The sequence below is a fragment of the Flavobacterium terrigena genome (assembly GCF_900108955.1).
GTDB classification, from domain to species: domain Bacteria; phylum Bacteroidota; class Bacteroidia; order Flavobacteriales; family Flavobacteriaceae; genus Flavobacterium; species Flavobacterium terrigena.
Window position 1 is genome coordinate 173,015 of sequence record NZ_FNYA01000005.1, and the last position, 57,671, is coordinate 230,685.

57 protein-coding genes, 1 tRNA gene and 1 pseudogene (2 of these 59 running past the window's edge) are annotated in these 57,671 nt (G+C 31.8%); 27 read left to right on the top strand and 32 right to left on the bottom strand.

Annotated features, from left to right (window positions below):
• On the bottom strand, positions 1 to 337 hold the 5' portion of the coding sequence (locus BMX42_RS09875) for a DUF4271 domain-containing protein (RefSeq protein ID WP_317040034.1). It extends 323 nt beyond the left edge of the window; 337 of the gene's 660 nt are visible here — the first part of the coding sequence; it begins with the start codon at positions 335 to 337; the stop codon falls past the left edge of the window.
• Positions 338 to 442: 105 nt separating this feature from the next.
• Between BMX42_RS09875 and BMX42_RS09880 the strand changes: the two genes are divergently transcribed.
• The 3 genes from BMX42_RS09880 to BMX42_RS09890 are packed head-to-tail and all read left to right on the top strand — an operon-like array spanning position 443 to position 2,856.
• A complete protein-coding gene (locus tag BMX42_RS09880; RefSeq protein ID WP_091313125.1) occupies positions 443 to 1,165 on the top strand; it encodes a polyprenol monophosphomannose synthase in 723 nt (240 codons plus the stop codon).
• The gene (locus tag BMX42_RS09885) at positions 1,166 to 2,509 is read left to right on the top strand and encodes a dihydroorotase (protein WP_091313130.1); all 1,344 of its coding nucleotides are present in this window, start codon (positions 1,166 to 1,168) and stop codon (positions 2,507 to 2,509) included.
• A 2-nt stretch (positions 2,510 to 2,511) separates the two neighbouring features.
• Positions 2,512 to 2,856 (top strand): DUF4296 domain-containing protein, encoded by a 345-nt coding sequence (locus tag BMX42_RS09890; RefSeq protein ID WP_091313133.1) that lies wholly within the window; start codon positions 2,512 to 2,514, stop codon positions 2,854 to 2,856.
• 31 nt (positions 2,857 to 2,887) lie between these two features.
• Here BMX42_RS09890 and BMX42_RS09895 read toward each other — a convergent pair whose 3' ends face one another.
• Complete coding sequence (locus tag BMX42_RS09895) at positions 2,888 to 3,664, bottom strand: DUF3050 domain-containing protein (RefSeq protein WP_091313136.1); 777 nt, start codon at positions 3,662 to 3,664, stop codon at positions 2,888 to 2,890.
• 121 nt (positions 3,665 to 3,785) lie between these two features.
• On the bottom strand, positions 3,786 to 4,964 hold the full coding sequence (locus tag BMX42_RS09900) for an acyl-CoA dehydrogenase family protein (protein WP_091313138.1): 1,179 nt from the start codon (positions 4,962 to 4,964) through the stop codon (positions 3,786 to 3,788).
• A gap of 246 nt (positions 4,965 to 5,210) precedes the next feature.
• On the opposite strand from BMX42_RS09900, the gene BMX42_RS09905 reads away from it, so the two are divergent.
• Positions 5,211 to 6,908, top strand: a complete 1,698-nt coding sequence (locus BMX42_RS09905; protein WP_091313141.1) for a helix-turn-helix domain-containing protein — start codon at positions 5,211 to 5,213, stop codon at positions 6,906 to 6,908.
• A 43-nt stretch (positions 6,909 to 6,951) separates the two neighbouring features.
• Here BMX42_RS09905 and BMX42_RS14535 read toward each other — a convergent pair whose 3' ends face one another.
• Positions 6,952 to 7,119 (bottom strand): hypothetical protein, encoded by a 168-nt coding sequence (locus BMX42_RS14535; protein WP_177169157.1) that lies wholly within the window; start codon positions 7,117 to 7,119, stop codon positions 6,952 to 6,954.
• Positions 7,120 to 7,447: 328 nt separating this feature from the next.
• On the opposite strand from BMX42_RS14535, the gene BMX42_RS09915 reads away from it, so the two are divergent.
• From BMX42_RS09915 to BMX42_RS09945, 7 genes are all read left to right on the top strand, one after another.
• Entirely contained in the window at positions 7,448 to 9,010 is a 1,563-nt protein-coding gene (locus BMX42_RS09915) for a vitamin K epoxide reductase family protein (protein WP_091313147.1), read from the top strand.
• Between the two features lie 93 nt (positions 9,011 to 9,103).
• The gene (locus BMX42_RS09920) at positions 9,104 to 9,289 is read left to right on the top strand and encodes a hypothetical protein (protein ID WP_143055633.1); all 186 of its coding nucleotides are present in this window, start codon (positions 9,104 to 9,106) and stop codon (positions 9,287 to 9,289) included.
• A gap of 68 nt (positions 9,290 to 9,357) precedes the next feature.
• Positions 9,358 to 9,552: a hypothetical protein gene (locus BMX42_RS09925; RefSeq protein ID WP_091313155.1), complete on the top strand. Its 195-nt coding sequence runs from the start codon at positions 9,358 to 9,360 to the stop codon at positions 9,550 to 9,552.
• 31 nt (positions 9,553 to 9,583) lie between these two features.
• Positions 9,584 to 9,817: a hypothetical protein gene (locus BMX42_RS09930; protein WP_091313158.1), complete on the top strand. Its 234-nt coding sequence runs from the start codon at positions 9,584 to 9,586 to the stop codon at positions 9,815 to 9,817.
• Between the two features lie 69 nt (positions 9,818 to 9,886).
• On the top strand, positions 9,887 to 12,091 hold the full coding sequence (locus BMX42_RS09935) for a peptidase domain-containing ABC transporter (protein WP_091313408.1): 2,205 nt from the start codon (positions 9,887 to 9,889) through the stop codon (positions 12,089 to 12,091).
• Between the two features lie 47 nt (positions 12,092 to 12,138).
• Positions 12,139 to 12,498 (top strand): four helix bundle protein, encoded by a 360-nt coding sequence (locus BMX42_RS09940; RefSeq protein WP_091313162.1) that lies wholly within the window; start codon positions 12,139 to 12,141, stop codon positions 12,496 to 12,498.
• A complete protein-coding gene (locus BMX42_RS09945) occupies positions 12,491 to 13,825 on the top strand; it encodes an HlyD family secretion protein (RefSeq protein ID WP_091313165.1) in 1,335 nt (444 codons plus the stop codon). The genes BMX42_RS09940 and BMX42_RS09945 overlap by 8 nt, the downstream gene beginning before the upstream one ends.
• Positions 13,826 to 13,833: 8 nt before the next feature.
• On the opposite strand, the pseudogene BMX42_RS14625 reads toward BMX42_RS09945, so the two are convergent.
• A pseudogene (locus tag BMX42_RS14625) lies at positions 13,834 to 13,911 on the bottom strand (tRNA (adenine-N(6)-)-methyltransferase); the annotation flags it as partial.
• 18 nt (positions 13,912 to 13,929) lie between these two features.
• Here BMX42_RS14625 and BMX42_RS09950 point away from each other — a divergent pair.
• A complete protein-coding gene (locus tag BMX42_RS09950; RefSeq protein WP_091313168.1) occupies positions 13,930 to 15,024 on the top strand; it encodes a TlpA disulfide reductase family protein in 1,095 nt (364 codons plus the stop codon).
• 2 nt (positions 15,025 to 15,026) lie between these two features.
• On the opposite strand, the gene BMX42_RS09955 is transcribed toward BMX42_RS09950, so the two are convergent.
• From BMX42_RS09955 to BMX42_RS09965, 3 genes are read right to left on the bottom strand one after another with little or no spacing between them, the layout of a single operon-like run.
• A complete protein-coding gene (locus BMX42_RS09955; protein ID WP_091313172.1) occupies positions 15,027 to 15,770 on the bottom strand; it encodes a tRNA1(Val) (adenine(37)-N6)-methyltransferase in 744 nt (247 codons plus the stop codon).
• Between the two features lie 11 nt (positions 15,771 to 15,781).
• Complete coding sequence (gene rimM, locus BMX42_RS09960) at positions 15,782 to 16,309, bottom strand: ribosome maturation factor RimM (RefSeq protein ID WP_091313176.1); 528 nt, start codon at positions 16,307 to 16,309, stop codon at positions 15,782 to 15,784.
• Between the two features lie 12 nt (positions 16,310 to 16,321).
• Positions 16,322 to 16,903: a 30S ribosomal protein S16 gene (locus BMX42_RS09965; protein ID WP_091313180.1), complete on the bottom strand. Its 582-nt coding sequence runs from the start codon at positions 16,901 to 16,903 to the stop codon at positions 16,322 to 16,324.
• Positions 16,904 to 17,220: 317 nt separating this feature from the next.
• Here BMX42_RS09965 and BMX42_RS09970 point away from each other — a divergent pair, with 317 nt between their 5' ends.
• Entirely contained in the window at positions 17,221 to 18,615 is a 1,395-nt protein-coding gene (locus BMX42_RS09970) for a dipeptidase (RefSeq protein ID WP_091313183.1), read from the top strand.
• Between the two features lie 58 nt (positions 18,616 to 18,673).
• Here the strand turns inward: BMX42_RS09970 and BMX42_RS09975 are convergent, their stop codons facing one another.
• Positions 18,674 to 22,981: a T9SS sorting signal type C domain-containing protein gene (locus BMX42_RS09975; protein ID WP_091313187.1), complete on the bottom strand. Its 4,308-nt coding sequence runs from the start codon at positions 22,979 to 22,981 to the stop codon at positions 18,674 to 18,676.
• Between the two features lie 191 nt (positions 22,982 to 23,172).
• Here BMX42_RS09975 and BMX42_RS09980 point away from each other — a divergent pair.
• Positions 23,173 to 23,254 (top strand) — tRNA-Leu (locus tag BMX42_RS09980).
• A gap of 33 nt (positions 23,255 to 23,287) precedes the next feature.
• Here the strand turns inward: BMX42_RS09980 and BMX42_RS09985 are convergent.
• The 7 genes from BMX42_RS09985 to hemA form a co-directional block, all read right to left on the bottom strand.
• Complete coding sequence (locus BMX42_RS09985; RefSeq protein ID WP_091313191.1) at positions 23,288 to 23,692, bottom strand: c-type cytochrome; 405 nt, start codon at positions 23,690 to 23,692, stop codon at positions 23,288 to 23,290.
• 69 nt (positions 23,693 to 23,761) lie between these two features.
• Positions 23,762 to 24,757: a porphobilinogen synthase gene (gene hemB / locus BMX42_RS09990; RefSeq protein ID WP_091313195.1), complete on the bottom strand. Its 996-nt coding sequence runs from the start codon at positions 24,755 to 24,757 to the stop codon at positions 23,762 to 23,764.
• 272 nt (positions 24,758 to 25,029) lie between these two features.
• A complete protein-coding gene (gene hemF / locus BMX42_RS10000; RefSeq protein ID WP_091313202.1) occupies positions 25,030 to 25,932 on the bottom strand; it encodes an oxygen-dependent coproporphyrinogen oxidase in 903 nt (300 codons plus the stop codon).
• 62 nt (positions 25,933 to 25,994) lie between these two features.
• Complete coding sequence (gene hemE / locus BMX42_RS10005) at positions 25,995 to 27,020, bottom strand: uroporphyrinogen decarboxylase (protein ID WP_091313206.1); 1,026 nt, start codon at positions 27,018 to 27,020, stop codon at positions 25,995 to 25,997.
• A 30-nt stretch (positions 27,021 to 27,050) separates the two neighbouring features.
• The gene (locus BMX42_RS10010; RefSeq protein ID WP_091313209.1) at positions 27,051 to 27,734 is read right to left on the bottom strand and encodes a uroporphyrinogen-III synthase; all 684 of its coding nucleotides are present in this window, start codon (positions 27,732 to 27,734) and stop codon (positions 27,051 to 27,053) included.
• Positions 27,734 to 28,669, bottom strand: a complete 936-nt coding sequence (gene hemC / locus BMX42_RS10015) for a hydroxymethylbilane synthase (RefSeq protein WP_091313213.1) — start codon at positions 28,667 to 28,669, stop codon at positions 27,734 to 27,736. Before hemC ends, BMX42_RS10010 begins: the two co-directional genes overlap by 1 nt.
• A complete protein-coding gene (gene hemA / locus BMX42_RS10020) occupies positions 28,669 to 29,913 on the bottom strand; it encodes a glutamyl-tRNA reductase (protein WP_091313217.1) in 1,245 nt (414 codons plus the stop codon). The genes hemC and hemA overlap by 1 nt, the downstream gene beginning before the upstream one ends.
• 239 nt (positions 29,914 to 30,152) lie before the next feature.
• Between hemA and BMX42_RS10025 the strand changes: the two genes are divergently transcribed.
• A complete protein-coding gene (locus tag BMX42_RS10025; RefSeq protein WP_091313221.1) occupies positions 30,153 to 31,013 on the top strand; it encodes a helix-turn-helix transcriptional regulator in 861 nt (286 codons plus the stop codon).
• Between the two features lie 42 nt (positions 31,014 to 31,055).
• On the opposite strand, the gene BMX42_RS10030 is transcribed toward BMX42_RS10025, so the two are convergent.
• The 3 genes from BMX42_RS10030 to BMX42_RS10040 are packed head-to-tail and all read right to left on the bottom strand — an operon-like array spanning position 31,056 to position 33,410.
• A complete protein-coding gene (locus tag BMX42_RS10030; protein ID WP_091313224.1) occupies positions 31,056 to 31,877 on the bottom strand; it encodes a hypothetical protein in 822 nt (273 codons plus the stop codon).
• A 10-nt stretch (positions 31,878 to 31,887) separates the two neighbouring features.
• Positions 31,888 to 32,655 carry a hypothetical protein gene (locus tag BMX42_RS10035; RefSeq protein ID WP_091313227.1) on the bottom strand — a complete coding sequence of 256 codons (768 nt, stop codon included), beginning with the start codon at positions 32,653 to 32,655 and terminating at the stop codon, positions 31,888 to 31,890.
• Between the two features lie 11 nt (positions 32,656 to 32,666).
• Positions 32,667 to 33,410, bottom strand: a complete 744-nt coding sequence (locus tag BMX42_RS10040; RefSeq protein WP_091313230.1) for a hypothetical protein — start codon at positions 33,408 to 33,410, stop codon at positions 32,667 to 32,669.
• Between the two features lie 208 nt (positions 33,411 to 33,618).
• Here BMX42_RS10040 and hemH point away from each other — a divergent pair, with 208 nt between their 5' ends.
• The 5 genes from hemH to BMX42_RS10070 all read left to right on the top strand — a co-directional run bounded on the left by hemH (position 33,619) and on the right by BMX42_RS10070 (position 38,681).
• Positions 33,619 to 34,641: a ferrochelatase gene (gene hemH / locus BMX42_RS10045; protein ID WP_091313233.1), complete on the top strand. Its 1,023-nt coding sequence runs from the start codon at positions 33,619 to 33,621 to the stop codon at positions 34,639 to 34,641.
• 51 nt (positions 34,642 to 34,692) lie between these two features.
• Positions 34,693 to 35,232, top strand: coding sequence for a CopD family protein (locus BMX42_RS10050; RefSeq protein ID WP_091313236.1), 540 nt, complete (start codon positions 34,693 to 34,695; stop codon positions 35,230 to 35,232).
• A gap of 49 nt (positions 35,233 to 35,281) precedes the next feature.
• Complete coding sequence (locus BMX42_RS10055; RefSeq protein ID WP_091313238.1) at positions 35,282 to 36,697, top strand: sensor histidine kinase; 1,416 nt, start codon at positions 35,282 to 35,284, stop codon at positions 36,695 to 36,697.
• Positions 36,698 to 36,700: 3 nt separating this feature from the next.
• On the top strand, positions 36,701 to 37,477 hold the full coding sequence (locus tag BMX42_RS10060; RefSeq protein ID WP_091313241.1) for an enoyl-CoA hydratase/isomerase family protein: 777 nt from the start codon (positions 36,701 to 36,703) through the stop codon (positions 37,475 to 37,477).
• Positions 37,478 to 37,787: 310 nt separating this feature from the next.
• Positions 37,788 to 38,681, top strand: a complete 894-nt coding sequence (locus BMX42_RS10070) for a metallophosphoesterase (protein WP_091313247.1) — start codon at positions 37,788 to 37,790, stop codon at positions 38,679 to 38,681.
• Positions 38,682 to 38,716: 35 nt separating this feature from the next.
• Here the strand turns inward: BMX42_RS10070 and BMX42_RS10075 are convergent, their stop codons facing one another.
• From BMX42_RS10075 to trmB, 7 genes are all read right to left on the bottom strand, one after another.
• Positions 38,717 to 39,049, bottom strand: a complete 333-nt coding sequence (locus BMX42_RS10075) for a 2Fe-2S iron-sulfur cluster-binding protein (protein ID WP_091313250.1) — start codon at positions 39,047 to 39,049, stop codon at positions 38,717 to 38,719.
• Positions 39,049 to 40,107, bottom strand: coding sequence for an NAD(P)/FAD-dependent oxidoreductase (locus tag BMX42_RS10080; protein ID WP_091313253.1), 1,059 nt, complete (start codon positions 40,105 to 40,107; stop codon positions 39,049 to 39,051). Before BMX42_RS10080 ends, BMX42_RS10075 begins: the two co-directional genes overlap by 1 nt.
• A 73-nt stretch (positions 40,108 to 40,180) precedes the next feature.
• Positions 40,181 to 40,420 (bottom strand): NifU family protein, encoded by a 240-nt coding sequence (locus BMX42_RS10085; protein ID WP_091313256.1) that lies wholly within the window; start codon positions 40,418 to 40,420, stop codon positions 40,181 to 40,183.
• Positions 40,421 to 40,488: 68 nt separating this feature from the next.
• A complete protein-coding gene (locus BMX42_RS10090) occupies positions 40,489 to 41,625 on the bottom strand; it encodes an Mrp/NBP35 family ATP-binding protein (RefSeq protein ID WP_177169158.1) in 1,137 nt (378 codons plus the stop codon).
• A 118-nt stretch (positions 41,626 to 41,743) separates the two neighbouring features.
• The gene (locus BMX42_RS10095; protein ID WP_091313411.1) at positions 41,744 to 42,064 is read right to left on the bottom strand and encodes an MGMT family protein; all 321 of its coding nucleotides are present in this window, start codon (positions 42,062 to 42,064) and stop codon (positions 41,744 to 41,746) included.
• Between the two features lie 11 nt (positions 42,065 to 42,075).
• On the bottom strand, positions 42,076 to 42,711 hold the full coding sequence (locus tag BMX42_RS10100) for a LysE family transporter (RefSeq protein ID WP_143055634.1): 636 nt from the start codon (positions 42,709 to 42,711) through the stop codon (positions 42,076 to 42,078).
• Positions 42,711 to 43,385 (bottom strand): tRNA (guanosine(46)-N7)-methyltransferase TrmB, encoded by a 675-nt coding sequence (gene trmB / locus BMX42_RS10105; protein ID WP_091313264.1) that lies wholly within the window; start codon positions 43,383 to 43,385, stop codon positions 42,711 to 42,713. The genes BMX42_RS10100 and trmB overlap by 1 nt, the downstream gene beginning before the upstream one ends.
• A gap of 106 nt (positions 43,386 to 43,491) precedes the next feature.
• Between trmB and BMX42_RS10110 the strand changes: the two genes are divergently transcribed.
• Positions 43,492 to 44,553: a glycosyltransferase gene (locus BMX42_RS10110; protein WP_091313414.1), complete on the top strand. Its 1,062-nt coding sequence runs from the start codon at positions 43,492 to 43,494 to the stop codon at positions 44,551 to 44,553.
• Here the strand turns inward: BMX42_RS10110 and BMX42_RS10115 are convergent.
• Together BMX42_RS10115 and BMX42_RS10120 are read right to left on the bottom strand one after the other, a co-directional pair.
• Complete coding sequence (locus BMX42_RS10115) at positions 44,527 to 45,573, bottom strand: sensor histidine kinase (protein ID WP_091313268.1); 1,047 nt, start codon at positions 45,571 to 45,573, stop codon at positions 44,527 to 44,529. The genes BMX42_RS10110 and BMX42_RS10115 overlap by 27 nt on opposite strands.
• Positions 45,563 to 46,258, bottom strand: a complete 696-nt coding sequence (locus BMX42_RS10120) for a response regulator transcription factor (RefSeq protein WP_091313271.1) — start codon at positions 46,256 to 46,258, stop codon at positions 45,563 to 45,565. The genes BMX42_RS10115 and BMX42_RS10120 overlap by 11 nt, the downstream gene beginning before the upstream one ends.
• A 191-nt stretch (positions 46,259 to 46,449) precedes the next feature.
• Between BMX42_RS10120 and BMX42_RS10125 the strand changes: the two genes are divergently transcribed.
• From BMX42_RS10125 to BMX42_RS10140, 4 genes are all read left to right on the top strand, one after another.
• Positions 46,450 to 49,224 (top strand): TonB-dependent receptor, encoded by a 2,775-nt coding sequence (locus BMX42_RS10125; protein WP_091313274.1) that lies wholly within the window; start codon positions 46,450 to 46,452, stop codon positions 49,222 to 49,224.
• Between the two features lie 170 nt (positions 49,225 to 49,394).
• Positions 49,395 to 50,555 carry a hypothetical protein gene (locus tag BMX42_RS10130; protein WP_091313278.1) on the top strand — a complete coding sequence of 387 codons (1,161 nt, stop codon included), beginning with the start codon at positions 49,395 to 49,397 and terminating at the stop codon, positions 50,553 to 50,555.
• Positions 50,556 to 50,717: 162 nt separating this feature from the next.
• Positions 50,718 to 51,068, top strand: coding sequence for a toxin-antitoxin system YwqK family antitoxin (locus BMX42_RS10135; protein ID WP_091313281.1), 351 nt, complete (start codon positions 50,718 to 50,720; stop codon positions 51,066 to 51,068).
• A 446-nt stretch (positions 51,069 to 51,514) separates the two neighbouring features.
• Positions 51,515 to 52,693, top strand: coding sequence for a hypothetical protein (locus BMX42_RS10140; RefSeq protein WP_177169159.1), 1,179 nt, complete (start codon positions 51,515 to 51,517; stop codon positions 52,691 to 52,693).
• A gap of 89 nt (positions 52,694 to 52,782) precedes the next feature.
• Here BMX42_RS10140 and BMX42_RS10145 read toward each other — a convergent pair whose 3' ends face one another.
• Genes BMX42_RS10145 through BMX42_RS10160 form a run of 4 tightly spaced genes read right to left on the bottom strand, consistent with a single transcriptional unit; the run spans position 52,783 to position 55,766 of the window.
• Complete coding sequence (locus BMX42_RS10145; protein WP_091313289.1) at positions 52,783 to 53,496, bottom strand: 3'-5' exonuclease; 714 nt, start codon at positions 53,494 to 53,496, stop codon at positions 52,783 to 52,785.
• Positions 53,497 to 53,513: 17 nt separating this feature from the next.
• The gene (locus BMX42_RS10150; RefSeq protein ID WP_091313294.1) at positions 53,514 to 54,677 is read right to left on the bottom strand and encodes a serine hydrolase domain-containing protein; all 1,164 of its coding nucleotides are present in this window, start codon (positions 54,675 to 54,677) and stop codon (positions 53,514 to 53,516) included.
• Positions 54,678 to 54,711: 34 nt separating this feature from the next.
• Positions 54,712 to 55,185 (bottom strand): methylated-DNA--[protein]-cysteine S-methyltransferase, encoded by a 474-nt coding sequence (locus tag BMX42_RS10155; RefSeq protein ID WP_091313297.1) that lies wholly within the window; start codon positions 55,183 to 55,185, stop codon positions 54,712 to 54,714.
• 56 nt (positions 55,186 to 55,241) lie between these two features.
• Positions 55,242 to 55,766: a DUF1573 domain-containing protein gene (locus BMX42_RS10160; protein ID WP_091313303.1), complete on the bottom strand. Its 525-nt coding sequence runs from the start codon at positions 55,764 to 55,766 to the stop codon at positions 55,242 to 55,244.
• Positions 55,767 to 55,923: 157 nt separating this feature from the next.
• On the opposite strand from BMX42_RS10160, the gene BMX42_RS10165 reads away from it, so the two are divergent.
• Together BMX42_RS10165 and BMX42_RS10170 are read left to right on the top strand one after the other, a co-directional pair.
• Complete coding sequence (locus BMX42_RS10165) at positions 55,924 to 57,195, top strand: sensor histidine kinase (protein ID WP_091313306.1); 1,272 nt, start codon at positions 55,924 to 55,926, stop codon at positions 57,193 to 57,195.
• Positions 57,188 to 57,671, top strand: partial view of a response regulator transcription factor gene (locus BMX42_RS10170; RefSeq protein ID WP_091313310.1) — the 5' portion only. 200 nt of this gene lie beyond the right edge of the window; the window shows 484 of its 684 coding nt (coding positions 1-484); its start codon is at positions 57,188 to 57,190; the stop codon falls past the right edge of the window. Before BMX42_RS10165 ends, BMX42_RS10170 begins: the two co-directional genes overlap by 8 nt.

Here is a 57,671-nt window from a genome sequence, read left to right on the forward strand (position 1 = left end):
AAAATTTCGATAAAACAAACACAAAAAGGAAGGTAATAATTTGAATATAAGTAATATAATTATCCGTTTTTGTATAATTAAAAAAACTTAAAAGCAGTAAAATAAAAAACGAAAATGATATTAATTGAATAATAAACATGGAAATAGTAAACCAGTTCAACAAGTTATTCGTGTCTTTATACACTTTATTGTACTTATCCGAATAACCTAATTTCAAAAACTCATTAAACCTAACAGAGAAAATAGATTTGTTAAGCGCAATGATTGCTATGGCTAACACAAATAATATTGTGGCCCAATCTTTGTTTACTAAAATTCGTTCTGATAATTGCATCATGTTCATACCGCAAAAGTAACAAAAAAAATTACTATGAATTAATTATAATATTATTAAGACATTAAATCTAAAAAAATCTTAATTTTGCAACGAAAATAAAATCTCATGTCAGCAGGAATAGTAATTATACCTACCTATAACGAAATTGAAAATATTGAACGAATTGTTCATGCTGTTTTTCAATTGCCTTCAACTTTTCACGTATTAATTGTGGATGATAATTCACCAGACGGAACTTCGCAAAAAGTAGTCGAATTACAACAACAATATGCAGGAAAATTGTTTTTAGAAGTTCGTACGAAAAAATCTGGGCTAGGAACCGCATATGTACATGGTTTCAAATGGGCTTTATCTCATGAATATCAATATATTTATGAAATGGATGCCGATTTTTCTCATAATCCAAACGATTTAGAGAAATTATATCTAGCTTGTCAAAACGGCGCAGATGTAGCTATTGGTTCTAGATATTCTAAAGGTGTAAATGTAGTAAACTGGCCATTAAACAGAGTTTTGATGTCGTATTTTGCTTCGGTTTACGTGAAATTTATTACTGGAATGCAAATTCATGATGCTACGGCTGGTTTTATTTGCTACAGAAGAAATGTGTTGGAAAAGATAAACATCGATAAAATCAAGTTTGTGGGTTATGCCTTTCAAATTGAGATGAAATACCGTGCTTTTGTGCACAAATTTAAGATTGAAGAAGTGCCAATTATTTTTACCGATAGAACTTTAGGTGAATCTAAAATGAGTGGTGCGATTATTCGCGAAGCCGTGATTGGCGTGATTATGTTACGAATTAGAAAAATATTTAATAGACTATAAATGAACACATTTTTAATTAAAAATGCAAAGATTGTAAATGAAGGAAGCATCTTCGAAGGAGATGTGTTAATTGAAAATGAAATAATAAGTCAGATTGCAGAAAGTATTAGTCCAAAATCTTCAAACTGTATCATTATTGATGCAGAAGGAAGTTTTTTAATGCCTGGTGTAATTGATGATCAAGTACATTTTAGAGAACCTGGCTTAACGCACAAAGGCGATATTTCTTCGGAAAGTAGAGCTGCAGTAGCTGGAGGAATTACTTCATTTATTGAACAACCAAATACTGTTCCGAACGCAATTACACAAGAATTACTTGAAGATAAGTATCAAATTGCTGCCAAAACATCGCATGCGAATTATTCGTTTATGATGGGCGGAACCAACGACAATTTGGAAGAAGTTTTAAAAACCAATCCGAAAAATGTTGCTGGAATCAAATTATTTTTAGGTTCATCAACTGGAAACATGTTGGTGGATAATCCGGAAACGCTAGAAAAAATATTTTCTTCAACAAAAATGCTTATTGCGGTTCATTGTGAAGATGAAGCAACAATTAAAGCCAATTTAGAGAAATATATGGCTGAATATGGTGATGATATTCCTGTGAATAAACATCATTTAATTCGAAGCGAAGAAGCGTGTTATTTATCGTCATCAAAAGCAATTGAATTAGCTCAAAAAACAGGAGCGCGTTTGCATATTTTCCATGTTTCTACAGCGAAAGAAACCGAATTGTTTACGAATAAAATTCCGTTAGAAGACAAAAAAATTACGGCAGAAGTTTGTGTGCATCACTTATGGTTTACCGATAAAGATTACGACACTAGAGGAAATTTAATAAAATGGAATCCGGCTGTAAAAACGCAAACGGACCAAGATGGTTTATGGAAAGCATTGCTTGACGACAGAATAGACGTAATTGCAACTGATCATGCACCTCATACTTTCGAAGAAAAACAAAACAAATATACGAGTTGTCCTAGTGGTGCGCCAATGGTACAACATGCATTAGTTGTGATGATGGAAGCATATATTAAAGGTAAAATTTCTGTAGAAAAAATTGTAGAAAAAATGTGCCATAATCCAGCTAAGATTTTCAAAATTGAGAATCGTGGATTTATAAAAGAAGGTTATTTTGCCGATTTAGTATTGGTGAATCCGCACATGCCGTGGAACGTAAAAAAAGAAAATATTTTATATAAATGTGGCTGGTCGCCTTTAGAAGACATTAACTTCAAATCGCGTATTTCACATACATTTGTGAACGGAAAACTAGTGTATTCAAATGGTAAAGTAAAAGATATTATCGCAGGTCAGCGCTTAACTTTTAACAGAGAATAGTAATGAAGAAAGTCATTTATTTATGTGTTGTTTTTGCGATTTTCGGTTGTAGCAAGAATCCTGTTCAGCAACCAAAAGTTTTATTGGACGAAGAAACTATGGAAAACATTTTGTTTGATGTAGCGATATTACAATCAGCTAAAGCCAATTCGCCAGAAGTTTTACAATCCAACAATATAGATACAAAAGACTTTATTTATAAAAAATATAAAATTGATAGTGCAACATACCATCAAAACAACAGATATTATGCTGGTGATGTGAGAAAACACAAACACATGCACAAAAGAGTCTTAGCGCGTTTAGAAGAACTTACAAAATCACAAACGAATACTATTACAAAATAAAAAAAGGCGACCACTTGGTCGCCTTTTTTTGTTATACTAATTGCTTTGTAATTACATTATCAATAGCATTCCACAATTGAATTCTCATTTGCAAAGAGTCATGTGCAACTTGTTTCACATCTGCCCATTTTTTCGGACAATCGCCGCATAATTCATCAATCATTTTCATAGCCATTGGTCCGTGTTCATCTGCATCTAATTCGATATGTCTTTCAAAATAATAAATCAGCTTAGATAAGTTTACATTTGGAAAATTCACTTGGAAGTTTCTTAAAATCTCGGTAAACATATTCGGAATTAAATCTTCTCTACCAAAAGTAAATGCAGAAGCAATTTTGTGTGGTTCGCCTTCTTCTACAATCGTAAATGTATATTTTAAAAACGCTTTTATTTCTTCTGGAAGATTGGATCCTTTAATAGAAACGAAGATATTTTTTGTTTTTTCTACGTTTTCTAAAAAGTTGAAAATATGTTTTGTAGTTGCACCACATTCGTTCATCGCATCGATATACATTTCAAAATGGCTTTGTCTTTTTCCATCAAAAGAAATATCCGTTTCTTCAGCCACTACAATTTCATTAATTAAATATCTAATTTCCGGATTTCCAATTGGTTTCCACGGAATAGATACGGAAGTTAAATGAATTTGTAATCCTTTTAACAACGACATAAAATCCCAAACGGCAAAAATATGATACTCTAAAAAAACGTGTAACTCTTCAATAGAGGTCACATTTTTATAAAGTGAATGGTTTAACAATTCTTGCTTTATATCTTCTATACTATTTTTAACTTCTTCTGTATTCATGGTGCTTAAAATTAATTGCTCTACTCTTACTTACGTAATTTTGCGTTATAAAGTTTGGCAAAAATAAAAAATGCTTCTCTAAAAAGAGAAGCATTTCCAATAACTTTTATTTATTGTGATATTATTTAAATGCTGGGAAACCTGTAATGTCCATTCCAGTAATTAATAAGTGAATATCGTGAGTTCCTTCATAAGTTACCACTGACTCTAAATTCATCATATGACGCATGATAGAATATTCCCCAGTAATTCCCATTCCACCTAACATTTGACGTGCATCACGTGCAATTGTTAAAGCCATATCCACGTTGTTTCTTTTCGCCATAGAAATTTGAGCAGTTGTTGCTCTTCCTTCGTTTCTTAGTACACCTAATCTCCAAGTCAATAATTGCGCTTTTGTGATTTCAGTAATCATTTCAGCTAATTTCTTTTGTTGTAATTGTGTAGCACCAATTGGTTTATCGAATTGGATTCTTTCTTGAGAATATCTTAAAGCAGTATCATAACAATCCATTGCAGCACCGATAGCGCCCCAAGCGATTCCGTAACGCGCTGAATCTAAACATCCAAGCGGCGCACCTAATCCAGATTTGTTTGGTAATAAATTTTCTTTAGGAACTTTTACATTATCAAAAATAAGTTCACCTGTTGCAGAAGCACGTAATGACCATTTATTATGAGTTTCTGGAGTTGTAAAACCTTCCATTCCTCTTTCTACGATTAAACCGTGAATTCTTCCTTCTTCATTTTTAGCCCAAACTACAGCGATATCTGCAAAAGGAGCATTTGAAATCCACATTTTAGCACCATTTAAAAGATAATGATCACCCATATCTTTAAAGTTAGAAGTCATTCCACCAGGATTTGATCCGTGGTCTGGTTCTGTTAAACCGAAACAACCAATCCATTCGCCTGTTGCTAATTTTGGTAAATATTTCATACGTTGTTCTTCGTTTCCGTATTTCCAAATTGGGTACATTACCAATGAAGATTGCACAGAAGATGTTGAACGAACACCAGAATCACCTCTTTCAATTTCTTGCATAATTAATCCGTAAGAAATTTGGTCTAAACCTGCACCACCGTATTCAACAGGAATATATGGTCCAAAACCACCAATTTCACCTAAACCTTTTACAATTTGCTTAGGGAATTCGGCACGTTGCGCATAATCTTCAATGATTGGAGAAACTTCTTTTTTTACCCATGCTCTAGCAGCATCACGTACTAATTTATGCTCTTCTGATAGTAAATCGTCTAACAAATAGTAGTCTGGCGATTGAAATAAATCTGGTTTCATATTTTTTTAATTATTGTTGTTTTTATTGGTTTGTGTTATCACTGCAAAATATAATCTTATAAAAGATTCTAAATTTAGCGATTCCATCTGTTTTATTATTTAAAAATTCAATTTGATTTGCAAAAGTAATTATTTTTTAACAAAAGCGAATTGATTTGTTAGATTTATTAAGTCTTAAAAGTTAAAAATATAGAGAAGTAGTTTATAAATTTTTATTAATAATGTATTTTTGCTCAAACTTTTCTTATGAAACATTATTTCTACTACTTTTTTCTACTCTTATCATCATTTGTTTTCTCGCAAAACCAGAGAACATTATCACCTATTGAATATCAAAAACTACATGATAAGGCAAGATTGTTAATTAACTCAAATATTGAAAGTTCCTTTTTTTATGCAAATAAGATTGAACAATCTAATAATGATCTTCATAAATCATTTGCTTTTGGTATAAAATCGTATTTATATCAAATGAAAGGTGATAGTATTACTTCAAAAAAATATTATAAAACCTCAATTGATTATTTAAACAAATTAAAACCATCAACAGACAAAACAAAACTTCATGCCTATTTGTTAAACTACAAAGGTTTATCTGAATGGAAAAGAGGAAACTTAAATGTTGCAGCTATAACGTATCAAGAAGGTTTAAAATTATCTGAAAAAGCTAATGACGAATTACAGGTTGTAAAATTTTATTCCAACTTAACAAATATCTATCAAGAGATAGGGAATTTTAATTTAGCTATTAAAACAGGTAGAAAAGCAGATAAATTTCTTGAAAAGATTAAATTAAAATTAGATGAAACACTTTATTTTAATCAAAAATCAAATATAAAAATTGCAATAGGAAACTCCTATTTTAAAAAATACAAACAAAACAAATTGGCTTTATGCTTAGATTCTTCCTATGTTTTTTACAAAGAAGCCTTAAATTATTCAGATGATTTAATTAACAATAAAATTGTACTTAATAAGAATATCGGAACTGTATTAATGATAAAACAAAAATATCGCGAAGCAGAAAAGACATATAACAACACATTATTACTTTCAATTGAAAACAACTACCAAGATGAAACCAGTAATATTTATTACAATTTAGGCTTTTTAAATTTCAGTTTAAAAGAAAACGAAAAAGCCAAATTATATTTTCAAAAGTTTGATTCTATTTATAAAATTTTAAACACAAAGAAATCGGAATATGTTTTTAGCAATTATTATTTAGCTAAAATATATAATGAAGAAAACAATGAAGTTGAGGCAAAAAAGCATTCAGCCATTTTCTTAGACGAATTAAAAAATTACAACGATAAAATAAAACGAGAAGAATTAGAAGTAAATTACAATATAAATTCACAAAAGATTGAAAGTGAAATAAATGAAATTTACCAGACTAATAGTAAGAAAAAGAATTTAATATATTTTCTTATTGTTTTAGCGATTGTTGCCATAAACATATTGTTTTACTTTAATTATAAAAAAAGAAAAAGTGCCGAATTAAAAGCAATAAACATTTTAGAAGAATATAAAGCAAGTAATGAACAACAATCCAAAAAAGTACCATTAAATTTATCAATTGATTCAGAAACAGAAATGAAAATTTTGATGAAACTTGAAAAATTAGAAGCTGAAAAATATTATCTAAAACCCGACTTCACACAACAAGAAGTTGCTAAAAAAATAAAAACAAACACCACCTATTTATCATATGTAGTAAACAAAAACTATAATAAAACATTTAGCGCATATTTTAATGAACTAAGAATAAACTACGTTATTAATGAAATTATTAATAACAAAAAATATCGCGAGTATACCACATTAGCAATCGCTGAAAGCGCTGGATTTAAAAATGCAGACTCGTTTACAAGTTCCTTTAAAAAGAAAACAGGCATTACACCCTATACCTTTATTAATGAAATAAAAAAAAGAGAGTTATAATAAACTCTCTTTTTTTTATTTTACTTTGTTAATACCGTGTCAATTACAACGCTGGCATATCAACTGGAGGTATTCCACCACCACCTTTAGGATCAACATCTCCGCTACCACCACCAGTAGAAACAGATCCTCCTCCTGAATCATCTCCTAATTCTAAATCAACTAGATCTATTAAGTCAATATTACCTTTATCACCTCCACCGACAATCATAATTTGATTCTCTAATTTATTGCTTAAAAAATTTTCAATTTTTAGTTTGGTTTTTTTCATGATTTTAAGGGTTAAAATTTATTTCACAAATCTATTGCTTAAAAGGTATATTTTCAACAAAAAATAAAAAGCAAAAAAACTAAACCCATAAATTAAAATATAAGTTATTGTAAATCAACATCTTATAAATACTAAAATGTAACGATAATTTATAAATTACAGCCCGTTTTTTTATAAATAACAGAAACACCCGCTTTTTTATCGTAAAAATACAACTAATATTTGCCAAAGTATTAAACGTATTACAAACCCTAAAAAACAAAAAGCAATGGTTAATCTTCTGAAAAAATATTTACACAAAAATGGTTATTACAACCAAAAAGATCAATTTGATGATTTATTTTTATCACATCCAAACTATCCAAGCATATTTGCTATAACTGATACCTTAGATGTGCTTTCAATTGAAAACATAGCTTTAAAAGTACCGAAAGAACAATTTATTGACTTACCAGAAAATTTTTTAGCAATCTATAATGGCCATATCGTTTTAGCAACTAAAACAAGTCAATCAGTAACTATAGAAACAGCTGAAGCAAAAAAACAAAAACTAACGTTTAACGAATTTCTTACAGGTTGGAACGAAGTTGTAATTGCTATTGAACCAAATGCAAATCCTGTTCTAAAAAAAGAAAGAAAAAACAAAAGTGGATTGCTTTATGCTTTGCCTTTTCTTGCATTAATTGCTTCATCTGCTGCATTCCAAAATTATAATATAAATTCAATTGCGCTACTTGTTACTTCAATAATTGGACTTGTACTAAGTGTCTTTATTGTTCAAGAAAAGTTGGGTGTTAAAAATGAATTAGCTTCTAAGTTTTGTAATATAAATCCAAATGCGTCATGCGATTCTGTAATAAATTCTAAAAAAAGTGAGATCAACAAATGGATTGGTTTTTCAGATTTAACTTTATTATTTTTTAGTATAAGTGTTGTATCTATTTTAATCCAACCAGAATTTTCAAATAGAATAATTGGATTTATAAGTTTGTTAGCAATTCCAGCAATTGTATATTCTATTTGGTTGCAAACATTTGAATTAAAAAAATGGTGTGTCTTGTGTTTAGCTGTTTCGTTTGTAATTATAGCTCAAAGCTTAGTATTTAGTTTTGGAAATGTTACTTGGTTTGACTATTCAATCTCACATTATTACACTTTTATTGTTTCAACAATCCTTTTATCTTCATTATGGTTTTCAATAAAACCAATCATAGAAAATAAAGTTAAGTTCGAAAAAGAAACAAATCGATTGATGAGATTTAAAAGAAATTTTAACCTTTTCCAATTTCTTTCTAATGAAATTGAAGAATATGATGATTTTGAAAAATTAAAAGGAATAACATTTGGAAATGAAAACGCAGCAACACAAATCACACTTATATTAAGTCCAAGTTGCGGGCATTGTCATACAGCTTTTGAAGATGCTTATAAACTATTTCAAAATTATTCTGAAAAAATATATCTAAACATCCTTTTCAATATCAATCCAGAAAATCAAGACAATCCATATAAAACGGTTCTGGAAAATCTTCTAGCTATAAACGAACAAGATCCCAAAAAAGCACAATATGCGATTATTGACTGGCACATCAATCAATTAAAATTAGAAGATTGGAAACAAAAATGGACTGTTGAATCACCTCATTTGATAGTTAACAAGGAGTTACAGAATCAATACTATTGGTGTTTAAAAAATGACTTTAACTATACTCCTGTAAAAATAATCAACGGAAATTTATTTCCTGATGAATATGAAATTAAAGAGTTAAAGTATTTCATTAATGATTTCAATGAAGAAATGGAAGATGAAAAATCATTACAAGCTGTTTAAAAACATATTAAAAATATTCTTGGCCGAGAATAGTCAAAGTTCTCAATTGACTTTAAATGCTTGAGAAAAAACAATCAAAATAATTATACTATTATGTTAAAAAACATTTTAAAATTAGACGGTGCTCAACAATTGAGCAAAAATGAGCAAAAAGAAATTAATGGTGGTAGACCAGTTCCTTGCAAATATGACTATCAGTGTACAGGAGTTCCACCTGCTGGAACTATTTACAGATGTGTAAATGGTGTATGCATGTTAGAATTATTAGACGCTATCTAATAAACTCTGAGAGAGGAAATTTCTTTCCTCTCTTTTTTTAATAATCTATTAATTTAAAAAACCAAATCATGTTAAAAAACATTTTAAAATTAGACGGAGCTCAACAATTGAGCAAAAACGAACAAAAAGAAATTAGTGGTGGAATTACTAAACAATGTTTAGACGCATATAGCAATGGGTGTGACAGAACAATAACTGCAGTAGATTGTTTTAGCCTTTACGAAGGTGTTTACAATTCAACTTGTAAGTGTTGTAACCTATAAAAATATTTTCAAACATTAATTTATTATAATCATGTTAAAAAACATTTTAAGTTTAGAAGGCGCTCAACAATTGAGTAAAAACGAGCAAAAATCAATTAAAGGTGGTTTAGCTATCGATTTTAGCAAATATAGCTCATGTCAATATTACTTATTCAACATCAGCCAATCGCAATGTATGAACTTGCCGGTATATCAAAAACCGCTTTGGAATGGAAGTACGTGTTCTGCTACTGGAACAGGATCATGTAACGGAGATAACATGTAATTTTCATAATACTGCCTGGATTTTTTTCAGGCAGTATTTTTAACTATTTTTGAATCAAAATTGAAAAAATTGAAAAAATTTCCTAATTACATACAAGCCGATAGCAAAGATTGTGGACCCACCTGTTTAAAAATAGTAGGTAAACACTTTGGTAAAACCATCAACATTCAACAATTAAGAGATTTTAGCGAAACTACTCGTGAAGGAAGTAATTTATTGTTTCTTTCTGATGCCGCAGAAAAAATTGGTTTCCGTACACTAGGTGTAAAATTAAACTTAGAACGTTTAAACGAAGCGCCATTACCTTGTATTTTGCATTGGAATAAAGATCACTATGTAGTGCTTTATGATATTAAAAAAGGGAAATATTTAATTTCAGATCCAGCTTTTGGATTAATAGATTACAATCAAACCGATTTTATAAAATTCTGGATTGGCAACAATGCAGACAATTTCACTCAAGAAGGTGTGGCTTTATTATTAGAACCAACACCCAATTTTTACGATTTAGATATTGATAGTACTGATAAAGATGGCAAGAAAAAAGCTTTAGGTTTTGGCTTATTATCTCGTTATGTACTAAAATACAAATCATTTTTAATACAATTAATTGTCAACCTTCTAGCAGGAAGTGTTTTACAATTAATTTTTCCATTTTTAACACTCAGTCTTGTCGATGTTGGTATTCAAAACCAAGACATGGGCTTTGTGTATATGATTTTATTCGCTCAATTATTCCTTTTTGCTGGAAGAATGGGTTTAGAATTAATTCGAGGCTGGATCATGCTTCACCTTTCAACTAGAATCAACATCTCATTAATTTCCGATTTCTTTATCAAATTAATGAATTTACCTATATCTTTTTTCGATGTTCGTATGACTGGCGATATCATGCAACGTATCAACGACCATCATCGCATTGAAAAAATACTTACCACTTCTTCATTAAATGTAATCTTTTCCGTTTTTAATATGATAGTTATGGGAGGTGTTTTAGCCTACTACAACTTAATGATATTCTTTGTATTCTTTGCAGGAAGCATTTTATACTTTGTTTGGATTTTACTCTTTTTAAAACGAAGAGAAGAATTAGATTACAAACGATTTTCAGAAGTCTCTCAAGAACAAAGTAAAGTAATTGAGTTGATAAATGGTATGCAAGAAATTAAATTGCACAATGCCGAAAAACAAAAACGTTGGGGTTGGGAATATGTGCAAGCCCGATTATTCCGAGTTTCAACAAAAGGATTAATCTTAGAACAAACACAGTCGTCAGGTTCACAAATTATTAATGAATTAAAAAATATTTTCATCTTAGTTTTATCTGCAAAACTTGTTATTGATGGCACAATTACTTTGGGAATGATGCTGGCGATAAGTTCTATTGTTGGGAGTTTAAATGGTCCAATATCGCAACTAATTGGTTTTGTAAGAGAACTTCAAGATGCGAAAATATCCTTAGCCCGTTTGTCCGAAATTCACGAAAAAGAAGACGAAATTCAGCAAGAAGCATATCAAACCAACGATGTTCCTAACAATCAAGATATTATTATTAAAGACTTATCGTTTCGTTATTTAGGTTCTGATATATCTGTTTTAGATAACTTAAGTCTTACCATTCCAACCAATAAAATTACTGCAATAGTAGGAACAAGTGGAAGTGGAAAAACAACCTTAATGAAATTACTATTGAAGTTTTATGAACCCCAAAGTGGTGAAGTTTTAATTGGAAATACACAGTTAAAAAACATTTCTCAAAAAGCATGGCGAAATAACATTGGAGCCGTTATGCAGGAAGGATTTATTTTTAATGATACGATTGCAAACAACATTGCCATTGGCGTAGATATTATTGATAAAGAACGTTTGGTTTATGCCGCTGACGTAGCCAATATTAAAGAATATATTTCTGGTTTACCTTTAGGATACAATACTAAAATTGGTTCTGAAGGCGTTGGAATGAGTACCGGACAAAAACAACGTTTATTAATTGCAAGATCGGTTTATAAAAATCCAGAAATGTTATTTTTTGACGAAGCCACTTCTGCGCTTGACGCGAATAACGAAAAGGAAATCATGGAAAAACTAGATATCTTTTTCAAAAACAAAACTGTTGTTGTTATTGCGCACCGATTAAGTACGGTTATGAATGCCGACCAAATTGTTGTGCTAGAAAAAGGAAAAATTATTGAAATTGGAAATCACGAAACCTTGGTTGCAAATAAAGGAAATTATTATAATCTAGTTCGAAATCAATTACAACTTGGAAGTTAGAAGCGTGAAGCTGGAAGTCGGAAGTAACAAGCAAAAAATTAACAATAATGAGCTTTAAATTTGAAAAATTAATAATTTGGCAAAGGGCAATGGATTATGGTGAAGAAATTTACACTATGTCTTTACAATTTCCAAAACATGAAATATATAATCTTTCCTCTCAAATATTAAGAGCTTCCGATTCAGTTGCCTTAAATATTTCTGAAGGTTCAATTTTACAATCCAATGCAGAATTTAATCGTTTTTTAGGTTATTCTATTCGTTCTTTAGCAGAAACTGTAACTTGTTTACATAAAGCAAAAAGAAGAAATTACATTACACAAGAAATATTTAACAAACATTATAATGAAGCATTTAACTTAATGAATATGTTAATTGCTTTTAAATCAAAAGTAAAAAATGACTGAATTCAAAACTCCGAACGCTAAACCCCCAACTTCAAACTCCCAGCTTCCATCTCCTGACTTCCAGCTTCGTAGCGAAGAAGTACAAGATATACTAACAAAAGTTCCTAATTGGATGATTCGTTGGGGAACTTTTCTAATTTTTGGAATCATTTTAATGCTATTATTTACTTCTTGGTTTATTAGATATCCAGATATTGTGAGTAGCGAAATTATTATCACCACAAACACACCACCAGAAAAGCTAATTGCAAAAGTGAATGGAAAAATTCAGGCGATTTTAATTGAAGACAAAGCAAATGTAAAAGCAAATACACCTTTAGCAGTGATTGAAAATTCTGCCAATTACAAAGATGTTTTTTTGTTGAAATCAACTATCGAGAATATTAATTTAGACAAAAGCGAATTCCCATTTGATAAGTTTAAAAATGCTCAATTAGGTGAAGTTGAAGCCAGTTTTGCCGTTTTCCAAAAACAATATATTGCAGATAATTTAAACAAAAAGCTAAAACCTTTTGATGTAGATGCGAATGCGCAAGGCTATGAAAAAACACAATTAGCCGAAAGATTGCAGTTGCTAATTGCACAAAAAGCTATCACTGAAAATGAATTACAAATTCAAAAAATCGATTTAAACCGACAAGAAACTTTATTTAAAAAAGGGGTAATCTCAGCTCAAGAAATCGAGAAACAACGTTTAATCTATCTTCAAGCTGAGAAGAATTACAAGAATTTATTGAGTTCAATTTCGCAAACCAAATCATCTATAAACGATTTAAAAAGAAACAATCAAACCACACAAATTAACGAAAACAAAGAAAATACCAATTTAGAAACGAATGTGTTACAAGCTTTTTACCAACTAAAAAAAGCAATCAAAGATTGGGAATTAAACTATGTTTTCCGTTCGTCGGATGAAGGAATTGTGACGTTTTTACAAATTTGGTCGGTAAACCAAAACATTGCTGCTGGAGAAAATATGTTTGCCATTATTCCAACAAATCAAAATGGTTTCGTAGGAAAATTAAAAGCAGCCGCTTTAAACTCAGGGAAAATTAAAGAAAATCAGCGTGTTAATATTCGTTTAGCCAATTATCCTGATAGAGAATTCGGAATCGTAAAAGGAAAAGTCAAAAGAATATCATTAACACCAGATAAAGATGGTAATTTACTAATGGATATTGCTTTGCCAAAAGGATTAGAAACTTCGTATAAAAAGAAAATTCAATTTCAACAAGAAATGCGTGGTTCTGCAGATATTATTACAGAAGATTTACGACTAATTGAACGTATTTTTTATCAGTTTAGGAGCATGTATAAAGTGGAATAATTGAAAACCTACATTTTCAAATAAAACTCTTTTGTCAGTTCGATATATTCTGGAGTGTATTGATGACGCGCGGTTTCAATAACTAAAATAATAAGCAATAGAAAATGAAAACTAATACTTTAATAATATTTTTACTCCTACTTTTTTCATCTTGTAACAAAAAAAGCAGTCAGATTATCATAGAAGGAAATATCCCTAATTTGCCAGATGGAAAGCTGTATTTATCGAAAGATAATTATATTAACAAAATTGACAGTATCGATACTGAAAATGGGATATTTAATTTTAATTATAAAACTGATTCTGATGAGCCTATTTATATGGCTATACATCACATAGATAAGAATGGGGTTTTTAGAGCAATTAGCTTTCCAACTAAAGCAAAATATAACAATGGAAGCTATAATTCTCAATTTTTCTTATCTGATTCAATAATAATTATTAATGGTAAATTAATTGATAATAGTCCTATTGGAATACTAAATGATTCAAAGACAAAATTCGTAAATAGTCCCGAAATTAAAGCTGGTTATCAAACTAATGCTTTATTCCATACTGATGGCGATTTGTTTGATAATATTAATAAAAACACATATAGCAAAGTATTGTTAAAAATAAAAAAGTATTCTAATTCCTTTCATTTGTTATACAGTATTAATGAATATAGAAATAGTTTTACACCTATACAAGTTGATAACTTATTAAATAGTTTCAATGGAAAAATTACTAATAGTGATACTTTTTTGAAATTAAGAGATTATAATAAAAAAAGGTTAGAGAATAAAGAAATAGTTTCACCTATTCTTACAAATCAAAAAGGAGAAAAAGAAAATGTTTTAGATAAAAAGTTCGATAAACATTTAGTGGTTTTTTGGGCTAGTTGGTGTGGACCTTGTAGACAAGAAATTCCAGCTTTAAAAAATATTTATAAAAAGCACAAAAATGAAGTTGATTTTGTTTCTGTATCAACAGATGAAAATGAAAGATTGTGGCAGAAAGCATTAGAAAAGGAAATGATGCCTTGGAAACAATTTATTCTAAGTGAAAAATCAAAAGAATATGAAAAGAATGAAATATTTTTCCAATTAAGTAAATCAATTCCTTATACTTTACTTATCGATAAAGACATGAAAGTTATAAAATCACATGTTGGTTTAATGACAGAAAACGGAATGGAGGAATTTATAAAAGTTAACTAAACCTACATTTTCAAATAAAACTCTTTTGTCAGTTCGATATATTCTGGAGTGTATTGATGGCGCGCGGTTTCAATGACTAATTCATCAATAATTGGTGTTTGTTCGATACGAGTAAATGCCAATAAACTTCTTTTAATTTCTGTAGTTGGCGTACCTTTTACACGAGTAATTTTCAAAGGATATAATAAAGATTGTTTCGCTAAAGCGATAAAATTTTCTTCTGCAGCATAAGGAATAATTACCGATAAGATTCCATTTTCAGACAATAACAAATAAGCAGCTTCTACTAATTCGTCAAAAGGAAGTGCATCTGCAAAACGAGCTAAATCACGTTGTTCGCTTTCTGTTTTATAATCTTCAGAATAAAATGGCGGATTGGAAACAATAACGTCATACTGTTCTAACATTTCAAACTCATTTGTTTCTTCGTCAATTTCTTGCAATTCTTCTACAAATTCATCTAAACCTGCGTGATAACAATACAATCTGTCGGCCCAAGGAGAATTTTCAAAATTATCTACACATTCTTCATACGCGTTTTCTTCAATTTCAATCGCATCAATTTGTTCTGCATAGCTTCTTTGAGCTAACATAAGCGAAATTAAGCCTGTTCCAGCTCCAATATCAAGTATATTGTAAGGATTGTTAATTAAAGGTGTCCAAGCGCCTAATAAAACACCATCTGTTCCCACTTTCATGGCGGATTTTTCCTGATTTATAGAAAATTGTTTGAATGAAAAAGTCATTTAGAATAAGTTTACTCTAAATATAAATCGACTAAGCCAATTGGTGTATTTAAAACCAATTCTTTATCTTTTCTATTAACTTCAATAATAAAAGAATCAATCATTGGTACTAAAACTTGTTTTTGACCTTTGAAAATTTCAAAAATAGGTTGTGCAGCATTATCCAAAATAGCATGAACGGTTCCGATATCACCTAAACGTTGATCGATAACTTTAAATCCAATAATTTCGTGAAAATAGAATTTGTTACCTTCCAATTTTGGTAACATGGTAAGAGGTAAATACACTTCTAAATTTTTCATGTTGTCGGCTTCTAGTTCCGTATCAACATCTTCAAATTTAACTCTAAGAAATTTATCTCTATGAATGGCAGATTTTTCAATAAAAAATGGAACCAGATTTTTATTGTATTCAATAAAAACTGATTCCAAATTTTGATAAAGTTCAGGTTCGTCCGTATCTAAAAAGATAAGAACTTCTCCTTTGAAACTAAATTTTTTAGCGATTTTGCCTAAATAGAAACATTCGTCTTTACGCATAATCGCAGTATATTAAGCTTCTTTTTCTTCGTTAGTTTCTTCAGCAGCAGGAGCTTCTGTAGTTTCTTCAGCAGCAGCTTCAACTACTTCTTCAGTTGCAACTTCTTCAGCAGCAGTTTCTTCAACTACTTCTTCTACTTTTGCAGCTTCAGCTTGTGCAGCCATACGCTTTTCGTTAGCCGCTTTTTCCGCTTTTAAAGCATTAGCTTTAGCAGTAGCATCAGCTTTGCTTAAACCGTCTTTTTTAGCAACAACTTTTCCAGCTTTTTCTTCTAACCAAGTTGCTAATTTAGCATCAGCTTGTTCTTGAGTTAAAGCACCTTTTCTTACTCCACCATCTAAGTGATGTTTCAATAAAGCACCTTTGTAAGATAAAATTGCTTTTACTGTATCAGTTGGTTGAGCACCATTGTGCAACCATTTTACTGCGCTATCTAAGTTTAATTCGATAGTTGCAGGGTTTGTGTTTGGATTGTAAGTACCGATTTTTTCTAAGTATTTACCATCTCTTTTTGAGCGTGCATCAGCAGCTACAACCCAGTAAAAAGGTTTTTGTTTTTTACCGTGTCTTTGTAATCTAATTTTTACTGACATAATCTTATGATTAAATTTGAGGTACTCGACCTCGGTTAATTAAGGGTGCAAAGATAAAAATAATTTCCGATTTGCAATGTTCAATGTTCAATTATTTTTAAATCAGCGTTTTGAAAGTAAATTGTTGCTTTTTTAAACATATAAGTCATATAAGCTTTTTCCTTTAAAAAAAAGACACATCGCTCATCAAAGTCCATTTAAGTTTGAAAATTGAACTTGATTTTTGGCATTGTTTTGATTTTCACCATTTACCTTTTGCCTTACACCTTTTGCCTTTAAAATTGATTTCGTATATTTGAACTTTATAAAAAACAACCATGGAAAATATAAAACAATACGTTCAGGAAAACAAAGAACGTTTCATTAAAGAATTAATTGAATTACTGAAAATGCCTTCTGTTAGTGCCGATAGCGCATACGCACAAGACGTAATTAACACGGCAGAAGCGGTAAAAGCAAGTTTAGAAAAAGCGGGTTGCGATGTGGTAGAAATGTGTGAAACACCAGGTTATCCAATCGTTTACGGACATAAAATTATCGATCCAAGTTTACCAACAGTTTTGGTTTATGGTCATTATGACGTGCAACCAGCCGATCCAATTGAATTATGGGATTCTCCTCCATTTGAACCAGTTATCAAAACTACAGAAATTCATCCAGAAGGAGCGATTTTTGCTCGTGGCGCTTGTGATGACAAAGGTCAAATGTACATGCACGTGAAAGCTTTCGAATACATGATTGCAAATAACAATTTGCCTTGTAACGTGAAATTCATGATTGAAGGTGAAGAAGAAGTAGGTTCAAAAAGTTTAGGTTGGTTTGTAGAACGCAATCAAGAGAAATTATCTTGTGATGTAATTTTAATTTCAGATACAGGAATGATTTCTAACACACAACCATCAATTACTACTGGTTTACGTGGTTTAAGTTACGTGGAAGTAGAAGTTACTGGTCCGAATAGAGATTTACATTCAGGTTTATATGGTGGCGCTGTGGCGAATCCAATTAATATTTTAACGAAAATGATTGCTTCTTTACATGATGAAAACAATCACATTACCATTCCAGGTTTTTATGATGGTGTGGAAGAATTATCGTTAGAAGAAAGAGCCGAAATGGCAAAAAGACCGTATTCTGAAGATGATTACAAAAAAGCCTTAAACATTGCTGACACTTACGGTGAAGCAGGATATACTACAAATGAAAGAAACTCAATCCGTCCAACTTTAGACGTAAACGGAATTTGGGGTGGTTATACTGGCGAAGGTGCAAAAACAGTTATCGCAAGTAAAGCATTTGCAAAAATTTCTATGCGTTTAGTTCCGAATCAAGATTGGGAAAATATTACAGAATTATTCAAAAAGCACTTTGAAAGTATTGCTCCAAGTGCGGTTACGGTAAAAGTAACACCTCATCATGGCGGACAAGGTTATGTAACTCCAATTGACAGCATTGGTTATCAAGCGGCTTCAAAAGCGTATTCAGAGGCCTTTGGAAAAACACCAATTCCAGTTCGTTCTGGCGGAAGTATTCCGATTGTTGCGTTATTTGAGAAAGAATTAAAAAGCAAAACAATTATGATGGGATTTGGTTTAGATAGTGATGCGATTCACTCGCCAAACGAACATTATGGAATTTTTAATTATATGAAAGGAATTGAAACGATTCCGTTATTCTACAAGTACTTTACAGAATTACACAAAAATCAATAAACATAAAAAAAGGGTTCCAAAATTATTGGAACCCTTTTTCATTTCAATTAATTGAAGATTACATGATTATTTTCTTCGTTACAACTTCACCATTTTCTAATTGAATTATTACAACTAAAGCTTGTTTTGAAGCAGTAATTTGATTGGTATTAAATTGTTTGTTATTGATTCCGTTTTTAGTAAAAATTACTTTTCCTAAAACATCATATACCTCAACACTTACAATAGCAGATTGATATGTTTGAATGGTTAATTCGTTATTTTTCACTAATACATCAACTGTGTTTTTAGTCGCAACATCTTCTTTAACAGCTTTTTTGTAAATTAATTCGAATCTATCATTAAATGTTCCATCTTGCGAAATAAAGTAATACGAACCTTCTTTTAAGTTATGAATCGCACGAGTGTAATTATCTTTTACAAATACATCATGATTAGCGAATATGCCATCAACTTGTTCGATGTTAATTTCGAAATTACTTGCTTCCGTAACTTTTAATCCCAATTTCACTACATCTTCATCAGAAAACGGCAAGCCTTTTCCTTGAATAACATATGCGTCATTATCAATTAAATTATATAACATCGTTTTAGAAGTGTCTAGCATTTTACCATCAATTTTACTGTCAATTCCGTCAGTTGCATTGGTAGTATAACCTACTAAAATTTGATTGTAGCTTTTCGTAGCATCATTTAAATTTAACCAAATTCTGTGTTTTTCTGTTTCTACATTTTCAGCAACCGCATTAGGATTTTTGAAAAATTGAGACGTTGTAACTGCATCTTCTCTTAACTCATTTTCGAAAGTAACTGTATATGCCACCGCTGATTGAACAAAGAAACCTTGCCCTACATTAATTTTATCATTCGGAATTGCGCCACCAGCTGCTGAAGCCGTTCCTCCTAAAGTCGTATAAGACGCATAATTATTAATTGGATAAATACCTCCACTAGCTGGAGCTGTATGAGTCCAGTAATAAAGTGTATTCAATTTTGGATTCGTAATTAATAATCGGTAGGCACTTATAGGAGAAGCATATGGATTTCCTAATAATTCATAACCTACACCAACTGCATAAGTTAAGGTTCCGTTGTTTGGAACACCCGTAAATTGACCATTGTAAACTGCTGGTGTTAATGTCCAGTTATTGTTTACACGAATCATATACCCTTTTGCTGTTGCAAATGCTGTTGAACCTGGAGCTACAGAAGTATAAGCTGTAGCTGATGTCCCAGAATTAACCCTATTGTATGTATAAAAACGAGTCGCTAATGTGTTTGGCGAAAACGCTAATAAATTCTGATTAACAACTGGCGAAGCCCAAGCCGTATAATCGTTATGAATCATATTTGCAGAATTGCGTTTTACAATAATATTTCCTGTATTCACAGCGTGTTTTGTATATTGAACTAAAGCCGCACCACTATTTATTGTTAATGAACCTGTACCGTTTACTGTTACATTTTCACCTACTCGTAAAGAATGTCCCGTAAGAAATGTAACCGCCGCACCTGTATTTACAGTTACCGAACAAGCATCTAAAGTTGCTGTTGAAGTATAATTTCCTGTAAAAACTACAGCGTCTTTAGAAGTTGGCGTTCCAGCTGGAGACCAAGCTGTTCCATTCCAAGTTTTAGTTGTAGCACCACATTGCCAGAATTTTCCTGTCCACATTCCTCTTCCAAAAGTAGCTGCCAAAATGGTTTGATCTGCTGCCCTATAATCGAATGACAATACTTTGCAGTCTTTCATTCCTGTATTTGCTCTTCTCCAGTTTGGATTGGCTACATTAAAATCAACTGTGTACCAAACTCCTAATTCCGTACCAATAATTACTTCGTTAGTAGCATTAGGATTTTGAAGAATACATTTTACTGGAATATTTGGTAAATTTCCTTCTTTATTTGACCAGTTTGCTCCTCCATCAGCTGAATAATAAATACTTGCTATACCATAATTATGCATCGTAACAAACAAATCATTTTCAGAATTTCCATATTTAATATCTGAAATTGCGCCTGCAAAAGGAGTTGCGATAATTGTATATACTGGAGTACCAGAAGCAGTATCCATTCTAACTAATCTACCAGTTGACAATCCCACCATAATTCTATCAGGAGTATAAGGTGAAGTTTCAAAATAAGTTGGAATAGCATTAATTGCTGCATTAGTTAAAGTTGTGGAAACTGTTGCACCATCAGCTGGATTTATAGCATTTCTAAAAATTCTATACGTTCCACTTGAACTTCCGTTTGTATATAGAATGTTTAAATTACTATCTAAAGTACATTGATTCACAAAATCTCCATCGGTTGTATTATTTGATATATATACTGTTGCTGCACCTGCATAGGTACAATATACATATCTATTATATACATAAGAAGCCACTATGTACTGTTGCTGTTTATCTATAAATTCCCAACATCCATCACCTCCATAAATTTCTGTACCAGCTCCTATCATTGCTGGATTAGTCATCAATTGTGAACCATTATCTTGTAAACCACCTAACATTTTGTTATTCGCAACTGATTGATCTATTGAACCTTTATAAACTTGAGTTACATTATAATCTTTATTTCTTTCTCCAATCGCTGTTCCTGAATTATTACTATAATACACACCCCCATCGCAACCAAAAACAACTCGTGAAGTCTGAGTTGGGCAGAAAGCCATAACATGGTGATCAGAATGCACTCCATCTAAAGAATTTGCAGTTGCGTTTCCTGCAGCAGTTGGATTAATTGTCCAATCTGTTAACTGCGTCCACATTGCAGAATTAGCTCCAGTAAAAGCTGTGGTTGTTTTAAAAATTTCAATACCTCCAACATATACTTCATTATCATCTGATGGATTTAATCCAATCATTAAATCATAAAAAGCTTGTTGTCTACAAAAATCGTTTGCTGCTGGCGGTTGAGCCCCTATACTTGTTGGCAAACTAACCGTTGTATCATCTGCCGCAAAATTATCTGCTGATCTTTTAATAACAGGTTTCTTAGTAGCATAATCCTCACAAAGCGCAAAAGCTCTTCCGGCAGTTTGTCTAGAACATTTTAATTGTACTCTTCCGTTTACTCCAGATAAAGTTCTCACCAAAGCCCAGTCTGTTCCAGTTGTACATTTATATATTCTTCCACCACCAGCTCCAAATGCACTTCTTTTAGTTCCCATAAAAAGATTTCCTGTGAAATCAATAGAAAAACTATTTGGCGCACAATAAGTCCCTGCTGAAGATTGCAATGCTACATTAGTAAATTTTGCAAAATTAATTCCATCTGTACTTTTCCACAAACCAACCATGTTTGTTCCAACCCATTGAGTTGCGCCAACTGCTTCAGAATAATACATAGCATCTGCTCCAAAATATACTTCCGTTAATCCTGTAGTTGGGTTTCTCCAAGCAATAATATCTTGAATATAGGATAACTGATCAGCAAGTGCTGCACCAATTGAAGTTCCATAAATTAATCTCCATGTTGTACCACCATCAATAGATTTATATACACCATTACCATTTACGGCTCCCCAAGTATACACTTCACCTGTACCTAAATACATAATTTGAGAATTCTGAGGATCAACAGTTAAACAAGTGACCGCCATATTACTTGGCACTCCTGAAACTTGAGTCCAAGAAGTAGCTGCATTCGTAATATCAGTATTCACCCAAAGTCCACCATTCACAGCACCAGCAAAAACTTTTGTAGTACTTCCTGGAGCAAAGAACAAAACTCTTGTTCTACCTCCAACGTTGTTTGGTCCACGTTCTACCCATTGATTGTCTAAACCATCACCAGGAACTCTTCCATTTTCTAATTGTGCATCTAACGTTTTTTGTAAATCTAAAGTAACTTCAGGAGTAGGTCTTCCTAAATTTGGATCCATAGTATACAACCATTCTTGTTCATTGTATGCATTGGGTGGCAAACCCATAGCTTTTCTTTCCTTTTTAGGCAGAATCATTTGCTGCCTAAATGGATGATTTACAATTGTATTTTGATATTTTTCACGAATTTTTTCAATAGAATCTAATTCTTTTTGACTTAAAGTAGAAACATTTTTCTCTTCAGATTGAATTTCAGGTGTTACAGAAACTGTTCTTCCTTTAGAAAAATTTTGTTTTGAATTTGTAGCAATTAATTTCGTGGAATTTTCTACGATTAAATTCTCTTCAGTTGCATTCTCTTCAGTTTTTATAACTGGGCTTTCTACAACATTTTGTTTATTACTCGTATTACTTCTCTTAATTTCCTTTTTTTCTAGATTAAATTCTTGCAAATAACCATTATGATAGACAAAATAGCAGCTAATTGCAATTAAACCAGTTAAGACGCTGATTTTTAGTAGTTTATTTTTCATTGTAATAGTAGGTTTGTTTGGGTTTGAGGCTACGAATATAACAAAAAATTTAAAAAAGTTTAAAAAACAAACAACAATGTTAATAAAAACACAAAATTAAAATGGAAATGAGGGAAAAAACAGGAATTTAAAAAAATAATTTAAATTCCTTTGCAAAAGCAAACAATGTTTATATATTTGCACTCCACAATGCGGGTGTGGTGAAATTGGTAGACACGCCAGACTTAGGATCTGGTGCCGCAAGGTGTGAAGGTTCGAGTCCTTTCACCCGCACAAAAAAGCTCAAAACTAAGTTTTGAGCTTTTTTTATTTATAACTTAACATATATTCTTCCAAAGCTTTTAACTCTTCATCTGTCATTTCTTTAGTAATCGCGAAATTAGCTTTCATGATTTCAAATTGGGCCGGATCAACAATTGGGTCGGTTTCTCCTTGTAAGAATATAGAAATACTCGCTTTTTTATCTGTATAGATTTTAGCTATTTCTTTAATACTTGGTCCAATAATTTTGGTATCTTCTTTATGACAAGTAAAGCACATTCCTTTACCTTCGAATAATTCTTTACCTAATTCTTCAGATGAGAGTGCTTTTGTTGTTGTTTTAGTTTCCTCAATAGGATTTCCCATTGGATCGGTTTCTTTTTTTTCGCCACAACTAACAAAACCTAAAGTAAGTACAGCTAAATAAAGAAGTTTCTTAAAGTTTTTCATTTCGAATTTTATTTTGATTATCAAATTTACAATACTATTTTTAGTATAAAAATGATAATTATCACGTCATTATTTATTCAATAAAATGGCAGCTTCTTTAGCGAAATACGTCGAAATTAAACTCGCACCCGCTCTTTTAATACACATCAATTGTTCCATCATAATTTTATCGTGATCTAACCAACCTCTTTCTGAAGCGGCTTTAATCATCGCATATTCGCCAGAAACATGGAAAACAGTTACAGGAACATTCACCGCATTTTTCACTTCACGAACAATATCTAAATACGCAATTCCTGGTTTAACCATAACCATATCTGCACCTTCTTCCACATCCCATAAAGCTTCTTTAACGGCTTCGATACGATTGGCGTAATCCATTTGATAGGTTTTCTTGTCTTTTGGAACTACCACATCTGCTTCTCTTGGTGCACTATCTAAAGCATCTCTAAACGGACCGTAAAAAGCAGAAGCATATTTCGCCGAATAACTCATGATTCCAACATTGTGAAATCCAGCTGCATCTAAACCTTCGCGTAAGCGTAAAACTCTTCCATCCATCATGTCACTTGGCGCAACGAAATCGGCACCAGCTTGCGCATGAGAAACAGCCATTTTTACTAAAGCTGCATTTGTGGCATCATTAGCAATATCTCCATTTTCAATAATTCCATCGTGACCATAAATTGAATACGGATCTAAAGCTACATCAGGCATTACCACCATTTCCGGACAAGCCGATTTGATAGCTTTTATGGCTTGTTGCATTAATCCGTTTGAATTCCAAGCTTCTTTACCCGTATTGTCTTTTAAAGATTCATCTACTTTTACATAAATGTTCACCGCACGAATTCCTAATGCGAAAAGCTCTTTCACTTCTTCCACAGTCAAATCGATTGAACGACGGAAAATTCCTGGCATTGATGGAATTTCAACCTTTACGTTTTCGCCTTCAGCAATAAACATCGGAAACATAAAATCACTTGGACTTAATGTGGTTTCACGAACCAAACTTCTTATTGATTCATTTACTCTTAAACGACGACCTCTTTGTAATGGAAACATAATTTATATATTTGTCTTATGGAAAAAAGATTAATTTTTAGTGTAATTGCACTTATTTACATTTGTGTTTTTAAAATTACCAATTTTGAATTTGGCGATATAGCATCAGCTACTCTATTAATTTATATAGGTGTGCCTTTTTTTGTTTTTCTTTCTCTAATCTTGTTTATAGTAAGTTTTTTTATAACTTTTATAAAGAAAAGTTTACTATCAAAACTTTAAATTTCGTTTCACTAATTGTTAACCTTATTTCGCTTGTTTTAATGTTTTTTCTAAATCCAATCAACTGGTGATTCTAATACTTTAATTAGTTTTTCTTCTTCGCTACCCACTTCTGGATGATGGTCGTAAACCCATTGTACATGTGGTGGTAAACTCATCAAAATACTTTCAATTCTTCCGTTGGTTTTTAGTCCGAAAAGTGTGCCTTTATCGTGAACCAAATTGAATTCTACATAACGACCACGACGAATTTCTTGCCAAGTGCGTTGTTCAGCTGTAAAAGGTAAATCTTTTCTTTTTTCTACAATTGGAACATAAGCTTCTAAAAAAGAGTTTCCAACTTCTGTTACGAAATTGAACCAATCTTCCATTTTCATACCTTCTGTTTCCTTGCAATAATCAAAGAATAAACCACCTAAACCACGCGCTTCGTTTCTGTGAGCATTCCAAAAATACGCGTCACATTGTTTTTTATATTTTGGGTAGAATTCTGGATTATGTTTGTCACAAGCTGTTTTACAAGTTTGATGAAAGTGTTTTCCATCTTCTTCAAACAAATAATAAGGTGTTAAATCTTGTCCGCCACCAAACCAACTATTAATCACGTTTCCATTATCATCATACATTTCAAAATAACGCCAATTTGCATGAACTGTTGGCACCATTGGGTTTTTTGGATGAATGACTAAACTCAATCCACAAGCAAAAAAATCAGCTTCCCCAACATTGAATAATTTCTGCATAGAATCTGGTAATTTACCATGAACTGCCGAAATATTCACACCGCCTTTTTCAATCACATTTCCGTTTTCGATAACGCGCGTTCTTCCGCCGCCACCTTCTGGTCGCACCCAAATGTCTTCACGAAACTTCGCTTTTCCTTCGACTGTTTCTAATCCAGCAACGATTTGATCTTGAAGATTTTGTATGTAGGTGTAGAATTTATTTTTCATTGTTTCAGTTTTCAGTCGCAGTTTTCAGTCGCAGTTAATCTGTAAACCGAGACTGAGACTAACTACTTGTTATATTCCTTCACCGCTTCCACAAATGCTTTCGCGTGATCAACTGGAATATTTGGTAAAATTCCGTGACCTAAGTTTACGATATAATTGTCTTTTCCGAATTCGTCAATCATTTCGTGTACCATTTTTTTGATGGTTGGAATTGGCGATAATAATCTTGATGGGTCGAAATTCCCTTGTAAAGTGATTTTTCCACCTGATAAATAACGAGCGTTTCTTGGCGAACAGGTCCAATCTACACCTAATGCAGAAGCTTTTGATTTTGCCATGTCGTTTAAGGCAAACCAACATCCTTTTCCGAAAACGATAACTTTCGTTTCTTCCGCTAAGGCTTCCACAATTTGGTTGATGTATTGCCAAGAGAATTCTTGATAATCCACTGGAGATAACATTCCACCCCAAGAATCGAAAATTTGAATCGCGTTACAACCTGCTTTTACTTTTTCTTTTAAATATAAGATAGTTGTATCTGTAATTTTTTGTAATAAAACGTGTGCTGCTACTGGATTTGAGAAACAAAATCCTTTCGCTGTATCAAAACTTTTAGAACCTTTTCCTTCAACCGCGTAACAGAAAATTGTCCAAGGTGAACCTGCGAAACCGATTAATGGCACCTCATCGTTCAACATTTGTTTGGTCAATTTAATCGCATCAAAAACATAACCCAACGTTTCATTCACATCTGGAACAAACACTTTTTCTACATCTTGCGAAGTTCTGATTGGATTTGGAATAATTGGTCCTAAATTGTCTTTTAATTCTACGTGAATTCCCATTGCACGTGGCACAACCAAAATATCTGAAAACAAAATTGCTGCATCTGGTTTTACAATTCTAATCGGTTGAACTGTAATTTCTGCTGCTAATTCTGGAGTTTCACAACGTGTGAAGAAATCATATTTGTCGCGTAACGCTCTAAATTCTGGTAAATATCTTCCTGCTTGACGCATCATCCAAACTGGCGGACGTTCAACAGATTCGTTATTTAAGGCACGTAGGAATAAATCGTTTTTTATCATTTTATTTTTATTTTAAACCCTTCGAGGGATTTATTTATTATAATATTCTATAACTTGTTCTATAACGTTTTCAACACTTGGTTGATATGCAGTTTTTATGTTTTTAATTTTAGTTTCAGATAATACATTTCTCAACGCGTCAGCAGTTGTATTTCCGATGCAAAACAATTTTTCGTTGGCAAGTGAGTTCTTTTTCAAATAACTTGTTACGGCTGATGGACTGAAAAACAGAATTCCATCTACTTTTTCTGCGATTTTATGTGGTGTTAATGTCGTATCGTACACTTTAATTTCATTGAAAGTGATTTCATTTTCCGACAACATTTCTGGCAAAGTATCTCTACGAAGATTTCCACTAAAAAAAGTAAAACTTTCATCTGAATAGACTAACGTAATAATTTCGGCTAAATCTTCCGCATAACCTGTGTAGGCTTCAACTGTAAATCCATTTTCGTTAAGTAATTCTTTGGTTTTTAATCCGACACAAAAAACTGTTTTTTGTTTTAAATCTTCAATTTTTGGATGTTGGAAAATGCTTAAAACGGCATTTTGACTCGTGAAAATTAAATTTTTGTTCAGGTTTTTTATTTCGAAAGAAGCATTTTCTGTTTTGATGAAATCGGCTTCAATAACTTGAATAGCTTCGTCTAACAATACTTGTTTTTGAATTGCAGAAAGGGTTTTGGTTGAAAGTATTGTAGTTTTATCAGACATTATTTTTTTAGTTTTTCTTTAATTTCAGTCATTATTGCTGTTCCGCCATTGGCTAAAATTTCTTGAGCACAATTGAATCCTAATTTTTTCCATTCGGAAACATCCACTTTTTTAGAAACTTCTAATTTTTGTTTTCCATCAATTGATAGTAAAACACCCGTGAAATCAATCATATCATCTTTTTCGTTATAAGTCGCTATTGCTCCAATTGGCGCGGTACAACCACCTTCTAACGTTCTTAAAAATTGACGTTCTATATACGTACAAATCTCTGTTTCTATATGATTTAATTGTGAAACCGCATCAAGAGAAAAGAAATCTTCTGCATTACAAACCACCAACATTGCACCTTGAGCTGGAGCTGAAATCATCCAATCTAATGGAATAAAAGTCGAAGGTTTTACGTTGATGCGTTCTAAACCGGCTTCGGCAAAAATAGCACCACTCCAAGTTTCAGAATCAGCTACTTTTTGTAAGCGTGTATTAACATTTCCGCGAATATCTTCTACTTTGTGTGTTGGATATTTGTGTAACCAACTTGCTTTTCTTCGTAAGCTACTACTAGCAATTGTACTATTTTCTTGAGTTAGGAAATCTAAATTTCCTTTATGAACTAAAATATCTAAAGTGGAAGCTCTTTCTAAAACCGCACCTTGAATAATTCCGTTTGGCAATTGCGTTGGTACATCTTTCATAGAATGCACGGCAATATCAATTTTGCCCTGAATCATCGCAATATCTAAAGTCTTTGTGAAAATTCCTGTAATGCCTAATTCGTATAAAGGTTTGTCTAAAACAATATCGCCTTCCGATTTTACAGCCGTAATTTCGGTTTTATAACCTAAATCGTTTAACTGTTTTTCAACTGTTTTGGCTTGCCAAAGTGCTAATTCGCTATCGCGAGTTCCTATTCTTATTGTTTTTTGCTTTGTCATTAGTCAATTTGAAAAACCTTATTGATCCATTCTACACTTTCTTCCACAACAGTGTTATCATCTTTTAAATGATTGGCAAAATGGCTGGTTATTTTTTGAATTAATTTTGCAGTAATAATTTCAGCATATTCATCATTAAAATCGGCATTTTTCTTTTTCAAGTGGTTGATTTCCGATTCTTTAATCGCGTTTAATTTTGCTTTTAAAGCATGAATGGTTGGTGCGTATTTTCTACCTTTTGACCAAGTTAAAAATTCGGTTAGAATTTCTGTAATGATAATTTCGGCAGCAGGAATATGTTGTTTTCTGTTTTCTAAAGTTTCATCCGTCATTTGCGACAAATGATCCATGTGTACCAAAGTTACGAATGGATTTTGTTTTACGTTTTCGTTTACATTTTTCGGAATCGATAAATCTAAAATCAACAACGGTTTCTTTAAATTTAAAATATCTAAATCGATTGTTGGATTTTGAGCGCCAGTAGCTACTACAACTACGTCTGCTTTTTGTAATTCGATTTGTAAATCCGAATAATCCTTCACAATAAGATTTAATTTTTTGGCTAATTTTTCCGCCTTATCTTTTGTTCTGTTGATTAACGTAATTTGATCGTGTTTTGAATGTTTTACTAGGTTTTCACAAGTATTTCTTCCAATTTTTCCTGTTCCGAAAAGCAAAATGTCTTTGTTAGAAATGTCTTCTACATTCTTAAAAATATATTGAACCGCTGCGAAAGAAACAGATGTTGCTCCGCTAGAAATTTCGGTTTCGTTTTTAACTTTCTTACTCGCTTGAATTACTGAATTTACCAACCGTTCTAAATATGCATTGGCTAAATTTAGTTTTTTACTTTCTACAAACGCATTTTTCAATTGAGCAATAATTTCAAAATCACCTAAAATCTGACTATCTAAACCTGTTCCAACACGGAACATATGATTTAAAGCTTCTTTTTGTTTGTAAACGTAAGCGTAGTTTTGAAATTCTTCCAATGAACCTTGACTGTTATCGCAAAGCAATTGAATTAATTGAAAAGGATGTTGTGCAAAACCGTAAATTTCGGTTCTGTTACACGTAGAAGTCACTAATAAACTCTCCACACCATTAGCTTTGGCTTGTTCCAATAAGTTGGCTTTGGCTTTTTCGTCTAAACTAAATTTACCTCTAATTTCGGCATCAGCTTTTTTGTAGCTCAGACCGATAGCGTAGAAAGTATTTTGTTTTGCGGGTGAATGATTCTCCATAAATTCCTTTATCTCTTAAAGATGCACAAAATTATTGTTTACTACTTTATAAAAACAACGCTAAAAGTACTTTTTATATCGTAAATAGTTTTTTTTACATAAATTGTACTTATTTTGCTATAAACTAGTAACTTTGTAACAAATTCAACACCACGCAAGTGCTTTGTTTAGAATAATTATAAATAAGAAATGCTTGGTTTTACAATTTTGGGGCAAATTTAAAATAAAAAAATAACGCTATGAGTTCATTAGAAGAAATTAAAATTGATGACGATTTTACATTATTACGATTTCAGAACGATTCTAACGAGACAGAAACGCTTGAAAAACAGGTTGGTACAGGATTAATTCAATTTCATTTTAATGTAAAAGGAAAAGGTAAATTTATTTTCAATAACAATTCGTATACCTTAGATTTGAATGAAGAAAAAGCGCTTTTATTATACAATCCGCAAAAAGAATTGCCGCTACATTTAGAAATTGAACCTAAAAGTTGGATTATTTCTATTTTGATTTCGATTAAAAAATTCCACACTTTATTTTCGAATGATGCGGAAACGATTCCATTTTTGAGTAAAGATAATTTAGAGAAAAAATATTATACAGAAGAAAGCATTAGTCCGTCTATGGCAATTGTGTTGAATCAGATTTTTCATTACAATCAAAATTCGTCAATTAAAACCTTGTATTTAAAAGGAAAAAGCTACGAATTGTTGAGTTTATTTTTCAACACCAATGAAGATCCAAATGCAGAACATTGTCCGTTTTTATCTGACGAAGGAAATGTTTTGAAAATTAAAAAAGCCAAAGAAATCATTATAAAAAATATGGCTGAACCGCCAAGTTTACAAGAATTAGCTGATGAAGTTGGGATTTCGCTTAAAAAATTAAAAGTGGGCTTCAAAGAAATTTATGGTGATACCGTTTTTAACTTTCTATTTGATTATAAAATGGAATACGCTCGTAATTTATTAGATTCAGGTTCGTATAATGTAAACGAAGTGGGTTTAAATATTGGATACAGCACTTCGAGTCATTTTATTGCAGCGTTTAAGAAAAAATATGGTACAACACCTAAGAAATATTTATTAGAAAAATAAAAAAAGAGCCAATTGGCTCTTTTTTAGTATCTGTAATTCATCTTAATTATAATAATGTGCCACAATAATTACTTCATCATCGCCGCCACCCATTTGCATTTTAACAGCTCCAGTTCCTCCAGTATCAGCTACAAACAAAATCCCAGCAAACATTGGGCAATAGGTTCCAGGTCCTAATGCAATATAATCATGACCACAGGCATAGAATTTTTTATTAAATGCTTCTCCACCACCAGCTCCTGAAGCACTTCCATTTGTATAGAAATTTCCACTATAACCTAATGCTCCAGGATTACCCGCAAAATTAATTGGCACACCATCTAAATCATTAACAACAATTGCTCCAGCAGGCCCACCTTGTCTTAAATAAGAATAAAATTGAGCCGTACGCGCATGATAATCGTCAATAGGACTTCCTGCTTTGTATATTTCGTATGAAATAGCATAATTTATTTCCACAATAGCTGGTCTGGTCAAGGTAAATGTTGATAAACCTGGACCTATTTGTCTTGGCCATCCTGCTTCAGAATAACCTGACCCAACTCCAGTTTGATTGACTTGATTGGTATCAGCACCACCAGTATCTAAAGGATCTTGAAGATAATTATATGGGTTAAAAAGAATTTCAATGTTTGTTGGAATTGGACTTAAAACTAAATCACCATTGGCATTAGCAAAAACCCTAGTGTTTTCACTAGGTCCTAAATTCAAAGGATTATTGACTTCATTTAAACCTTCAACACGAATAGTTGAAGTAGCTCCTGCAACATGTACTTCTTCTTGTGGATTTGTAGTATTAACTCCAACTTGAGCAAAAGTAAATAATGAAGAGAAGGTAAATAATAGGGGGAATATTTTTTTCATAACCTAAATATTAATTATAAATACGAATTTTTAAATAATCTGAAGAACCTCCAAAACCTACATAAGTAAGTCTATTATTTCCATCAGCTGTTTCGCCATAGAAAACCAATGAATGATTTCCTTCTGGAATGTTTCCATATCCTACGCCATGAATAAATGCATACCCAACAGATCCTTGAGTATAAGAAGTATACGCTTCACCATGCAAACCATATTTTTTTGAAAGTTCCGTAGCGTCTAATCCATCATTATTCAAATCAATATAATAATAACAACGAACAGTTTTGGCAGAAATATCAGAAAAAGTTGAAGCTGCTGGTGCTGGTAAAAATTGATCAGATAAGTCAATTGTCATGGCATAACGTACTTCAATTAAGGCATTTTGTGGACAAGTGAAAGGTACCGAAACAATTTGGGTTAAAGCACTTGTTACTGTGGCATCATTCGCAACAACAGTTCCATCTCCATAAGGTCCATTTGGAACGAAGTTTGGCACACTAATTAAAAAATTTAAAGGTTCATTTACCCCAAGACTTTCACCTACGGTATAATTTGGAGGATCAAGCGTTAAATCTCCATTAGCAGTCACATAAACTGGAGCTAATCTTGGAGGAACGTTTAATAGTGGTTTGTTTGTTGCATTCAAACTTTGAATACGAATAGTTGTACCTGCTCCAGCAATGTGTAAATCTTGTTGCGGAGTAGTTGTTCCAATTCCTACTTGAGAAAATAAGAAATTACAGAACAAAACGAATATATAGTGTAGTATATTTTTCATAATATTTGGAATTAATATAAACGTAAGAAAATGGCATCTGGTCCACCAGCAAACCTTACAAAAGTATTTTGGTTATTGGTTCCAGAACAAACCGTTCCATAAAAACGAATAGTATGAGTACCTGTTGTTAATGCCATGTAAGTAGTGCCACTATTATAAATAAAACCAGTTGCAGCATCTGGAGCTGCGGCAGGATTTGTTCCAGCATCATTTCTATTGAAATAACATTTTGAACTTGGTGCATATCTTCTTGTTGCAGGTGCAAGAACCGGTGTGTCTAAAGTAAAAAAATTAGTAATGTTTCTAGCATAAGCATCTTTTATTATGGTTAAAAGATTATCCTGAAATACTTCAATACTTAAAGAGTATTTTACCTCAAGTGTTGTATTACGTGCAACTGTAAAAGTGTATGAAGTAATTTCAACGGTTTCATAACCATCATTTGCTTGAGCTGCAGTAATAGCAACAGTACCATTTACTCCAGCAGTAGTATAAGCATCCGAACCATCACTGTTTTGGTATGCAGAAACTCTAAGAGTCATGTCTCCATTACTATCCACATAAAGTGGATAAGTTTGACCGGCAACTCCGCCATTAAAAACATTATTGGTTGAATTTAAACCATCCACTCTAATAGTCCCAGTATTGGAACCCAAATGCAAAGCTTGCTGTGGATTTGAAGTATTTACTCCTACATTCTGAGCTTGAGAAGATAAAAATGCAGTAAATAAAATTATAAAGTATTTTTTTTTCATAGTCAGGGGTTGTAAAAATTTAACATCAAAAAGCCAAGATATGAAATTTGTAACAAAAAAGTTATTTTATTTTGAATAATTTTAACTTTTAACATAAAGATTGTTATATTCTTAAGAAAAATCGGTAAAAAGCGAATTTTATAGATGAAATACAAAAAATTGAATACTAACAAATATTTAGTATTTTTGAAGAAAATATTTTCACAAAATGAAAGGAGTATTATTAGTAAATCTTGGTTCGCCAGAAAGCCCTACCCCAAAAGATGTTAAGCCTTATTTAGACGAATTTTTAATGGATAAATACGTAATAGATGTTCCTTATTTATTGCGTGCTTTTTTAGTTAGAGGTATCATTTTAAGAAAACGCCCAGAGAAATCTGCAGAGGCGTATGCAAAGATTTGGACAAAAGAAGGTTCACCATTAATTGTTCTTTCTAAAAAAATGCATGAAAAAGTAAAGAAACTTGTTGATATTCCTGTTGCTTTATCAATGCGATATGGATCGATGACGATTTTAAAAGGGTTACAAGAATTACATGACAAAGGTGTAACGGAAGTGATGCTTTTCCCTTTGTATCCACAACACGCCATGGCTTCAACAACAACTATTTTGGTTTTAGCTGAAGAACTTCGTGCGAAGCATTTCCCAAATATGAAATTCACAAACGTTCCAGCTTTTTATAACAAACCGGGTTACGTTGAGGCATTAGCCAATTCTATGAAAAGACATTTGGAAGGTTTTGAATATGATCATTTATTATTTTCATATCACGGAATTCCTGAACGACATATTAGAAAAACGGATGTAACAAAATCACATTGTAAAATTGATGGTTCTTGTTGTAATACACCATCGCCAGCACACGAGTTTTGCTACCGTCATCAATGTTATGAAACCACGAAACAAGTTGTGAAATTATTAGGTATTCCAGAAGGAAAATACAGCCAAACTTTTCAATCGCGTTTAGCAGGCGACAAATGGTTAACACCATACACTGACGTAGAAATTAATAAAATGCCAGAAAAAGGGATTAAAAAACTAGCTGTTGTCACTCCAGCTTTTGTGGCGGACTGTTTAGAAACTTTGGAAGAAATTGCCATGGAAGCGAATCATCAATTTAAAGAACATGGTGGTGAAGAATTCCTAGCAATTCCATGTATGAATGACGAAGACGAATGGTGTGCCGTTGTTGCGAAATGGATTGAAGAGTTTAAAGAAGATAAAAAGTAAAAGAACCAAGTGAAAATCGCATTCAACTTGAAATACAACTAACAACAACCTATGTACGAGTATCTAAAATCTTTACACTTAATCTTTGTAATCACTTGGTTTGCAGGTTTATTCTACATTGTGCGTTTGTTTGTGTATCAAATTGAAGCCAACAAAATGCCTTCGCCTGAAAAAGAAATTTTACAAAAGCAATACAAAATAATGACCTATCGTTTGTGGTACATTATTACTTGGCCAAGTTCGATTTTAGCGGTTATTTTTGCCATTTCTTTATTATATATAAATCCAGCTTTTTTAGAAATGCGTTGGATGCAAGTGAAATTAGGTTTTGTTGCCTTATTGTTTCTATATCATTACAAATGTCACCTTATTTATACAGATTTACAAAACGATAAAGTTAACTATACTTCAAACTTTATGCGTTTATGGAACGAAGGCGCTACCATTATTTTGTTTGCGGTTGTTTTTTTAGTAATTTTAAAAAATGCCATCAACTGGATTTTTGGTGTAGTTGGAATTATACTATTTTCTGTCATAATAATGCTTGGATTTAAATTCTATAAAAGAATTAGAGAAAAAAAAGGTGAATAAATTTTTCAAAATACATACGCTATCATTAAGACGAAGAATCTTTTTGTCGATGTTGTTTTTAACAACGTTTTCTACGATTTTGATATCGATTGTATCATTAATTCACTTCCGTTTTGAAGCAAAAGAATATCACGAAGAACGTTTATCTCGAAAAGAAAGTGCTATAAAAGAACATATTGAATATATCCTACAAACCACAAGTTATCCGCTTTTAACCAAAAATGTTCGTTATATTTTTAAAGATCGAATTCACGAATTATCCGACATTCATAGTTTAGAAATTAATTTTTTCGATTTAAACGGAAAACTAATTTTATCTTCCAAATCGGCATTTAAAATCGATAAAAAAATTCCAGATATAAGTCCACAAATCCTTAAAGAACTGGAGAATTCTTCCGAAAAAAGATTGGTAATCACTAAAGCTCAAGATAACGAAACCTTTTTAAAAACGTCTTACAGTTATATTAAAGATGTGAAGTTTAAAAACTTAGCGATTTTAAATATTCCATATGAAGAAAACAGCGATTTTTACAACGAAGAGGCTCGGAATTTCTTAACAAGATATGCGCAGGTTTATGCCATAATGTTCATTATTTCTATACTATTGTCTTATTTATTATCGAGCAATATCACGAAATCAATTTCTCAAATTTCTGAAAAATTAGAAGTCACACAATTAAATGAACGCAATCAAAAGCTAACACTTCAACCCGGAAATCAGGAAATTAACGCTTTAATTTCATCGTACAACAATATGGTGGATACGTTAGAAGAAAGTGCGCAAAAACTTGCTCAAAGTGAACGAGAACACGCTTGGCGCGAAATGGCCAAACAAGTGGCACACGAAATTAAAAATCCGCTAACACCAATGCGATTGACTATTCAGAGTTTTCAAAGAAAGTTTGATGTGAACGATCCAAATATCAATGAGAAATTAAAAGATTATTCGGAAACACTAATTCATCAAATTGACACGATGACAACAGTGGCGAGTGCTTTTTCGAATTTTGCCAATATGCCAGCACAACAAAATGAAATCGTAAACATTGTTCAAATCAGCAAAAGAGCTTTAGAAATATTTAACGAAGAGTTTATCGAATTCAAAACTACAGAAAAAGAAATTTTTACACTTTTCGACCCTGCTCAATTGACTCGAATTGTAACGAATTTGGTTAAAAATGCCATTCAAGCCATTCCAGAAAATCAAGAAATAAAATCGGTAATTGTGGATCTTTCCAAAACAGAAAATAATTTTGTTTTAAAAGTTTCGGATAACGGAATTGGGATTTCAGGAGAAAATTCCGCTTATATTTTCGAACCAAAATTTACCACAAAAAATTCGGGAATGGGATTAGGCTTAGCGATTATTAAAAATATTATTGAAAACTATAACGGAACCATTACTTTTGATACCGAAGAAGGAAAAGGAACCACATTTACAGCAACATTACCTATAAAAAACTAAAAAATGGAAAATATTTTAATTGAAAAACAAGACAATTTAGCAATTGTTACTATCAACAGACCCACAAAATTAAACGCTTTAAACAAGGCTACAATTGAAGAATTGCACAACGCATTTAACGATTTAAATAATGACAGTTCTACAAAAGTCATTATTTTAACAGGAAGCGGTGAAAAAGCATTTGTTGCTGGTGCAGATATTTCAGAATTTGCTCATTTTTCTGTTTCAGAAGGTGAACAATTAGCCGCTAAAGGTCAAGAATTATTATTCGATTTTGTACAAAATTTACCAACTCCAGTTATTGCCGCAGTAAACGGTTTTGCTTTAGGTGGTGGATTAGAATTAGCGATGTCTTGTCATTTCAGAATTGCTTCAACTAATGCCAAAATGGGATTACCAGAAGTAACTTTAGGTGTGATTCCTGGTTATGGAGGAACGCAACGTTTGGCTCAATTAATCGGAAAAGGTAGAGCTATGGAATTAATTATGACAGCAAACATGATTGATGCAGAAACAGCAAAATCATACGGTTTAGTCAACCATGTTGTGCCTCAAGAAGAATTATTAGATTTAGCGAAATCAATTGCAACAAGAATTAGCAACAACTCAAGTGTAGCGATTGCCAAAGCAATTGAATCGATTAATGCCAATTATGAAGATGGTGTGAATGGTTTTCAAACTGAAATTAAAAACTTTGGTGCTTCTTTCGGAACAGAAGACTTTAAAGAAGGAACAACAGCCTTTTTAGAAAAAAGAAAAGCTATTTTTACAGGAAAATAATATTTAAAAAATACTATGAGAAAAAATATATTCATAAAATTATTAATTGTAACTCTTTTTATTTCAACTTTAACTACTTTAGTAAGTTGTGTTCATGTTCATCATAGAACTACAGTTAGATCTAAACCTCTTCCACCTGGACAAGCCAAGAAAATTTATGGTGATAAGAGTGCAAAAAATTATACTAAAAAGAGACGTCATTAATATCACAATTTAAAATAAACAAAGCCACTGTAATAGTGGCTTTTGTGTTTTTAGAAAATAAGTTTCAACTACTATTTTTTCATATATTTGTTAGAAACAACTTACCATGTCATCACAAACCCGATTAACAAGAGCTTACAAAAACGCCCTTCGAATTAAATTTACCGATTCGGACAAGTTTATCCTGTTTAGCGATTGTCATCGTGGAGATGGAAGTTTTGCAGATGATTTTGCCAACAATCGGAACATTTATATGCATGCTTTACATCAATATTACAAAAATGATTTTCAGTATATTGAATTAGGCGATGGCGATGAATTATGGGAAAATTTATTTTTTAAAGATATTATTGAAGCGAATAAAAACGTGTATTTACTTTTAAAGAAGTTCTATCACAGAAATAAATTACATATGATTTATGGGAATCACGATATGGTTTACCGAAATTCGAATGTTGTAAAAAAACATTTTGCTGAATATTTTGATACTGCGGCTGGCAAAAACGTACCTTTAATGCCAACTTTAGCCTTTAACGAAGCGATTGTTTTAGAACATGCAGAAACAGGTCAAGAAGTCTTTTTAACGCACGGACATCAAGCGGATTTTATGAATTATGTGGGTTGGAAATTCAATCGTTTTTTTGTTCGAATACTTTGGAAACCGCTACAAGTTTGGGGAATTAAAGACCCAACAAGTCCCGCTAAAAACTATCTCGAATCGTTAAAAATTGAAAGAAGAATTAAAAGATGGATTGCCGATAACGGAAATAAAATCACCATTGTAGGTCACACTCACCGACCACATTTTCCGAAACCAAGTGAAAATTTACTGAATTTTTTTAACGATGGAAGTTGCGTTCATCCCAGAAACATAACCGGAATTGAAATTGAAAACGGTAAAATTTCACTAATCAAATGGTTAATTGACACCAATGATGATGGTGTTTTACAAATTGTAAAAGAATATATTGAAACACCACAAAAATTGAGTGATTATTAAATAAAAAAAGCGAGATAATGTTCTCGCTTTTTTATTTATTGTTCCGGTGCAATTTCCAATCGCAAACCTTCTAAATCTTCGGTAATATGAATTTGGCAACCCAATCGACTGTTGTCTTTTACGTGATACGCATCGGCTAACATGGCTTCTTCATCGTCATTTCTTTCCGATTGCAACACATCATTCAACACGTAACATTGACAAGAAGCACACATTGCCATTCCGCCACAAATTCCAATCGTACCTTCTTCGGCTAATTCATACGAACGGATAAGCTCCATCACATTCATATTCATGTCTGTTGGTGCTTGTACTTCGTGATTAACACCATTTCTATCCGTAATATATATCGTAACGTCTTGACTCATTAATCTATTGATTTTACAACCGCTTTTTCGGCTTCTTTTCTTGTTCCATCAAAACCGTCTACTCCAGAAACAGTCGTATATTTTAAAACATAACGTTTTCCTGGATTAATTCGGTTATATACACTTTGACACATTAAAGTCGCTTCGTGGAAACCACATAAAATCAACTTTAATTTCCCTGGATAAATATTTACATCACCAATAGCGTAAATTCCGTCAATATTGGTTTGATAGTCTAAAGCGTTATTTACTTTAATCGCGTTCTTTTCAATTTCTAATCCCCAATTGGCAATTGCACCTAATTTTGGAGTTAATCCGAAAAGTGGAATAAAATAATCCGTTGGCACATTCATGCGTGCGCCATTTATTTCAACATCAATTGATTCGATTCTTTCTGTTCCTTTAAAACCAACAACTTCTGCAGGTGTAATTAATTTAATTTTACCTGCTGATTTTAATTCTTGTACTTTCTCTACTGAATCTAAAGCACCACGAAATTCGTTTCTTCTGTGAATTAAAGTTACTGATGAAGCTACATTAGAAAGAAAAATACTCCAATCTAAAGCTGAATCTCCACCACCAGCAATAACGATATTTTTATTGCGATATTTCTCTGGATCTTTTACAAAATAATCAACACCACGATCTTCTTTATCGTAAAAATCTATGTCTTTTAAAATCGGTTTTCTTGGTTCGAAAGTTCCTAAACCACCAGCAATAGCAATTGCTTTCGCTTTATGTTGTGTTCCTTTATTTGTTGTAACAATAAACGAACCATCTTCTAATTTTTCAATGGTTTCAGCTGTTTCAGCCAAAGTAAAACCTGGTTGAAATTGCTTAATTTGTTCCATTAAATTCGTCACTAAATCGCCCGCCAATACTTCAGGATAACCTGGAATATCAAAAATAGGTTTTTTAGGATATAATTCTGCTAACTGCCCACCTGGCTGAGGAAGAGCGTCAATAATATGACATTTTAATTGTAATAAACCGGCTTCAAAAACAGCAAAAAGCCCTGTTGGACCCGCTCCAATTATCAATATATCTGTTTCAATCATTTTTTTTAATTTGGTGTTACAAAGGAATAAAATTGTAACGTGTTTTTTTATGACATTTATCAGGTAGAAAAAATTAAGCTATGTTTTCTACGGTTTCAATTTGTGGTACATACTTTTTTATGGTAGTTTCTACACCAGCTTTCATAGTGCTGATACTCAAACTACAGCTCGTACAAGCGCCTTGCAAACGCACTTTTACGTGTTTTCCTTCAAGTACTTCTACCAATTCAATATCGCCACCATCTGAATTTAAAAATGGACGAATTTCGCTTAACGCTTTCTCGATATTTTCGTTTATTTCAATTTCTGTCATTTTTTTAGACTTTATAGATTATTAGAATCTTTAGATTTTTAGACTTTCGCCTAAGAAATTTAAAATGTCTATTTTTTCACAGCAGAACATCCTGCCATTGTTGTAATTTTTATTGCTTCTGTAGCTGGTAAATTTTCGTTTCTTTTTACCGTTTCTTCCACTACGTTTCTGGCTAATTCTTCGAACACTGTTTCTAAAATTGTACCTGTTTGCATTGCTGCTGGTCTTCCGTAATCTCCAGCTTCTCTAATACTTTGTACTAAAGGCACTTCGCCTAAAAACGGAACTTCTAAATCTTCTGCTAAATTTTTCGCACCTTCTTTTCCAAAGATATAATATTTATTATCAGGAAGCTCTTCTGGAGTGAAATACGCCATATTTTCTATAATTCCCAATACAGGAACTTGAATAGAATCTGACATAAACATAGAAACTCCTTTTTTCGCATCCGCTAAAGCAACTGCTTGAGGTGTACTTACTACAACCGCGCCAGTAATTGGCAACGACTGCATAATTGACAAGTGAATATCACCTGTACCTGGAGGTAAATCGATTAACATGAAATCTAATTCTCCCCAATTGGCATCAAAAATCATTTGATTTAAAGCTTTAGAAGCCATTGGTCCACGCCAAATAACCGCTTGGTCTGGTTTTGTGAAAAATCCGATAGATAAAATCTCAACTCCATAACTTTGTACCGGTTGCATTTTCGATTTTCCGTCAATTTCAACTGAAATAGGTTTTGCTGATTCTACATCGAACATAATTGGCATTGATGGTCCGTAAATATCGGCATCTAAAATTCCAACTTTGAAACCCATTTTAGATAAAGCTACTGCTAAATTTGCTGTAATTGTAGATTTTCCAACACCACCTTTTCCTGAAGAAACAGCAATAATATTGCTAATTCCAGGAATTTGTTTTCCTTTAATCGTATTGGCTTCTTCTTTAGTTGGCGCTTCTACTTTAATATTTACCTTAACTTTCGCCTCAGCATTTATTTTTTCAGCAATTACCTTCTTAATATCTGCTTCCGCACGATTTTTTATATGTAAAGCTGGAGTGGTTAACACTACATCTACCACAATTTCATCACCAAAAGTTACTACGTTTTGAACCGCACCACTTTCTACCATATTTTTACCTTCACCAGCAATTGAAATGGTTTCCAAAGCTGCAAGAATATCTTTTCTATCTAATTTCATTATGTTTATTTAAACTGATTTTAGATTGCAAAGATAGTAAGAAGTTTAAAAGTTTGTAGTTTATCTCTGAAAAAAGTTTTGATGAGAGTATAAGGTTTGTTTATTGGGGTTTTATATCCTAAAAATCCGGCTCCCAGAAGTGTTTTTTGAAATCTATAATTTGATTGTCAATGACTTGAATTCCTTCGCTTTCTAGTAATTGTTGCATTAGGTTGGTGCCTTCAAAATGGTGCTTCCCGGTTAAAAGTCCTAAACGGTTCACTACGCGATGAGCTGGAATATCTTCTCTTCCGTGGCAAGCATTCATGGCCCAACCAACCATTCTCGCAGAACGACCTGCGCCTAAAGCTTTAGCAATGGCACCATAGGAAGTCACTTTACCGTATGGAATTTGTCGGGCGACTTCGTACACACGTTCAAAAAAGTTGTCTTCTTTTATTTTCAATTAATTTATTTATTCAAGTTATAAATCGTAAAAAAGGCAATTAAACCTGTAATAATGGCGATTATAAAATTGATGTTTTTAATAAAAAAAGCCACTTTATGCTTAATTTTTCTAAACAAATAGGCATAACATAAAAACACAATGAAAGTTCCTAAAGTCACTCCAAAAACAAAAGCAACACCTACTAAATTAGTAAAGAAATCTTCAATAAAAGCCGATAAATACAAACTCACAAAAGCATAATATGGAATAGGGAACACATTTAATCCCGAAATAAAAACACCATGTAAAAACGGTTTCATTTTACTTTTGGTGGATTTCTTCTTTATTTCCTCTTTAGAACCAATAAAATTTTGAATGCCTTTACCTAAAAAAAAGATGGTTAACAGAATGAAAACCACACTTCCAACTAATTTTAAATTATTCATCACTTGTGGATGACTTTCTAAAAAAGTAGCAAAATAAAACGCCAAAATACTTTGAACAAAAACGATTAAAAGCGCTCCGTTTATAAATTTTTTGGCTCTTTTTAATGATTTTTTTACGCTATAATTCGCTACAGTCATGTTCACAATTCCAGGTGGCAAAACACCTACAAATGAAAACAAAATTGCAAAAGCAAAAGCAAAAAGTACTGACACTATTTAATTTTAAATTGGATGTAAGTTATGCTTTTATTTATTTCTAAATACTGACTTTCGTAAAAAGTTTGAATACTCGTTACTTCTTCTGGTGCGCCAGCGTTGTTGTATACGTTATGATTTGCATATAAAACCTCGTGTCCTTCACCGTGTAATAAACCTAAAGTATAACCGTGCATAAATTCGCTATCGGTTTTTAAGTGCATTAAACCATCTGGTTTTAGTATTTTTTTATAATTCTGAAGAAACTCAGAATTCGTCATACGGTGTTTTGTACGCTTGTATTTAATTTGCGGATCTGGAAAAGTAATCCAAATTTCATCTACTTCATTTTCTGCAAAGCAATGTTTAATTAATTCAATTTGTGTACGAAGAAAAGCTACATTATTTAAACCGTTTTCCACAGCAGTTTTCGCACCACGCCAAAAACGAGCACCTTTAATATCAACTCCAATGAAGTTTTTATTTGGATATCTTTCTGCTAATCCAACTGAATATTCTCCTTTTCCACAACCTAATTCCAATACAATCGGGTTATTATTTTTAAAGAAATCGGTATTCCACTTTCCTTTTAATGCTAAACTATCGCTCACCACTTCTTCTCTAGTTGGCTGAAACACATTAGAGAACGTTAGGTTTTCGTTAAATCTTTTTAATTTATTTTTACTTCCCACAACAATTAATTTTATAATGCAAAAGTATAAAATTAAAGTATCTATCTTTGTAAAAAATTAAACACATTATTTTCTTTACCCCAAATTGAAAATAAAAATTTCAAACATGAATACCTCTAAAAAAATACTTATAGCGCCTTTAAACTGGGGATTAGGTCATGCATCTCGTTGTATTCCAATTATATATGCTTTAAAGGAGAATAATTTTACGCCTATTATTGCAAGTGATGGTGCTTCGTTACATTTATTAAAAAAAGAATTTCCAAACGATATTTTTGAAACCTTACCTGATTATAATATTCAGTATTCAGAAAAAGGAGAAAATTTCAGATTCAAAATATTTAAGCAATTACCGAAATTGTTTTTTGCGATTCGAAAAGAAAAAAAAGTATTAAAAGGAATCATAAAAAAACACGCTATTTCTGGCATCATTTCAGACAATAGAATGGGGATTTTCTCTTCTAAAATTCCATCTGTTTATATTACGCATCAAGTCAATGTGTTGTCTGGAAATACGAGTTGGATTTCGAGCAAGTTTCATCAACATTTCATTAAGAAATATAAACAATGTTGGGTGCCGGATGCTTCTGAAAGTCTGAATTTAAGTGGAAGATTAAGTCATGAAAATTCGAATTTAAAAAACATCAAATTCATTGGCCCGTTAACTCGATTTAAGAAAAGAAATTTACCAAAAAAGAACGATTTACTTGTCATTTTATCTGGTCCAGAACCGCAACGTACTTTATTGGAAGAGAAACTACGAATAGAATTAGCTGAATTTAAAGGTTCGATTCTTCTTGTAAAAGGATTGGTGGAAGCCGAACAAAAAATTGCTTATGAAAACAATTTCACGTTTTATAATTATATGGAAGCCGACGAATTGGAAATTGCGATTCAAGAAAGTGAATATATCATTTGTCGTTCTGGTTATTCTTCAATAATGGATTTGGCTTTTTTAGGTGCGAAAGCCTTTTTAATTCCCACTCCAGGACAATTTGAACAAGAATATTTGGCTAAAAAACTAAAAAAAGAAGGAAGTGTACCAAGTTGTGCTCAGCATAAATTCACTTTAGACAAATTACAGAAAATTGATATTTATACGGGTTTTAGAACCTATAATTTCAACCAAAATTGGACCGAATTATTTGCTTGTTTTCAAGGTAAATGAAAACTCTGATCCTTTTTTATAAGTACTTTGCACAAATATTTTTTCGTTGTGTGCCTCAATAATATGTTTCACAATGGCTAATCCTAAACCAGAACCGCCTTCTTCGCGTGAACCACTTTTGTTGATTCTGAAAAAACGTTCAAAAATTCGAGAGATATGCTGTTGTTCAATTCCGTCACCATTATCTTGAATACGAACCAAGACTTTATTCTTGTTGATTTTTTCTACAGAAATTTCCGTCGTACCGTTTTCTTTTCCGTATTTGATAGAATTCATAACTAAGTTGGTTAAAACTTGCTGAATTTTATCTTTATCGGCATATACATGAATTGGAGAAATGTATTTTTCATCGAACATTAAAATGATATTCTTGGCATCAGCTTTCATTTCAAGTAAATCGAAAACATTCTGAATTTCAGTAATAATATCAAATTTGGTGATGTCTAAGTTCAAATCGCCGACTTCAAATTTAGAAATCATATCTAAATCTTGCACAATATGAATTAGTCTTTCCACACCTTTTGAAGCGCGTTCGATGTATTTTACTCGTAACGTTTTGTCTTTTATCGCACCACCTTCAATAAGCGTATCTAAATAACCTTGAACGGTGAACAAAGGCGTTTTCAACTCATGCGAAATATTTCCAAGGAATTCACGTCTGTATTCTTCACGAATATTTAACGATTCAATTTCGATTTTTTTCTCTTTGGCGAAATTTCGAATATCGTTAGTTAAAGAAGAAATATCCGTTGTAACGATTTTGTTTTTCAGGGAAGTCGCATCTAAAATAGAAACCTCATCGTATAATTTTTTGATGCGTTTGTATATAAAAACTTCTACTCTATATTGTATTAGAAAGAAACTAAAAACAAATAGCGTTATGGGAAATGCAAATAAAATGAATAAGTTAATATGCTGTACAAAGTAGTTATAAATCAACAAACTGCATACAACAAATAATGAAATATAAACAGATGATTTAAAGGCAAACTTGTAAGATTTCTTGAAATTAATCGCCATTTAATTCAATTTTGTAACCTACACCTTTAATAGTTTTAAAAACGTCTTCATCAATTTTTTCACGAAGTTTTCTAATGTGTACATCGATAGTTCTTCCACCAACAATTACTTCATTACCCCAAACTTTATCTAAAATTTCGGCTCTTGTGAAAACTTTACCTGGTTTTGAAGCTAATAAATATAGTAATTCAAACTCTTTTCTTGGTAAAACGATAGTTACTCCGTCTTTAATGATTTTATATTCTTCACGGTTGATTAATAAATTTCCAACAGATAACGTTTCAGAGTTTTCTGCTTCTTCATCTTTTAATCTTCGTAATAAACCTTTTACTTTACTTACTAATAACTTTGGTTTAATTGGTTTGGCGATATAATCGTCGGCACCCACATCAAAACCGGCAACTTGTGAATAATCTTCACTTCTAGCTGTTAAAAAAGTAATAATTGTATCTTTTAATTCTGGATTTTCTCTAATTTTTTCGCAGGCTTCCATACCATCCATTTCTGGCATCATCACATCCATAATAATCAAATGCGGCTTCACTTTTTGTGCTTGTTTCACAGCATCTTTACCGTTTTCCGCTTTAAAAACCTGATATCCGGCTTGCTCCAAGTTGTACCCGACAATTTCTAAAATGTCCGGTTCGTCGTCTACCAATAATATCTTTATGTCTCTCTTTTTCATATTAAGTATAAAAGTAATTAAAAAATTTAATTTGCGTCAAAATTATGTATAAAAACCACAAATAAAACGTGTTTACAATTATTTAATGTGTTAACACTAACTTAACAATCTGTGAACTTACTAATAACTTGAGCGTAACATTAGCATAATTTACTTGGTTCTATTTTTGCATCAAAATAAATACAACCACAATGAAATTAAAATTTCTATTTTTCGGATTATTATTTACAATAATCTCATTCGCACAAAATACGGCTAAAGTTAGCGGTATTATTACTGATAAAGATAGCAAACAACCAGTAAGTTTTGCATCTATATCTTTAAAAGGTATAATGACAAATACGGAATCTGACATTAATGGTAATTATGAAATTGCTATGAAGCCAGGTTCATACACACTTGTTTATGCTTTTATTGGCTACAAAACTTTCGAAAAACAAGTTACAGTTGCTGATAATGAAACTTTAAATTTAAATGTTGCCTTACAAGAAAACTCAAATAGTATTGAGGGAATTGTAATTACAGGTACTACAAACAAAACTAAAGAAACTGCTTTGTTGAAAGAACAACAAAAAGCAGTTGAAATTAAACAAAGTATTGGCGCACAAGAAATGTCAAGAAAAGGAATTAGTGATGTTGAAGAAGGTTTAACTAAAGTAACTGGAATTACAAAAGTAGAATCGAGAGGTTTATTTGTAAGAGGTTTAGAAGATCGATACAATAACTTATTAGTAAACGATTTACAAGCACCATCAAACAGTCCTTTTAAAAAGATCATCCCATTAGATTTATTTCCAACAGATATAGTTGGAGTTTTAGGTGTTTACAAAACGTTTAATCCAAATATTTCTGGAGATTTTGCTGGAGCTACAATTAATATTGAAACTTCAGAGGCAATAAAAAGCCAAACTAAATTAAGTGTTGGTTTTGGCTACACAACAGGGAACAACGGTGAAGATTTTTTAATGTCTGAAGATGCCAACACCACTCAAGGTGCTTTAGGTATTTTAAAGAAAGACAGAGCTTTACCAGGAGTTTTCGGAAGTGTTCCGTCTGCAAATTCTTTGACATCTACTGAATATGCTGCAACACACAAGCAAAATTCTTGGAACGTTGATAAAGTTGGTAGTCCAATGAACACAAACATTAGTTTGTTGCATTCAGAAAAATTTAAAGTTGGTGATGGTAATAATTTAAGTTACATACTTTCATTAAACACGGAAAACAAATATGTAATTAGAAAAGGTGTCGAAAGATATTTTGAAGCTGGAGATGGTGCCTATACTAAAAATGTACAAAACTCAGAATACAAATATCAAACAGCTTCTTCTGCTTTAGTTGGGATTAAATATAAAGGTTCAAGAGGTTCAATTGGTGTTACTTCATTTTATTTGCGTTCAACTGAGAGTTTAATTAATGATCAAATAGGTGTTCTAAATTATGCTACAACAAATCCAAATCGTTGGCTAAGAATCAATCAATTTGAGCAATCAGATTATTTTAATAATCAAATTTTAGCCAATTACAACTTAACTAAAAACGAAAAACATAGTATTAAAGCTGGTTTTTCTTATGTAAAAACAGCATTTGGACAACCTGACAGAAAATCTATAGTTGGAAATAGAGTTAACGATACTGATATAAGTATCACATATGGTGGTAACAATTTAAATAGACAATATTTAGATGTTAAAGGAAACTATTACATGAGTGGATTGTTTGAGTATAACATGAAATTTGGTAAAGAAGTAAACAACAAAACAAATAAATTATCTGTTGGATACAATTCATTTAGAAATAATTTATATTCCACTTACCGATTTGTAGCGAACTTAAAAACTTCTCCAGTTTTTACAACTAACTTAAATGACATTAATGATGTTATTGCATCAGATGTAGCGAATGGTAACATTAAATTCCAAGAAGAATCTAATCCAGATTATAAAGTAAAACTAGATCATTTTGTAAATGCAGGATATGTAAACTTGTTTTTGAATTTTGGTGAAAAATTTGAAGTAAATGCAGGTGTGCGTTTTGAAAATTCTGATAGAACTATTAAATATAGAAGTTTAGGTGCTCCAGCTTTTGATGACCCTTATCAGAAAGTTATTGAAAACAAATTAGACATTTTACCGTCTATTAATACAAAATATACAGTTAATGACGATTCTAATATGCGTTTAGCAGTTTCAAAAACGATTACCAGACCAGTAACTATGGAAAAATTACCAATTACTTATGTAAATCCTGATGGTTCTTCTGTAATTGGAAATAAAGATTTAAAAGATAGTGAAAATATTAATGTCGATTTAAAATACGAATTGTTTACTGATAAAAAAGACATGCTAGCTTTAGGCGTTTTCGGAAAAAACATTACAAAACCAATTGAAAGAGTATTTATTGCAACAGGTGGAGCTCAAACAACCTCTTTCCAAAACTCTAAAACAGCTGTTTTATTTGGTGCAGAATTAGAATTCATTTTTCAATTGGAAAGAATCTCAAAACAATTAGAAAACATTTCTTGGGGTTTCAATTCATCAATAATGAAAACTAAAGTAAATGTAGATTTAGTAACAAATTCTATTGAAAACTCATCAACAAGAAATTTACAAGGTGCGTCAAATTGGTTAGTAAATTCTGATTTAAAATATGAATTTGATTTTTCAAAAGAAGTAAAAAATACGGCTACTTTAGTATATGGTGTTTATGGAAAAAGAATCTATGCAGTTGGAACTGCTGGATTAGATCATGTATACGAAAAACCATTTAGTAAATTAGATTTTGTTTGGAATACTAAATTATCAAAAAACTTAGATGTAAAATTCTCAGTTGATAATATTTTAAACCCAACTTATCAATTAGAACTTGGAGATGAAAGTACAACTCAAATTAATGAATCTTCATTAATAATGAAAGACTACAAAAGAGGTGTTGGTTTCTCATTAAACATAGGTTATACTTTCTAATTCAAACAAATACAGTTAGTTATAAAACAGAAATTCCCTTTTTAAAAGGGAATTTCTGTTTACATTAAGTTTACAAAGACTAAAATCATTTAAAAATTTCATAATACTAAGCTAACTTTTTATTTCTCTTGCCAAAATACATTTGCCATAACAAATTAAACAACGAAAAAATGAAAAAATTAATTTTTAGCTTAACGGTTTTAAGCATATTATTTACTGGATGTTCAGAAGAAGATGAAACTGCAACACCAAGAGTTCCAGTAACTGGAGAAATTACAGGTGACATTACTACAAGCAAAACATATGCTTTTGGTGATTATACTTTAAGAGGAATAGTAAAAATTAAATCAGGAGTTACAGTAACAATTGAAGCAGGTTCAAAAATTACTTCAGATGTTTCTAACGGAACAGATGCTTTAGTAGTTGAAAACGGAGGAAAATTAATCGTTAATGGTACAGCTGCTGAACCAGTTGTATTTACACACACAACACAAGAGCCAGGTTCTTGGGGTGGAATTATCATGTATGGAGATGCACCAATTGTTGGTACTGGTGGTGTAGCTTCTGCAACTTCAGAAGATGGTTTAGCTTTACCTTATGGAGGAACTAATGCTTTACATAGTAGTGGAAGTTTAAAATACGTAAGAGTAGAGTATGCAGGTAAAAAAATTACAGATGGAACAAGTGAAATGAACGGTTTCTCATTCTATTCTGTAGGTTCAGGAACTGTATTACAAAACTTAGTTTCTTATAAAGGTGCAGATGATGGTTTCGAATTTTACGGTGGAACTGTAAGTTTAATCAACGCCGTTTCTTACGGAAATTATGATGATTCTTTTGACTGGCAAGATGGTTGGAAAGGACAAAACAATTCTAATTGGTATGCTTACCAAACAGGAACAGCTAACTTCGGAATGGAAATTGAAGCGAAAAGTTATAACAATGGATTTTGGCCAGTTGTTTCAGGTATAACATTAAAAAGAGCAGCTGGAACACAAACTGAAAATGCTTCAGTAGAATATGATGCTATTCAGTTTAAAAAACAAGGTAACGGAGATTTTAGCAATATTTTAATTGAAGGATACACTACTGCAGGTGCTGTTGCTGTAAGAATTCAGGATGCTGCTACAAACACAGATCAAGTTAATGGTTCTAAAATCAAGTTAACTAACGTTAACATCTTAAGTGGTACAACTCAAATTGGAACAGGAAGTTCTTCTTTCACTACAACTTTCCCAACTGGACAATTAACAACAAGTACAACATCTACAGGAGCAAGTTTAACAAATGGCGCTTGGTCTACAGTTAATGGAACTACATTATTACAATAAATAAATTTCAAAATATTCTTTAAGGCGGTCTAAATTAGACCGCTTTTTTTTTGTGTATTGAATTTTCCAATGTTACCAAATTGTTAAGTTTTAGTTTCTTAATTGTTAATTACAATGTTTTTTGTACATTTACAATAGTATTAATCCTAAATCTTAACGACGATGAAAAATTTAATTATATTTTGCGGTTTATTTTTAGCAACTTCTTTTGGTTTTGCACAGGAAATTCAACCAGTAGGAGAACAAATTTCAGAAAACACAATTAAAGTAACATATTATCATTCTAATGGTAACGTAATGCATCAAGGTAATTATGTAGATGGTAAATCAGACGGTTTATGGAAATCATATGATGAAGTAGGAAATTTAGTTTCAGAAGGTTCTTTTGAACAAGGAAAAAAAGTTGGACTTTGGAATTTTTATACTACTAAAACTCTTAACGCAGTTGTTTACAATGACAACGCCGTATCAAATGTTAAAAAATTTAGCACAGATGCTTTAGCAGGAAAATAAAAGCCAAAAACTATATAACATACAAAAACCCAGCAAATTAGTTTGCTGGGTTTTTTGTATCCTACCAAGTTAGAAATATATTGAAAATTCAAAACAGCATAACTTTTTCTAAAACCGAGTATTCAAAAATTCTTACGACAAAATACTTGTTAAATTTTTTGTAACATCCTTTAATATTTGTGATTTTAATGAATTTGCACATATGAAACACAATAAAAAAGTTTCAAATTAAACATTTTGCATGTAATTTGTTTAAATACACCAATGTCAATTCTTACAAATTGAATTAAATTTCTGTTTTTTATGTAAAAAAATAACAAAAAATCATTTTTAAGTTAAAATGTTTAACAAATACACATTTCACGAAAAAAGGCTTCAAAATATTTTTCAAAACAATGGTTGTCAGTATTTTATGTAGTAGTAATTTTGCAAAAAAAATCAAATACATGAAAAAATCACTACTAACAACCCTAATTATTGTAGTAAATTCGACTAGTATCTTTAGTCAAGTTGGAATTGGCACAACCAATCCAAGTGCATCATCGGCATTGGATATCAACAGTACAAATTCTGGATTATTAATTCCTAGAATCAGTTTAACATCTTCTACAGATGTACTAACAATTCCAAGTCCAACAACAAGTTTATTAGTTTACAATACGGCAACCATTTCAGATATTGTTCCTGGTTTTTACTATTGGGATACGAAATGGAATTCACTTCAAGATTCAAAAACAGGAACAGATTGGAAAGTTACTGGAAACGCCATTACAGCTGGAAATTTTTTAGGAACAACTAACAGTCAAGATTTACTTTTTAAAGTAAATAATAGTAATGCGGCAAGATTTGATAGATTCAATAGCGTTACACTTGGATTTGGTTCAAATGTTACACCTGGTATTATAAGAGCATCAGTTTTAGGATATGGTTCAAGTGTATCTTCTCCACAATCAATCGCATTAGGAAATGAAGTACGAGTTTCTGGACAATATGCTACTGCTATTGGATATCAAGCACAAACTTCACAAGACTATGCAGTAGTTTTAGGCTCAACAAATGCGAATTCAAAAATTGGTATCGGAACTAATTCTCCAGACGAAAGACTACATGTTGTTGGAAATATTAAAATGGTAGATGGAAATCAGGCCAATGGAAATATTTTAAGATCCGATGCTAATGGAAAAGCAAGTTGGGAATCTATTGATGATTTAAAAGACAGATTAGATAATGTAAAAGAAAAATATGGTGAACTTTTTAGAACATCAAATACTACTATATCTTCAGGTAATGAAATTTCATTTGGCTCAAACGGACCAAATAACAGTGTTGCTTTAAGTTCAACTAATATTAAAGTTTCTGTTGCAGGAGATTATAAAGTAACTTATTCTGTTAGTTTTTTAAGAGGGAACGGAAATGGAAATCATTCTTTTTATTTAAGAAAAAATAGTACTAAAATACCAGGTTCAAGCACTTTCAAAAGTGCAAATAATGGAGATCAAGATACACTTACAAAAACAAAATTGGTAACTCTTGCGGCTGGTGATGCTGTTAGTGTTTATTATGATTCTGGAGATACAATCACACTTTTCGAAGGAACTTCTCTACAGGTAGAATTAATAAAATAAACAACACAACTATTTTATATATTGAATTGCTTAAGCGTTATAAACTAAGTAATTAGAACAAAAGCTGTCTTTCGGACTGCTTTTGTTTTTTAAACTTTTAAAATTTCATCGTCAGATAATAATTTCTGAAAGCGCAATTTTAAAATGATTTGCGCTACAGCAATCACATCTTTTTCGCAATAGGTTGCAATTCGGTCGATGTCATTTTCTTTATAAAAAACGTTGGCAACTTCACTTCCATCAATATCATCTTTTGGAGAAGGAACGCCTAAAACTTTTGTTAATAATTTTAAAGAAGTAAAATGTTTATAATCCCCAAACTTCCATAATTCCAAGGTGTCTAAATGCGGCACTTCCCATGGCTTTTTTCCCATTAAATTCAACTTTGCTGGAATTTTTATTCCGTGAATCAACATTCTTCTGGCGATAAAAGGGAAATCGAATTCTTTAACGTTATGTCCGCACATTAGATGTTGGGGCAAACTGAAATGATTATTAATTAAGTTCGAAAATTCAATCAACAAACGTTCTTCATCACCTTGAAAAGTGGTGACTCTAAACTGTCTTTCACCTTGTTTCTGCGTAAAATATCCAACAGAAATACAAACTATTTTTCCGAATTCAGCCCAAATTCCAGCTCTTTCGTAAAATTCTTCAGGTGTAAATTCTTCTTTTCTTTGGTATTGTGTTTTGTGGGCGAATAATTCTTGAAAATCTTGGTCTAAATCGCTAAAATTTTCTGATTCTGGTACGGTTTCAATATCTAAAAACAAGATATTTTCTAATTGAATGGCGTTTAACATAATATATTGGTTTATAATTATTTCTTCTTCTTGCTATCTATCATTTTGTAAGCTTCTTCTATATAAGTGTATAAATCGTTACTATGTGCGTCTGTTGTGGTTTGTAAGCCTTTTAAATGCCCTAATCGAACAATAATAAGATCATCTTCGGGAATAACAATTACAAACTGACCTAAATGGCCGCGCATATAAAATATCCTTTTACCTTTTACTGTGTTCAACCACCAACCATAACCATATTCTGGACTAGCAGCAAAACGTGGTTTTAACGATTTTGCCACAAAAGCACTATCTAAAATTTGTTTGCCATTCCATTTTCCATTTTGCTTGTACAATTTCCCGAAACGTGCAAAATCTCTTGCATTACTTGCGATACAACAGTAGGCTTTTTCAATTCCAGTATCGGCTTCATCTAGTTGCCAAAGCGCATCGTTTTCTGCTCCCATTGGTTTCCAAAAACTTTCTGAAACATAATCTGATAAGTATTTTCCTGTTGCTTTTTCAATACACATGGCTAACAATTGCGTCGCGCCACTTAAATATTCGAATTTTTGACCTGGTTTGTTTTTTATGTTTAATCCGAGAATAATTCCTTTCAAATTATCATCAAAATACGCTCTTGTTACAATAGAAAACGGACTATAATATTTTTCATCCCAACTTAAACCGGAAGCCATCGAAGACAAATCGCCAACGGTAACTTCTTTGGCAAATTTTCCTTTTAATTCTGGGAAAAAATCTACAACTTTTTGATCTAAACTTTTAATTTTCCCATCCATTATCGCTTTTCCTAAAGCTGCCGAAACAATACTTTTCGCCACAGAAAAAGAATTGCTTTTAGAAGTCGCATTAAATCCGTCATAATAACTTTCATGCCAAATACTATCATTTTTAATAATTAAATAGGCAATTGTTTGAAGTTTTTTATGTGTTTTATTCAGTGTTTCAGTTGATGGAACGCTATTATATTCTTTTGAAATGGCCCAAGGTTGTGCTACGCCTTTTTTAATGGTACGATTTGGAAATTCTTTATAATCTTCTAAATAAGCTGTCGTGTAGCCTTTTAGATAAATGGTTCGTACCGCACGAATTAAATAATCAACATCAAAAATATACATCAAAATAATGATGCTACTAAAGATAATGATAAACCATTTGAAGAATTTTATTAGAAATTTCATAACTGAAGAATTTATAAGCAATATAAGGAAATTTTTAAAATAAACTTTGTTGTTTCACAGGATTTTCATGTTCCAACAACCATTTCTTTCGCCACAAACCACCAGCATAACCTGTTAAAGAACCATCGGAACCAATTACACGATGGCATGGCACAACAATCCAAAGTGGGTTTTTACCATTCGCATTTGCCACAGCACGAATCGCTTTTGGATCACCTAAATTATTGGTCACTTCCTGATACGAAGCGGTTTTCCCGAAAGGAATTTTCAACAATTCTTCCCAAACTTTCTTTTGGAAATTGGTGCCATTCGGATTCATTTTAAACTGAAAATCAGTTCTATTTCCCTCAAAATATTCATTCAATTGTGCAACTGCTTCATGAAATAACGCTGGAATACTTTCAGACAAAACGGTTTCGTCTGAAGTCACAGAAATTTTAGAAATTCCGTCTTCGTTTCCTTCAATAAGCACAAATCCAAGCGGACTATTTATTACAACTTTTTCCATAAAAAAATCCCGATAAGTAAATCTTATCGGGATTAAATATATAAATAATTTTTATATTATTTTGATACGGCTGGAGTAACAGCAGCTGGAACTTCGTTAACTTTAACTGTTCCTTTAATTGTAATAATTTTTGGAGCAGAATTTTCTTCACTTGTCATAACTGTTACAGTTTTGTGGAAAGCACCACCAGCAGCAGCATTGTAAGTAGCAGTAACGATACCTTTTTCTCCTGGTTTAACAGCAGTTTTAGTATAGTTTGTTGCAGTACAACCACAAGAAGCTTTTACATTTGTTAATGTAATATCTTTGTTTGTAGTGTTTGTAAATGTAAATTCATAAGAAACTGGTTTCCCTTGTTCAATAGTTCCAAACTCATGAGTTTCTTTTTCCCATTTTAATTGAGATGGAGTTTGTGGCGTTTGAACAGCGGCTGGTGAAGTAGCAACAGGTGAAGTAGCAACAGGTGAAGCCATAGGAGTTACAGTAACCGGTTTAGATTTTGCTGTACTTTTAGATTTAGTTTGTGCAAATGACACTGATGTTACTAATAATGCAAATGCAAGTAATTTTACTGTTTTCATAATATTTATTTTTAAGTTTTAAATTTTTTGATATAGCAAATGTATTTATTTTTTTAAATAATGCTGTTAATCAGTTATATTTATTGTGTTAATGACTTGTTAATGATTAATTTCGCTTCAAAATTTGTAGTAATATCGTTAAAAATTTGAATAGAAAATGAAGTTATCTAGATTTAATATTGTCATCATAATTGGCTTCCTCGCAATCGTTGGAGTAATTATTATGCAATTATTTTTAATTAATAACGCACACAAATTAGCCAAAAAAGATACGGAAGACAAAATTTTCTTTGCACTTCAAGAAGTATTAGAAAAACTATACAAAGACAATCAAACGGGTTTATTAGTTGCGAATCAGGTTGAAAAAGTTTCCGATGATTACTTTACAGTAAACGTAAATTACGAATTTGAAAATACGGTTTTAGAACATTATTTAATTTCAGAATTTCAGAAAAATAACTTGGATGTCGATTTTGAATACGCGGTTTACAATTGTACTTCCGATCAAATGGCGTTTAGTAATCACATTAACAGCAACGGAAAAATTGAACCTATTAAATGTCCCACTTGTTTTACTAAAAACCCAGAATACACCTATTATTTCGCGATACGATTTCCAGATATCAAACAAAATTATTTTAAAAACTTAAATCAATATTGGATATTCACCACCGTATTGTTTTTGGTTTTAATCATTTATGTGTATTCAGTTGTGTTAATGTTAAAACAGAAAAAATACACGGAATTGCAAAAAGATTTCATCAATAACATGTCGCATGAGTTTAAAACGCCATTAGCTTCTATTCTGATTGCGTCAAATTATGTGAAACAGCAAAATGAAATCAAACAGAATCCGAAACTCTTAAAATACAATCAAATTATTGTCAATCAGACCAATAAATTGAATGAACATATTGAAAAAATCTTGTATGTAGCTAAAACGGAAAGCAAGCAAATGCTAATTGATAAAACGAATTTCGAATTGAAACCCGTTTTAGATTTACTGAAAGACAATATCATTTTAAAATACGACAAGGAAATTGACATCAAAATAAATATTGCGAAGCCTTTTAAAATCAAGGCAGACGAATTTCACGTGTATAACATTTTGTTCAATTTGGTTGATAACGCAGTAAAATACACGGAAACTAAACCCGAAATTGAAATTGATGTTCATGAAAACAACCAGAAACTTCAAATTCAAATTAAAGATAAAGGTTGCGGAATTCCTACAAAAGATTTACCTTTCGTTTTCGATAAATTCTACCGAGTTTCAAGAAAAGATATTTCAAACATTGAAGGTTTTGGTATTGGATTATCGTATGTGAAAAAGATTTGCGATTTACATCGATGGAAAATTGCTATCACTAATAATTCAGACAAAGGAATAACAGTTACCATTTTAATTAATTCAAAAGATTATGCCTAAAAAGAAGGTTTTATATGTTGAAGACGAAGAAACTCTAGCGTTTTTAACTTCCGATAATTTAGAACAACATTTTGATGTGGTGCATTGTACCAATGGGAAAATAGGTTTAGATACCTTTTGTAAAGGCCAATTTGACATTGTGGTTACCGATATTATGATGCCAGAAATGGACGGATTTGAATTGGCGACGGAAATTAGAAAGCGCAATCAAGAAATTCCTATTATCTTTTTGTCGGCGAAAACCATGAAAGAAGACAGAATTAAAGGGTTGAAATTAGGTGCTGATGATTATTTAGTGAAACCCTATTCTATTGAAGAACTGATTTTAAAAATTGAAGTGTTTTTACACCGAAGTCAGAAAAATACAGAAAAAACCGTAAAACAATATGAATTTGCTGGTTTTATTTTTGAACCTGAAAATTATTTAATTAAAAACGAAACGGCAAAAACCACACTTACTGAGCGTGAAGCTCAAT

Excerpts from the sequence above, each read along its gene's own strand:
- BMX42_RS09880 (WP_091313125.1), top strand. The coding sequence starts at position 443 with ATGTCAGCAGGAATAGTAATTATACCTACCTATAACGAAATTGAAAAT.
- BMX42_RS09885 (WP_091313130.1), top strand. The coding sequence starts at position 1,166 with ATGAACACATTTTTAATTAAAAATGCAAAGATTGTAAATGAAGGAAGC.
- BMX42_RS09890 (WP_091313133.1), top strand. The coding sequence starts at position 2,512 with ATGAAGAAAGTCATTTATTTATGTGTTGTTTTTGCGATTTTCGGTTGT.
- BMX42_RS09895 (WP_091313136.1), bottom strand. The coding sequence starts at position 3,664 with ATGAATACAGAAGAAGTTAAAAATAGTATAGAAGATATAAAGCAAGAA.
- BMX42_RS09900 (WP_091313138.1), bottom strand. The coding sequence starts at position 4,964 with ATGAAACCAGATTTATTTCAATCGCCAGACTACTATTTGTTAGACGAT.
- BMX42_RS09905 (WP_091313141.1), top strand. The coding sequence starts at position 5,211 with ATGAAACATTATTTCTACTACTTTTTTCTACTCTTATCATCATTTGTT.
- BMX42_RS14535 (WP_177169157.1), bottom strand. The coding sequence starts at position 7,119 with ATGATTGTCGGTGGAGGTGATAAAGGTAATATTGACTTAATAGATCTA.
- BMX42_RS09915 (WP_091313147.1), top strand. The coding sequence starts at position 7,448 with ATGGTTAATCTTCTGAAAAAATATTTACACAAAAATGGTTATTACAAC.
- BMX42_RS09920 (WP_143055633.1), top strand. The coding sequence starts at position 9,104 with ATGTTAAAAAACATTTTAAAATTAGACGGTGCTCAACAATTGAGCAAA.
- BMX42_RS09925 (WP_091313155.1), top strand. The coding sequence starts at position 9,358 with ATGTTAAAAAACATTTTAAAATTAGACGGAGCTCAACAATTGAGCAAA.
- BMX42_RS09930 (WP_091313158.1), top strand. The coding sequence starts at position 9,584 with ATGTTAAAAAACATTTTAAGTTTAGAAGGCGCTCAACAATTGAGTAAA.
- BMX42_RS09940 (WP_091313162.1), top strand. The coding sequence starts at position 12,139 with ATGAGCTTTAAATTTGAAAAATTAATAATTTGGCAAAGGGCAATGGAT.
- BMX42_RS09945 (WP_091313165.1), top strand. The coding sequence starts at position 12,491 with ATGACTGAATTCAAAACTCCGAACGCTAAACCCCCAACTTCAAACTCC.
- BMX42_RS09950 (WP_091313168.1), top strand. The coding sequence starts at position 13,930 with ATGAAAACTAATACTTTAATAATATTTTTACTCCTACTTTTTTCATCT.
- BMX42_RS09955 (WP_091313172.1), bottom strand. The coding sequence starts at position 15,770 with ATGACTTTTTCATTCAAACAATTTTCTATAAATCAGGAAAAATCCGCC.
- rimM (WP_091313176.1), bottom strand. The coding sequence starts at position 16,309 with ATGCGTAAAGACGAATGTTTCTATTTAGGCAAAATCGCTAAAAAATTT.
- BMX42_RS09965 (WP_091313180.1), bottom strand. The coding sequence starts at position 16,903 with ATGTCAGTAAAAATTAGATTACAAAGACACGGTAAAAAACAAAAACCT.
- BMX42_RS09970 (WP_091313183.1), top strand. The coding sequence starts at position 17,221 with ATGGAAAATATAAAACAATACGTTCAGGAAAACAAAGAACGTTTCATT.
- BMX42_RS09975 (WP_091313187.1), bottom strand. The coding sequence starts at position 22,981 with ATGAAAAATAAACTACTAAAAATCAGCGTCTTAACTGGTTTAATTGCA.
- BMX42_RS09985 (WP_091313191.1), bottom strand. The coding sequence starts at position 23,692 with ATGAAAAACTTTAAGAAACTTCTTTATTTAGCTGTACTTACTTTAGGT.
- hemB (WP_091313195.1), bottom strand. The coding sequence starts at position 24,757 with ATGTTTCCATTACAAAGAGGTCGTCGTTTAAGAGTAAATGAATCAATA.
- hemF (WP_091313202.1), bottom strand. The coding sequence starts at position 25,932 with ATGAAAAATAAATTCTACACCTACATACAAAATCTTCAAGATCAAATC.
- hemE (WP_091313206.1), bottom strand. The coding sequence starts at position 27,020 with ATGATAAAAAACGATTTATTCCTACGTGCCTTAAATAACGAATCTGTT.
- BMX42_RS10010 (WP_091313209.1), bottom strand. The coding sequence starts at position 27,734 with ATGTCTGATAAAACTACAATACTTTCAACCAAAACCCTTTCTGCAATT.
- hemC (WP_091313213.1), bottom strand. The coding sequence starts at position 28,669 with ATGACAAAGCAAAAAACAATAAGAATAGGAACTCGCGATAGCGAATTA.
- hemA (WP_091313217.1), bottom strand. The coding sequence starts at position 29,913 with ATGGAGAATCATTCACCCGCAAAACAAAATACTTTCTACGCTATCGGT.
- BMX42_RS10025 (WP_091313221.1), top strand. The coding sequence starts at position 30,153 with ATGAGTTCATTAGAAGAAATTAAAATTGATGACGATTTTACATTATTA.
- BMX42_RS10030 (WP_091313224.1), bottom strand. The coding sequence starts at position 31,877 with ATGAAAAAAATATTCCCCCTATTATTTACCTTCTCTTCATTATTTACT.
- BMX42_RS10035 (WP_091313227.1), bottom strand. The coding sequence starts at position 32,655 with ATGAAAAATATACTACACTATATATTCGTTTTGTTCTGTAATTTCTTA.
- BMX42_RS10040 (WP_091313230.1), bottom strand. The coding sequence starts at position 33,410 with ATGAAAAAAAAATACTTTATAATTTTATTTACTGCATTTTTATCTTCT.
- hemH (WP_091313233.1), top strand. The coding sequence starts at position 33,619 with ATGAAAGGAGTATTATTAGTAAATCTTGGTTCGCCAGAAAGCCCTACC.
- BMX42_RS10050 (WP_091313236.1), top strand. The coding sequence starts at position 34,693 with ATGTACGAGTATCTAAAATCTTTACACTTAATCTTTGTAATCACTTGG.
- BMX42_RS10055 (WP_091313238.1), top strand. The coding sequence starts at position 35,282 with ATGTTGTTTTTAACAACGTTTTCTACGATTTTGATATCGATTGTATCA.
- BMX42_RS10060 (WP_091313241.1), top strand. The coding sequence starts at position 36,701 with ATGGAAAATATTTTAATTGAAAAACAAGACAATTTAGCAATTGTTACT.
- BMX42_RS10070 (WP_091313247.1), top strand. The coding sequence starts at position 37,788 with ATGTCATCACAAACCCGATTAACAAGAGCTTACAAAAACGCCCTTCGA.
- BMX42_RS10075 (WP_091313250.1), bottom strand. The coding sequence starts at position 39,049 with ATGAGTCAAGACGTTACGATATATATTACGGATAGAAATGGTGTTAAT.
- BMX42_RS10080 (WP_091313253.1), bottom strand. The coding sequence starts at position 40,107 with ATGATTGAAACAGATATATTGATAATTGGAGCGGGTCCAACAGGGCTT.
- BMX42_RS10085 (WP_091313256.1), bottom strand. The coding sequence starts at position 40,420 with ATGACAGAAATTGAAATAAACGAAAATATCGAGAAAGCGTTAAGCGAA.
- BMX42_RS10090 (WP_177169158.1), bottom strand. The coding sequence starts at position 41,625 with ATGAAATTAGATAGAAAAGATATTCTTGCAGCTTTGGAAACCATTTCA.
- BMX42_RS10110 (WP_091313414.1), top strand. The coding sequence starts at position 43,492 with ATGAATACCTCTAAAAAAATACTTATAGCGCCTTTAAACTGGGGATTA.
- BMX42_RS10115 (WP_091313268.1), bottom strand. The coding sequence starts at position 45,573 with ATGGCGATTAATTTCAAGAAATCTTACAAGTTTGCCTTTAAATCATCT.
- BMX42_RS10120 (WP_091313271.1), bottom strand. The coding sequence starts at position 46,258 with ATGAAAAAGAGAGACATAAAGATATTATTGGTAGACGACGAACCGGAC.
- BMX42_RS10125 (WP_091313274.1), top strand. The coding sequence starts at position 46,450 with ATGAAATTAAAATTTCTATTTTTCGGATTATTATTTACAATAATCTCA.
- BMX42_RS10130 (WP_091313278.1), top strand. The coding sequence starts at position 49,395 with ATGAAAAAATTAATTTTTAGCTTAACGGTTTTAAGCATATTATTTACT.
- BMX42_RS10135 (WP_091313281.1), top strand. The coding sequence starts at position 50,718 with ATGAAAAATTTAATTATATTTTGCGGTTTATTTTTAGCAACTTCTTTT.
- BMX42_RS10140 (WP_177169159.1), top strand. The coding sequence starts at position 51,515 with ATGAAAAAATCACTACTAACAACCCTAATTATTGTAGTAAATTCGACT.
- BMX42_RS10145 (WP_091313289.1), bottom strand. The coding sequence starts at position 53,496 with ATGTTAAACGCCATTCAATTAGAAAATATCTTGTTTTTAGATATTGAA.
- BMX42_RS10150 (WP_091313294.1), bottom strand. The coding sequence starts at position 54,677 with ATGAAATTTCTAATAAAATTCTTCAAATGGTTTATCATTATCTTTAGT.
- BMX42_RS10155 (WP_091313297.1), bottom strand. The coding sequence starts at position 55,185 with ATGGAAAAAGTTGTAATAAATAGTCCGCTTGGATTTGTGCTTATTGAA.
- BMX42_RS10160 (WP_091313303.1), bottom strand. The coding sequence starts at position 55,766 with ATGAAAACAGTAAAATTACTTGCATTTGCATTATTAGTAACATCAGTG.
- BMX42_RS10165 (WP_091313306.1), top strand. The coding sequence starts at position 55,924 with ATGAAGTTATCTAGATTTAATATTGTCATCATAATTGGCTTCCTCGCA.